At 50.2% G+C, this 57,671-nt stretch carries 47 protein-coding genes and 1 tRNA gene (1 of these 48 running past the window's edge); 20 read left to right on the top strand and 28 right to left on the bottom strand.

Translation table 11 applies throughout. From position 1 onward, the window contains the following. On the bottom strand, window positions 1-820 hold the 5' portion of the coding sequence (gene lptG, locus B2Q61_RS03145; RefSeq protein ID WP_290621340.1) for an LPS export ABC transporter permease LptG. It extends 248 nt beyond the left edge of the window; only the first 820 of its 1,068 coding nucleotides appear in the window; the start codon lies at window positions 818-820; its stop codon lies beyond the left edge, outside the window. Window position 821: 1 nt separating this feature from the next. Beyond that, window positions 822-1,928, bottom strand: coding sequence for an LPS export ABC transporter permease LptF (gene lptF / locus B2Q61_RS03140; RefSeq protein WP_290621339.1), 1,107 nt, complete (start codon window positions 1,926-1,928; stop codon window positions 822-824). A gap of 227 nt (window positions 1,929-2,155) precedes the next feature. Here lptF and pepA point away from each other — a divergent pair, with 227 nt between their 5' ends. The 3 genes from pepA to B2Q61_RS03125 are packed head-to-tail and all read left to right on the top strand — an operon-like array spanning window position 2,156 to window position 6,984. Next, a complete protein-coding gene (pepA, locus tag B2Q61_RS03135) occupies window positions 2,156-3,664 on the top strand; it encodes a leucyl aminopeptidase (protein ID WP_290621338.1) in 1,509 nt (502 codons plus the stop codon). Next, window positions 3,664-4,113, top strand: a complete 450-nt coding sequence (locus tag B2Q61_RS03130; protein WP_290621337.1) for a DNA polymerase III subunit chi — start codon at window positions 3,664-3,666, stop codon at window positions 4,111-4,113. Before pepA ends, B2Q61_RS03130 begins: the two co-directional genes overlap by 1 nt. Window positions 4,114-4,128: 15 nt before the next feature. After that, window positions 4,129-6,984: a valine--tRNA ligase gene (locus B2Q61_RS03125; protein WP_290622144.1), complete on the top strand. Its 2,856-nt coding sequence runs from the start codon at window positions 4,129-4,131 to the stop codon at window positions 6,982-6,984. Between the two features lie 142 nt (window positions 6,985-7,126). Here B2Q61_RS03125 and B2Q61_RS03120 read toward each other — a convergent pair whose 3' ends face one another. Next, window positions 7,127-7,930 (bottom strand): THxN family PEP-CTERM protein, encoded by an 804-nt coding sequence (locus tag B2Q61_RS03120; protein ID WP_290621335.1) that lies wholly within the window; start codon window positions 7,928-7,930, stop codon window positions 7,127-7,129. A 334-nt stretch (window positions 7,931-8,264) separates the two neighbouring features. Continuing rightward, window positions 8,265-9,068, bottom strand: coding sequence for a THxN family PEP-CTERM protein (locus B2Q61_RS03115; protein ID WP_290621334.1), 804 nt, complete (start codon window positions 9,066-9,068; stop codon window positions 8,265-8,267). Window positions 9,069-9,454: 386 nt separating this feature from the next. Here B2Q61_RS03115 and B2Q61_RS03110 point away from each other — a divergent pair, with 386 nt between their 5' ends. Beyond that, window positions 9,455-10,960 carry a Na+/H+ antiporter NhaC family protein gene (locus B2Q61_RS03110; protein ID WP_290621333.1) on the top strand — a complete coding sequence of 502 codons (1,506 nt, stop codon included), beginning with the start codon at window positions 9,455-9,457 and terminating at the stop codon, window positions 10,958-10,960. A gap of 353 nt (window positions 10,961-11,313) precedes the next feature. Here the strand turns inward: B2Q61_RS03110 and B2Q61_RS03105 are convergent, their stop codons facing one another. From B2Q61_RS03105 to B2Q61_RS03090, 4 genes are all read right to left on the bottom strand, one after another. Beyond that, the gene (locus tag B2Q61_RS03105; protein ID WP_290621332.1) at window positions 11,314-15,108 is read right to left on the bottom strand and encodes an efflux RND transporter permease subunit; all 3,795 of its coding nucleotides are present in this window, start codon (window positions 15,106-15,108) and stop codon (window positions 11,314-11,316) included. Continuing rightward, a complete protein-coding gene (locus B2Q61_RS03100; RefSeq protein ID WP_290621331.1) occupies window positions 15,098-17,008 on the bottom strand; it encodes an efflux RND transporter periplasmic adaptor subunit in 1,911 nt (636 codons plus the stop codon). The genes B2Q61_RS03105 and B2Q61_RS03100 overlap by 11 nt, the downstream gene beginning before the upstream one ends. Window positions 17,009-17,063: 55 nt before the next feature. Continuing rightward, window positions 17,064-17,489: a hypothetical protein gene (locus B2Q61_RS03095; protein ID WP_290621330.1), complete on the bottom strand. Its 426-nt coding sequence runs from the start codon at window positions 17,487-17,489 to the stop codon at window positions 17,064-17,066. Window positions 17,490-17,625: 136 nt separating this feature from the next. Beyond that, window positions 17,626-19,203, bottom strand: a complete 1,578-nt coding sequence (locus B2Q61_RS03090; RefSeq protein ID WP_290621329.1) for an amidase — start codon at window positions 19,201-19,203, stop codon at window positions 17,626-17,628. A gap of 177 nt (window positions 19,204-19,380) precedes the next feature. Here B2Q61_RS03090 and zntR point away from each other — a divergent pair, with 177 nt between their 5' ends. From zntR to B2Q61_RS03070, 4 genes are all read left to right on the top strand, one after another. Next, window positions 19,381-19,833, top strand: a complete 453-nt coding sequence (gene zntR, locus B2Q61_RS03085; protein WP_290621328.1) for a Zn(2+)-responsive transcriptional regulator — start codon at window positions 19,381-19,383, stop codon at window positions 19,831-19,833. After that, complete coding sequence (locus B2Q61_RS03080; RefSeq protein WP_290621327.1) at window positions 19,833-20,951, top strand: SO_0444 family Cu/Zn efflux transporter; 1,119 nt, start codon at window positions 19,833-19,835, stop codon at window positions 20,949-20,951. The genes zntR and B2Q61_RS03080 overlap by 1 nt, the downstream gene beginning before the upstream one ends. 111 nt (window positions 20,952-21,062) lie before the next feature. After that, on the top strand, window positions 21,063-21,554 hold the full coding sequence (locus tag B2Q61_RS03075; protein WP_290621326.1) for a TIGR03546 family protein: 492 nt from the start codon (window positions 21,063-21,065) through the stop codon (window positions 21,552-21,554). A gap of 10 nt (window positions 21,555-21,564) precedes the next feature. Continuing rightward, window positions 21,565-23,316: a TIGR03545 family protein gene (locus tag B2Q61_RS03070; protein WP_290621325.1), complete on the top strand. Its 1,752-nt coding sequence runs from the start codon at window positions 21,565-21,567 to the stop codon at window positions 23,314-23,316. Between the two features lie 13 nt (window positions 23,317-23,329). On the opposite strand, the gene B2Q61_RS03065 is transcribed toward B2Q61_RS03070, so the two are convergent. The 10 genes from B2Q61_RS03065 to B2Q61_RS03020 form a co-directional block, all read right to left on the bottom strand. Next, entirely contained in the window at window positions 23,330-24,697 is a 1,368-nt protein-coding gene (locus tag B2Q61_RS03065; protein ID WP_290621324.1) for a family 14 glycosylhydrolase, read from the bottom strand. 167 nt (window positions 24,698-24,864) lie between these two features. After that, on the bottom strand, window positions 24,865-25,236 hold the full coding sequence (gene rraB, locus B2Q61_RS03060) for a ribonuclease E inhibitor RraB (RefSeq protein ID WP_290621323.1): 372 nt from the start codon (window positions 25,234-25,236) through the stop codon (window positions 24,865-24,867). Between the two features lie 4 nt (window positions 25,237-25,240). Then, window positions 25,241-25,984 carry a 1-acylglycerol-3-phosphate O-acyltransferase gene (locus B2Q61_RS03055; RefSeq protein ID WP_290621322.1) on the bottom strand — a complete coding sequence of 248 codons (744 nt, stop codon included), beginning with the start codon at window positions 25,982-25,984 and terminating at the stop codon, window positions 25,241-25,243. 42 nt (window positions 25,985-26,026) lie between these two features. After that, window positions 26,027-28,336 (bottom strand): DNA topoisomerase IV subunit A, encoded by a 2,310-nt coding sequence (gene parC, locus B2Q61_RS03050; protein ID WP_290621321.1) that lies wholly within the window; start codon window positions 28,334-28,336, stop codon window positions 26,027-26,029. Window positions 28,337-28,394: 58 nt separating this feature from the next. Further along, window positions 28,395-29,786, bottom strand: coding sequence for a hypothetical protein (locus tag B2Q61_RS03045; RefSeq protein WP_290621530.1), 1,392 nt, complete (start codon window positions 29,784-29,786; stop codon window positions 28,395-28,397). Between the two features lie 51 nt (window positions 29,787-29,837). Then, a complete protein-coding gene (gene parE / locus B2Q61_RS03040; protein ID WP_290621320.1) occupies window positions 29,838-31,730 on the bottom strand; it encodes a DNA topoisomerase IV subunit B in 1,893 nt (630 codons plus the stop codon). A 19-nt stretch (window positions 31,731-31,749) separates the two neighbouring features. After that, window positions 31,750-32,352 carry a YqiA/YcfP family alpha/beta fold hydrolase gene (locus B2Q61_RS03035; RefSeq protein ID WP_290621319.1) on the bottom strand — a complete coding sequence of 201 codons (603 nt, stop codon included), beginning with the start codon at window positions 32,350-32,352 and terminating at the stop codon, window positions 31,750-31,752. Window positions 32,353-32,377: 25 nt separating this feature from the next. Beyond that, a complete protein-coding gene (locus B2Q61_RS03030; RefSeq protein WP_290621318.1) occupies window positions 32,378-33,145 on the bottom strand; it encodes a metallophosphoesterase in 768 nt (255 codons plus the stop codon). Next, the gene (locus B2Q61_RS03025) at window positions 33,145-33,603 is read right to left on the bottom strand and encodes a DUF1249 domain-containing protein (protein WP_290621317.1); all 459 of its coding nucleotides are present in this window, start codon (window positions 33,601-33,603) and stop codon (window positions 33,145-33,147) included. The genes B2Q61_RS03030 and B2Q61_RS03025 overlap by 1 nt, the downstream gene beginning before the upstream one ends. Beyond that, a complete protein-coding gene (locus B2Q61_RS03020; RefSeq protein ID WP_290621316.1) occupies window positions 33,590-34,237 on the bottom strand; it encodes an NUDIX domain-containing protein in 648 nt (215 codons plus the stop codon). Before B2Q61_RS03020 ends, B2Q61_RS03025 begins: the two co-directional genes overlap by 14 nt. 116 nt (window positions 34,238-34,353) lie before the next feature. Here B2Q61_RS03020 and tolC point away from each other — a divergent pair, with 116 nt between their 5' ends. From tolC to B2Q61_RS03005, 3 genes are all read left to right on the top strand, one after another. Further along, window positions 34,354-35,712, top strand: a complete 1,359-nt coding sequence (gene tolC / locus B2Q61_RS03015) for an outer membrane channel protein TolC (protein WP_290621315.1) — start codon at window positions 34,354-34,356, stop codon at window positions 35,710-35,712. A gap of 109 nt (window positions 35,713-35,821) precedes the next feature. Next, a complete protein-coding gene (gene lpxL / locus B2Q61_RS03010; protein WP_290621314.1) occupies window positions 35,822-36,781 on the top strand; it encodes an LpxL/LpxP family Kdo(2)-lipid IV(A) lauroyl/palmitoleoyl acyltransferase in 960 nt (319 codons plus the stop codon). A gap of 2 nt (window positions 36,782-36,783) precedes the next feature. Further along, a complete protein-coding gene (locus B2Q61_RS03005) occupies window positions 36,784-37,356 on the top strand; it encodes a TcpQ domain-containing protein (protein ID WP_290621313.1) in 573 nt (190 codons plus the stop codon). 36 nt (window positions 37,357-37,392) lie between these two features. On the opposite strand, the gene glnE is transcribed toward B2Q61_RS03005, so the two are convergent. Together glnE and B2Q61_RS02995 are read right to left on the bottom strand one after the other, a co-directional pair. Then, window positions 37,393-40,188: a bifunctional [glutamate--ammonia ligase]-adenylyl-L-tyrosine phosphorylase/[glutamate--ammonia-ligase] adenylyltransferase gene (glnE, locus tag B2Q61_RS03000; protein ID WP_290621312.1), complete on the bottom strand. Its 2,796-nt coding sequence runs from the start codon at window positions 40,186-40,188 to the stop codon at window positions 37,393-37,395. Then, a complete protein-coding gene (locus B2Q61_RS02995; protein ID WP_290621311.1) occupies window positions 40,185-41,132 on the bottom strand; it encodes an inorganic triphosphatase in 948 nt (315 codons plus the stop codon). The genes glnE and B2Q61_RS02995 overlap by 4 nt, the downstream gene beginning before the upstream one ends. A 142-nt stretch (window positions 41,133-41,274) precedes the next feature. Between B2Q61_RS02995 and B2Q61_RS02990 the strand changes: the two genes are divergently transcribed. After that, complete coding sequence (locus B2Q61_RS02990; RefSeq protein ID WP_290621310.1) at window positions 41,275-41,892, top strand: TIGR04211 family SH3 domain-containing protein; 618 nt, start codon at window positions 41,275-41,277, stop codon at window positions 41,890-41,892. Between the two features lie 9 nt (window positions 41,893-41,901). Here B2Q61_RS02990 and B2Q61_RS02985 read toward each other — a convergent pair whose 3' ends face one another. Further along, window positions 41,902-42,399, bottom strand: a complete 498-nt coding sequence (locus B2Q61_RS02985; protein ID WP_290621309.1) for a winged helix-turn-helix transcriptional regulator — start codon at window positions 42,397-42,399, stop codon at window positions 41,902-41,904. A 269-nt stretch (window positions 42,400-42,668) separates the two neighbouring features. Here B2Q61_RS02985 and B2Q61_RS02980 point away from each other — a divergent pair, with 269 nt between their 5' ends. Beyond that, window positions 42,669-43,811 (top strand): HD-GYP domain-containing protein, encoded by a 1,143-nt coding sequence (locus B2Q61_RS02980; protein WP_290621308.1) that lies wholly within the window; start codon window positions 42,669-42,671, stop codon window positions 43,809-43,811. Window positions 43,812-43,846: 35 nt separating this feature from the next. Here B2Q61_RS02980 and B2Q61_RS02975 read toward each other — a convergent pair whose 3' ends face one another. Together B2Q61_RS02975 and B2Q61_RS02970 are read right to left on the bottom strand one after the other, a co-directional pair. Beyond that, window positions 43,847-44,632, bottom strand: coding sequence for a general secretion pathway protein GspB (locus B2Q61_RS02975; protein ID WP_290621307.1), 786 nt, complete (start codon window positions 44,630-44,632; stop codon window positions 43,847-43,849). A 2-nt stretch (window positions 44,633-44,634) separates the two neighbouring features. Beyond that, window positions 44,635-45,567 carry an ExeA family protein gene (locus B2Q61_RS02970; RefSeq protein ID WP_290621306.1) on the bottom strand — a complete coding sequence of 311 codons (933 nt, stop codon included), beginning with the start codon at window positions 45,565-45,567 and terminating at the stop codon, window positions 44,635-44,637. Between the two features lie 79 nt (window positions 45,568-45,646). Here B2Q61_RS02970 and B2Q61_RS02965 point away from each other — a divergent pair, with 79 nt between their 5' ends. Then, window positions 45,647-46,879 carry a multifunctional CCA addition/repair protein gene (locus B2Q61_RS02965; RefSeq protein WP_290621305.1) on the top strand — a complete coding sequence of 411 codons (1,233 nt, stop codon included), beginning with the start codon at window positions 45,647-45,649 and terminating at the stop codon, window positions 46,877-46,879. 11 nt (window positions 46,880-46,890) lie between these two features. On the opposite strand, the gene B2Q61_RS02960 is transcribed toward B2Q61_RS02965, so the two are convergent. From B2Q61_RS02960 to folB, 3 genes are read right to left on the bottom strand one after another with little or no spacing between them, the layout of a single operon-like run. Further along, the gene (locus B2Q61_RS02960; protein WP_290621304.1) at window positions 46,891-47,697 is read right to left on the bottom strand and encodes an undecaprenyl-diphosphate phosphatase; all 807 of its coding nucleotides are present in this window, start codon (window positions 47,695-47,697) and stop codon (window positions 46,891-46,893) included. Continuing rightward, on the bottom strand, window positions 47,694-48,191 hold the full coding sequence (gene folK / locus B2Q61_RS02955) for a 2-amino-4-hydroxy-6-hydroxymethyldihydropteridine diphosphokinase (protein WP_290621303.1): 498 nt from the start codon (window positions 48,189-48,191) through the stop codon (window positions 47,694-47,696). Before folK ends, B2Q61_RS02960 begins: the two co-directional genes overlap by 4 nt. Continuing rightward, entirely contained in the window at window positions 48,191-48,583 is a 393-nt protein-coding gene (folB, locus tag B2Q61_RS02950) for a dihydroneopterin aldolase (protein WP_290621302.1), read from the bottom strand. Before folB ends, folK begins: the two co-directional genes overlap by 1 nt. A 137-nt stretch (window positions 48,584-48,720) precedes the next feature. Between folB and plsY the strand changes: the two genes are divergently transcribed. Next, a complete protein-coding gene (gene plsY, locus B2Q61_RS02945) occupies window positions 48,721-49,326 on the top strand; it encodes a glycerol-3-phosphate 1-O-acyltransferase PlsY (protein ID WP_290621301.1) in 606 nt (201 codons plus the stop codon). Here plsY and tsaD read toward each other — a convergent pair whose 3' ends face one another. After that, a complete protein-coding gene (gene tsaD, locus B2Q61_RS02940; protein WP_290621300.1) occupies window positions 49,327-50,340 on the bottom strand; it encodes a tRNA (adenosine(37)-N6)-threonylcarbamoyltransferase complex transferase subunit TsaD in 1,014 nt (337 codons plus the stop codon). Between the two features lie 238 nt (window positions 50,341-50,578). On the opposite strand from tsaD, the gene rpsU reads away from it, so the two are divergent. From rpsU to B2Q61_RS02915, 5 genes are all read left to right on the top strand, one after another. Then, entirely contained in the window at window positions 50,579-50,794 is a 216-nt protein-coding gene (rpsU, locus tag B2Q61_RS02935; RefSeq protein ID WP_019675131.1) for a 30S ribosomal protein S21, read from the top strand. Between the two features lie 142 nt (window positions 50,795-50,936). Continuing rightward, complete coding sequence (dnaG, locus tag B2Q61_RS02930) at window positions 50,937-52,694, top strand: DNA primase (RefSeq protein WP_290621299.1); 1,758 nt, start codon at window positions 50,937-50,939, stop codon at window positions 52,692-52,694. A gap of 86 nt (window positions 52,695-52,780) precedes the next feature. Beyond that, window positions 52,781-54,622: an RNA polymerase sigma factor RpoD gene (gene rpoD, locus B2Q61_RS02925; RefSeq protein ID WP_290621298.1), complete on the top strand. Its 1,842-nt coding sequence runs from the start codon at window positions 52,781-52,783 to the stop codon at window positions 54,620-54,622. 328 nt (window positions 54,623-54,950) lie between these two features. Beyond that, window positions 54,951-55,027, top strand: a tRNA-Ile gene (locus B2Q61_RS02920). 191 nt (window positions 55,028-55,218) lie between these two features. Further along, a complete protein-coding gene (locus B2Q61_RS02915; RefSeq protein WP_290621297.1) occupies window positions 55,219-56,082 on the top strand; it encodes a hypothetical protein in 864 nt (287 codons plus the stop codon). A gap of 738 nt (window positions 56,083-56,820) precedes the next feature. Here B2Q61_RS02915 and istB read toward each other — a convergent pair. Next, window positions 56,821-57,603 (bottom strand): IS21-like element helper ATPase IstB, encoded by a 783-nt coding sequence (gene istB / locus B2Q61_RS02910; RefSeq protein ID WP_290622768.1) that lies wholly within the window; start codon window positions 57,601-57,603, stop codon window positions 56,821-56,823. Window positions 57,604-57,671: the final 68 nt, after the last annotated feature.

The following is a 57,671-nucleotide window of genomic DNA, read 5'->3' as shown; positions in this document are numbered from 1 at the left end:
CCTTTCGCCAAAAGGCCAGCTCATAACGGCTGGCTTCCTGATCATTTTGTTCAAGGTAATCAACATACTGTGCCAGACCAGTCAGCGACAGCATTTCGGGTTTGATCGTGACCACCCCTAACTTATCGGGGCTTAAACTGGAGCGCCATTGTTGCTGTTGCAAATTATTTCGCACAACACGGTCGGCAGTAAAAGTAAGTTCCGTGACGTTCTGCAAGCGCCAACGGTCTGTGCGGTACACTGCGCTGTCTGCGGTGACGACGGTGTCCAGCTGTAAGTCGTTATTAAATTTATAGATAGTTAAACCGGTCAAATTACCGACATCGTCAACCTCTTTAATATTAACAAAGCTGACACCATCCTTTGCCCAGACACCTTGTCTGGCGGCAAATAAATTACCATCTGAAATGGCTTTTATTCTAAGCTCACGCGCCGCCCGGTCACTTACCGGCGCGCCCCATTCTGCCACGGCCATCACCACCAGCACCATGACAATAGCTGACTTCATGACTGAGCTGATAATATTTAAGCGGGACATACCGGCTGCCTGCATGACAACTAACTCACTGCTGCTGGCCAGCATGCCCATACCAATTAAGCCGCCAATTAATGCTGCCATTGGAAAAAACAGTACTAAATCACCAGGCATGCTGTACAGGGTAAACAGTGCCGCATGCACCATGTCATAGTAGCCACGACCTATTGAACGCATTTGATCTATAAACCGGAACAATGCGGATAACACAATTAACACACTCAGGGTTAAGGCCGACGTCGCCAGAATGGTGCGGCCTATGTATAAATCGAGAATTTTCAACATATCAACTGCGCCCCGCTAACCAGCCACGAAACCGCTGAGCGCCAGATCGGTTGCGCATAATCAAAAACAGTCCCAGCAATAACGCGCCGCCATGCAACCACCATAGTCCAAGCTCTGGCGGAACTTTACCGTCTTCAAGAGCTGAGCGGCCAATAATTAACAACGCATAATAGCCCAGATACAATAGTAACGCCGGGAGTAAGCGGCCGAATTTTCCCTGTCGTGGGTTTACCCGGCTCAGCGGCACAGCAATTAGAGTAAGGATAGGGATAGACAGCGGAATAGCGATCCGCCAGTGCCATTCGGCTGCGGCTTCAGCGCTTTGCTCCTGCAATAATAATGGTGTACTTAAACTACTAAGCTTGCGCCTGCGCTGCTCGACCTGCTGCTCCCGCAACTGGATCTGGTAACGGCCAAACTCAGTCACTTCGTAAGCCGGTGAACGGCCATCACCAGCGTAACGCCTGCCGCGCTGCAATTCCAGCATTTGAGCGCCAGTAGCCACATCTTCAGTAACGGCACCGGTTTCGGCATAAACAATGGCGTGTTGTGCCTGCTCACCATGTAATTCGGTTTGTGCCACAAATACCCGGGATAACGTATTGCCTGAACGGCTGATATCCTGAACAAAAATTACCGCCTTTTCATTAGCGGTGTGCTGAAAACGGCCAGGCACCAATGAGAATAAACCCACGTTGCTATCAGCTTTTTCCAGCAACTGATATTCACGCTCGGTCGCCCACGGGCTTAGATAAAGGGTGACGCTACCAGCTAAAATAGCCATAAACACGGATAATAATAAGGTTAAGCGGGTAACATACCACTCGCTGACGCCGGTAGAATGTAATACGGTCATTTCACTGTCAGCATATATCCGGCCATACGCCACCAGAATGCCCAGAAAAGCACTTAATGGCAGAATGATCACCGCCAGCTGCGGTAATTTCAATGCGACAATCCCGACCACCAATTGTCCTGGCAAATCGCCTTCGGAAGCATCAGCAAGAATTTTTACAAAGCGTTGGCTGATGATAATACTGGTCAGAATAACAAAGACAGCCAATTGGGCACGAAACACCTCCCCAATCAGATAGCGAAAAATAATCAAAAATGCCCCCTAAAACCTGTCTTTTTGCTGGAAACCTGGCAATTTTTAAGTAAACTTGTTATTTAATACAATTATTATCAGGCAAAGTACCGGGAAAGCCGAGCTTTTTTCTCAATTCACGGTAGAATTCAGCCATGTCATCAGCTGGCGCTTTAGTACAATCGAAATTGTTAACAACTATTTGTTAATGGCTATAGTAGCACAGTCTCTTAGAATCAGGAGTAAGTATGGAGTTCAGCGTTAAAAGCGGAAGTCCGGAAAAACAACGCAGCGCATGTATTGTTGTCGGCGTGTACGAGCCACGTCGTCTTTCCGCAGTAGCAGAGCAACTGGATAAAATCAGCGAAGGTTATATCAGCAACTTATTACGCCGCGGCGATTTAGAAGGTAAACCCGGTCAGGTGTTGTTGTTACATCACGTACCTAATGTGCTTAGCGAGCGGGTACTGCTGGTTGGTTGTGGCAAAGAGCGGGAATTGGATGAGCGGCAGTACCGCCAGATCATCGCCAAAACCATCAGCACCCTGAACGAAACCGGTTCGATGGAAGCGGTCTGCTTTTTATCTGAACTGCATGTAAAAAGCCGTGATACCTACTGGAAAGTACGCCATGCGGTGGAAACTACCCAGGACTGCCTGTATGTATTTGATCGCTTAAAAAGCAAAAAAGATGAAACCCGCCGCCCCTTACGCAAAATTGTCTTTAACGTGCCAACCCGGCGCGATTTAACCATTGGCGAGCGTGCGGTAGAACAAGGTCTGGCTATTGCTGCAGGTATTAAGCAATGTAAAGACGTGGGCAATATGCCGCCCAACATCTGCACCCCGGCTTACCTGGCCGAGCAGGCGCAGGCGTTGGTGGAATTATCTGATAAAATCAGCGTCGAAGTGCTGGGTGCAGAAGAGTTGGCCAGCCATGGCATGAATTCTTATCTGGCTGTTGGCAGGGGCTCGGTAAATGGCCCGAAAATGTCAGTAATTAAATATAACGGTGCCGGCAACGATAGTGCGCCTATGGTATTAATTGGTAAGGGCCTGACCTTTGATTCGGGCGGTATCAGTTTAAAACCGGGCGATGGCATGGACGAAATGAAATACGACATGTGCGGCGCCGCTTCGGTGCTGGGTACTATGCATGCTGTTATTGCCCTGGGACTGCCAGTCAATATGGTTGCTATTCTGGCGGCCGCTGAAAATATGCCCGATGCCAACGCTTACCGCCCTGGCGATATTTTAACCACCATGTCTGGCCAAACGGTAGAAGTACTAAACACCGATGCCGAAGGCCGCTTAGTACTGTGTGATGCGCTGACCTATGCCGAGCGCTTTGACCCGGAACTGGTTATTGATGTTGCCACCCTAACCGGCGCTTGCGTTATTGCATTAGGTAAACATGCTTCAGGCTTATTAAGTAATCATAACCCGCTGGCACATGAAATTCTCAATGCGTCAGAGCAAAGTGGTGACCGCGCCTGGCGCCTGCCGTTATGGGATGATTATCAGGAGCAGCTGGAAAGCCCCTTTGCTGACTTCAGCAACTTAGGTGGCCGCGCCGCTGGTACTATTACTGCTGCCTGCTTTTTATCGCGCTTTACCCGCAAATATAACTGGGCGCACCTCGATATTGCTGGCACTGCCTGGCGCAGCGGTGGCAAAGACAAAGGCTCTACCGGCCGGCCAGTAGCGCTGTTAACCCAGTTTTTAATTAACCGGGCTGGCCAAAACCAGGATCACTGATGGCGGTTACCTTTTATGTGCTGGCTGAAAACCAGCAGTCAATTGAAAATGAGCTGAGCGATTCGCCAGCTCATTTTGCTTTGGCATGTCAGCTTTGCGCCAACTTTTACCGCGCCAACCAGCGGGTTTTTGTTTATACTGCCAGCCAGCAAGATGCCGAGCTCATCGATCAGCTGCTATGGCAGTTTGATGCCGATAGTTTTGTGCCGCATAACTTATCTGGTGAAGGTCCTGCCCGTGGTGCGCCGGTTGAAATAAGCTGGCAGCCACCCAGACAAAGCCGACAGATACTGATTAATCTGGCAAATGAAATACCCGCCTTTGCCAGCCGGTTTACCGACATTATCGAGTTTGTTCCCTCGCAGGCCGCTGCCAAAGCGCAAGCCCGGGAACGTTATAAGCAATATCGTCAGTCGGGTATTACCCCTGCTACCGTCAACGCCGACTGAACAACAGGTACTCTCATGGAAAAAACATTCAACCCCAGTCAGATAGAACAAGCCATGTACAGCGCATGGGAAAGTAAAGGTTATTTTAAACCCGCCGGCGATACTGGTGCAGGTAGTTACTGCATTATGATCCCACCGCCAAATGTGACCGGCAGCCTGCATATGGGCCATGCTTTTCAGCAAACCATTATGGATGCGATGACCCGCTATCAGCGGATGCGCGGCAAAAATACTTTATGGCAGGTTGGTAGCGACCATGCAGGTATCGCTACCCAGATGGTCGTTGAGCGGCAGCTGGCTGCGGCCGGCTTACCGGGCCGGCACGAGCTGGGGCGGGAAGCTTTTATCGAGAAAGTCTGGGACTGGAAAGCTGAATCAGGTGGCACTATTACCGCGCAGATGCGCCGCCTTGGCAACTCCGTCGACTGGGACCGTGAACGCTTTACTATGGATGCAGGCTTATCTGAGGCGGTGCAGGAAGTGTTTGTCCGGCTGTATCAGGACGACTTAATTTACCGCGGTAAACGCCTGGTAAACTGGGATCCTAAGCTGCACACCGCTATTTCTGACTTGGAAGTCGAGAATAAAGAGCAGCAGGGCCATATGTGGCATCTGCGCTATCCGCTGGCCGATGGCGCGCAAACCATCGATGGCAAAAATTATCTGGTGGTCGCCACCACCCGGCCGGAAACGATGTTGGGTGATACTGCCGTTGCTGTAAACCCGGCCGATGAGCGCTATCAGGCACTGATTGGCAAAGAAGTAATGCTGCCTTTGGTTAACCGACGCATTCCCATTATCAGTGATGAGCATGCCGACAAAGACAAGGGCACCGGTTGCGTGAAAATTACCCCGGCGCATGATTTTAACGATTACGAAGTCGGTAAACGTAATCAGCTGCCGATGATCAACATTCTGACCCAGGATGCCACTATCCGCAGTGACGGCGAATGTTTTCACAGCAATGGTGAACTTAACCCGGCAATAACAGCTGCTATTCCTGAAGAATACCAGGGACTGGACCGCTATGACGCACGTAAAGCGATTGTCGCGGCCTTCGATGAGGCCGGTTTATTAGAAAAAGTCGACAATTTAACCAATACCCTGCCCTATGGCGATCGCAGTGGCGTGGTCATTGAACCGTTACTGACTGATCAATGGTATGTGCGGGTAGCACCGCTGGCCAAAACAGCTGTGGAAGCAGTGGAAAGCGGCCAGATCGAGTTTGTGCCAAAACAATACGAAAACATGTATTTCAGCTGGATGCGAGACATTCAGGACTGGTGTATCTCCCGTCAGCTGTGGTGGGGCCACCGCATTCCGGCCTGGTACGATAACGACGGCAAGGTCTATGTCGGTCGTACCGAGCAGGAAGTTCGCAGCAGCTATCAGCTGGCCCCTGATCTGGTATTGCGTCAGGATGACGACGTGCTTGATACCTGGTTCAGCTCAGCACTGTGGACTTTCTCCACCCTGGGCTGGCCGCAGCAGACGGACGATTTAAAAACCTTTCATCCGACCGATGTCCTGGTAACCGGTTTTGACATCATCTTCTTCTGGGTAGCCCGGATGATCATGATGACCATGCATTTTATCAAAGATGATGAGGGCAAGCCGCAGGTACCGTTTAAAACCGTGTATGTGACCGGCTTAATCCGCGATGAGAATGGCGACAAAATGTCCAAGTCCAAGGGCAACGTCGTTGACCCGCTGGATATGATTGACGGCATCAGCCTGCCCGATTTGCTGGCCAAACGAACCAGTAATTTAATGCAGCCAAAACTGGCTGAGAAAATAGCTAAGCAGACCGAGCAACAGTTTCCGGACGGTATTACCGCCAGTGGCACCGACGCGGTGCGGTTTACCCTGGCGTCACTGGCATCGACCGGCCGTGATATCAACTGGGATATGAAACGCTTAGAAGGTTATCGCAATTTCTGTAATAAGCTTTGGAATGCCAGCCGCTATGTGCTGATGAATACCGAAGAAAAAGACTGTGGTTTTGGCAGTGAGACTAAGGTGTTGTCGCTGGCCGATAAATGGATCCTGGCGCAATACCAGCAGACGGTAAAACAGGTGACCCAGCATATCGACAACTACCGTTTCGATTTAGCCGCAACCGCATTGTACGAATTTACCTGGAACCAATTCTGCGATTGGTACTTAGAGCTGACTAAGCCAGTATTATTTAAAGGCACCGAAGCAGAGCAACGCGGTACCCTGCATACTCTGCTTACCGTACTGGAAAGTTTATTGCGTTTAATGCACCCGATAATGCCCTTTATTACGGAAACTATCTGGCAATCTGTCAAACCGCTTTGTCTCATTGACGGTGACAGCATCATGTTACAGGCTTATCCCCAGTTTAATGAGAGCCTGGCTGATGACACAGCAATGGCCGATTTAGAGTGGTTAAAGGCCGTCATTACCGCCATTCGCAATATACGCGGCGAAATGAATATTGCGCCAAGCAAACCCCTTAACGTATTGCTGCGCAATCTGAATAACGAAGAGCAACGCCGTCTACAGCAAAACCAGAACTTTTTAATGGTTATGGCTAAACTTGAAAGCGTTACGGTGTTAGCAACAGATGAAAAAGCCCCGGCCAGCGCAACTCAGTTAGTTGGCAATATGGACTTACTGATCCCGATGGCGGGATTAATTGATAAAGAAGCCGAACTGAACCGGATAAGCAAACAACTGGAAAAAACTAACCAGGAACTTGGCCGGGTTAGTGGAAAATTAAATAACCCGGGCTTTGTGGCTAAAGCACCTGAAGCCGTGCTGGCAAAAGAGCGAGCCAAACAGGCCGAACTTCAGCAGGCGATTAGCAAGCTGGATGCCCAACAAGCTGAAATCAACGCGCTGTAAGCTGGTTAGGCTGTATAGCAAAAGGCGACATGTTGGTCGCCTTTTTTATTGTTAAGATATTCCATCAATCCCAACTTTTACACTAAAAAAACCGGAGCAAGCTCCGGTTTTTTATCATCTCAGCAGCAAAGCACCGCTTCGCTTATTTTTTCACTGAACGGCGGCGACCAAAGGCCCGTAAACCTAATAAACCTAAACCAAATAACCCTAACATCGCTGGCTCTGGCACATTTAGCGGACGGGTAGTGATAAAGAAACCAAACTGAGCAGGAGTAAACATTTTTTCTCGGGTAGTAAAACCTAAACAACCGTTGGCTTTACTTGCTCTAGCGCACGTTGCATCAGGTAAGGGTGTTAAATTGCCTGATAATTCCACAATGCTCAGAAAATATGTCAGGCCGCCATAAACAAATTCAGTATTCAATGCTCCAAACTGAATAACAAAAATGTCATCACACACTGTCACTGATGGGAAATTACACGGTGTGGTGTTTGGCGTTTCAATAAAATCAACAAGAAAACTGGTAGTAAACTGAGGAACCGCAGGACCAACCGGATCCACTGGCGTCAAATCCAATGTGGTTAAGATACTGGTACTGGTCAAGGTACTATAAGTGCTGGAAAGCGTGTTATTGTAATGAGTAATAATATTAGTAGGTGCTGGCAGCATACCGTTGGTAAACACATTACCCGTTGCCGGCGAATTACTAATTTCTATGCCACTACGTGAATTAATAGCACTTAGAGTTGGATTAGTATGATCACCGCCTGCTCTGCCCCAGCTTATCAATGAATCATTTACTATTTGATTAGCATTTGTACCGCTAAATGTTGCACCCAACCATTCCGTTGTAACATTGTAAGACCACTCTACTACTGCAGCCTGGGTAAACGGCGCAACCAGTAATGCAGCGCCCGCCAGCAGCCCCTTACTTAATTTGTTCATATTAATCTCCATGATGGAACAAATGAGCAAACAACCATTATTATTTGCTTCCAACCCTCTACAGCACTTTACGTGCCACTTAATTAAGATAATGCTTCTAAAGGAATTATTGAATTTCTCGTGCTAATTATGTAAACAATCGTGACACTTCAAATGTGTGAATTTAGCGTCATTAGCCAGGCAAACGGTAACAAAAGATTGAGGTACTGACTTCGCTAAAGGCCTTAGTCTTGCCAGCACGCAAAGCAGGCCAACAATTTAATATTTTATTTCGGCATAAAAAAACCGGAGCAAGCTCCGGTTTTTTTTAGTTTGAAGTACGTTACCGCATCATTTATTTTTTAGCTGAACGGCGACGACCGAAAGCTCTTAACCCTAACAGACCCAGACCGAACAAACCTAACATGGCTGGCTCAGGCACATTTACCGGGCGGCTGGTGATAAGAAAACCAAATTGCGCCGGAGTAAAAGTACTCTCTTCTGTGGTAAAACCTAAACAACCGTTAGCAACTCCCGCTTCTGCACAGGTAGCATTAGGAAGTGGATTCAAATTACCTGTCAGTTCAACAATGCTGATGAAATACGTTACACCATCATATTCAAACTCGCTGTTTAACGAACCAAACTGAATGACAAAGATATCGTCACACACAGTGTCACTTGGAAAATCACAAGGGCTGGTGTTTGGCGTTTCAATAAAGTCGACAAAGAAATCAGTCATAAACGCTGGTGCCGCAGGCCCAACGGGATCAACTGGTGTTAACGTCAGCGTAGTTCTTACCTCTGCGCTGAGCAGGGTAGCGAAGTTACTGGACAGTACATTATTAAAATGAGTAATGGTATTTGTCGGCGCAGGCATCATGTTATTGGTAAACACGTTACCCATCGCTGGTGAGTTAGTAATTTCCAGACCACTGCGTGAATCTAAAGAACCTTGAGTTGGATCAGTATGGTCACCACCGTCTGCTCCCCAACTAATCAGCGAGGGGTTTTCAATCTGAGTACCATTACCAGCGCTAAATTCAGCATCAAGCCATTCTGTTGTTACGTTATAAGACCACTCAATGACTGCCGCCTGAGTAAATGGCGCAACGAGCAGTGCGGCACCTGCCAACATACCCTTCGTTAATTTGTTCATATGTATCTCCTTGCTGGAACAAAAGGACGAATAACCGCTAATATTCGCATTCCTTATAAATAAAGCATTAATCAGGCCACATTTTAACCAACTGTTTTAGCTTACATTTAACATTTAATAATCTTATTGGTGTAAATTTTCATGACAATTCTCCGACCATTAACAATGGCATGCGGCGGTTTTAGCCGCAGCCAGACAATTCTCTGGTGGAAAAATATTTTTTTGATATTATTGCGCCGTGGTTTTGGGCTAATTGAAACCATGATGTCTAAACGAATGATAACGAGTTCAATATTATAAAAGTGCGTTCCGTTGCGATGTCTTATCTGCTGCAGCGGTTTATCAACCGGTCTCTGATAACAGAGCTTTATATTTGAGAATACACAATGTCAGCAGATAGCACTGTAGGAAATCTTGCCGAACCTGTTGCTGCCGCCATCGAAGCGGCCGCTGTTTCCCCTTCCGCACTAAGTTTAATACCGCCATTAGTTGTGCTGACCTTTGCTGTCTGGTTAAAACGACCTATTCTGGCACTGATCCTTGGGGCTGTTGTTGGCTTACTGCTGATCAATCCGTTAGATGCCTTAGCTAACTTTTCAGATATCTCCGTTAATGTGATGCAGGACGAAACCATTGGCTGGTTAATTCTGGTTTGTGCCGGCTTTGGTGCGCTGATTGGTTTGCTGATCCATACCGGCGGTGCCGTTGCCTTTGGCCGTTTTGGCGCCAGAAAGGCCAGTGGCCCCCGCTCGTCGATGTTTATGACTTTTTTGCTGGGCTGCGTCATTTTTGTTGATGACTATCTGAACGCATTATCGGTTGGCGAAGCAATGAAGCGGGTGACCGACAAATTCAATGTATCCAGACAAAAACTGGCTTATATCGTCGACTCCACTGCAGCGCCTGTTTGTGTGCTGGTGCCTATTTCTACCTGGGCTGTATTCTTTGGTGGTTTGCTTGAAGACAATAATGTTGCTGAACAGGGCAAAGGGGTCGCCGTTTATATTGAGGCCATTCCTTATATGCTGTACCCAATTGTGGCTATTATTGTGGTTATGCTGGTTACGTTAAAACTGATGCCGGATATCGGGCCGATGAAAAAAGCCGAGCTGGCAACACAACAGGGCACACCTGTTGAATGTGAATTAGCCGACAGCCCCCAGGCAGGGGTACGGATGCAAAATCATGCTGTTGATGAAATGCCGTATCATACCAGTGATGAGTATGCCGTCAGCAGTATTGAAGAAGAATTTGAAACCAGCAACAAGCACGGTAAAGTGCACAACTTTGTGATGCCGATGCTGGCACTTATTGCCTTTACCATGCTGCTTGGCGAGTCACTAAGTGAGCCGGATATTCTAAAAGGCGTGATAGCCGCCCTGGTATTTTCATTTGTGTATTATGGCGTGCAACGACTGATGTCGTTATCAGAAATGATGGACGTTATGATGAATGGCTTTAAAACAATGCTGCCGGCGATCAGTATTGTTATTGCCGCTTTTATCTTTAAAGATGTCTGCGATAAACTTGGCTTACCACTGTATATTATCGAAAACCTGGCGCCCTATATGAGCGCGCAAATGCTGCCCGCCCTGGTATTTTTAGCCATGGCGCTGCTGGCCTTTGCCACCGGCTCCAGCTGGGGTATTTTTGCCGTGTCGATCCCGATTGTTATGCCACTGGCCTTTGCAGTGGATGCTAATATTCCACTGGTAATAGGCGCGCTGCTCTCGGCCAGCTCATTTGGCAGCCAGGCCTGCTTTTACAGTGACTCGACAGTATTGGCGGCACAAGGCTCAGGTTGTAACCTGATGAGCCATGCCTTAACCCAGTTCCCCTATGCCTTAATCGCCGCCATAATAGCCTTTTTTGGCTTTATTGCGCTGGCTTGATACTTGAAGCTATTTGGCAGGGGGCTTCAAACCGGTTTACGAAACCTAACTAGCGAGAACCGGATTACCCTAAGCTGACCGTTGAAGCCCCGGACGGGCGGAAACGAGCCCCCATGGAAGGGTTTACGGCGTGTCGGCGTGGGTGATGCGGTTTTCGCTTTCGACACTGGGAACGACTACAACACCCAATTTGGCTTGCCACAGCAACTATACTGGGCTGTCCTGCCCAGTACCCTTGGCCAGCTGAAGCTGTTCAAATTCGTTCCTGACGAATTTGTCGCCTGCGGCTCAGACACTCTGTGGCAACCAAATCGGGGTTCCAGTCTTACCCTTAAAGTTTCAGTCGATCGCATTTACTTACTCCGCAATTTCCTTTCCTCCACCGCACAATACAACACCGGCACCATAAATACGCTTAGCAGTACAAATACCATCCCGCCAAAGGTCGGGATGGCCATAGGGATCATTAAATCAGCACCGCGGCCGGTGGCACTTAACACCGGCATTAATGCCAGAATAGTGGTGGCCGAGGTCATCAGACAGGGCCGGATCCGCTTTGCTGCGGCTGAAAGCACCAGCGCCCGCACCTCTGCTGTACTGCCCGGTTTGCTGTTGGTAAAGGCCTGCTTTAAGTAACTGGCCATCACAATACCGTCATCGACTGCGATACCAAATAACGCCAGAAACCCTACCCAGACGGCAATACTCAGATTATACGGCTGCAGCTGAAACAGCTCGCGCAAATTGGTACCAAACAGGCTGATATTTAAAAAGCCGCTCTGCCCAAACCAGTCGAGCATAATAAAGCCGCCGGCCCAGGCGACAGCAATACTGCTGAAGATCATCATTGTGGTACTAACCCGCCGAAATTGCAGGTACAGCAACATAAAAATAATGATAAGTGCCAGCGGCACCACCCACAGCAGGGTTGTTGCTGCCCGCTGCTGCTGCTCAAAACTGCCGGCAAAGCTGTAACTGACCCCGGCAGGCAACTGCCAGGCACCACTGCTACGCTGTTGATCCAGATAAGCCGCAACAGCATCCACCACCTCAACTTCAGCCATGCCCGGCTTACCGCCAAAAGTGACATAGGCGGTTAAAAAGGTATTTTCCGAGCGGATCATCTGCGGCCCGCGCTGATAGCGGATTTCCGCTAGCTGGGTTAACGGCAGCGGATAACCAGCCGGGGTGTCGACTAATACGTCAGCCAGCTGCTCCAGAGTATCGCGCTGCTCGCGCAGATAACGCACCCGGATGGGATAACGTTCACGGCCATCAATGATCCGGCCGGCATCCATGCCGCCAATCGCGGTGGCAATGGCCTGTTGCACCTGCTGCATACTCAGGCCATGTCTGGCGATTTCAGCCCGGTCCGGATGAATTTCCAGATAAGGCTGGCCGACAACCCGCTCGGCATTAACTGTTGTTGCCAATACAGCAGGCGCCTGTCGCAGTATCTGCTCAAGTTGTAATGCAGTTTGCCCCAAGGTAGCCAGGTCAGGTGCCGCCAGTTTGATGCCCATTGCTGCGCGCATTCCGGTTTGCAGCATCAGCTGACGGGTTTCGATCGGTTGTAATTTTGGCGCTGACGTAACCCCGGGCAACTGTGCGGCCTGAATAATCTCCTGCCAGATATCGTCCGGGCTGTTAATATGATTCCGCCATTGCCGGTATGGCCGGCCTTCGGCATCAGCGATAAGCTCGCCGCTACTGTCTCTGACAAATTGCTCGTCGGCACTGTCATAGCGAAAATACTGCCGGTTACCGGCGGTGTCAGTTTTATACTCACTATGGTACTGAATAAGGGTTTCAATCATCCCAAGCGGTGCCGGGTCAAGTGCGGTGTCGGCCCTGCCAACTTTACCGACTACCGAGCGCACTTCAGGAATAGCAGCAATAGCCCTGTCCTGCTGTTGCAGCACAGCCAGGGCTTCGGCTATGGAGGCATGCGGCATCAGGCTGGGCATTAATAAAAACGCCCCTTCATCCAGAGCCGGCATAAACTCCCGCCCCATGCCGGGGTAACGCTGGGCTGTCGCGCTGTCGGCCTCTACCCAGGGCAATACCCGCTCAGCACCCAACCAGATACTAAGCCCGTGCAATACCAGCAACAGCGGCAGCAGCATAAACAGCAGCTTCACCTTTAGAATCAGTCGCAGTAACGGCAGATAGCAGACTAAAAACAGCCAGAAACACACGAGTACTGTGCCAAGCAGGGTAGCAACCAGCAGAATATTGCTCAGCAAGCCTGCAGCCGGACCCAGCGGCTGCCAGAAATAAGCCAGCAAGCCGGTGACTGTTAGTAACAACACTAATAACAGTAATGCCCGCAGCCGGTTATTGAGATTGTCCGGCAAGGTTAAGCGGGGCCAGCGGCCAGTTAGCCCCTGCAAGGTGTTCTTAAGCCGCTGCAGCCGCGGTGAGAACAGCAAAAACAGCATTACCGGTAATAATGTTAACGCCAGCGAGGCTGCCGCCAGTAATACCAGGGTTTTACTGTACGCCAGCGGACCAAACAGCTTACCTTCGGCCCCTGTCATACTGAATACCGGTAAAAAGCTGACGATAGTGGTGCTGATTGCCGTTACGATTGCCGGCCCTACCTCCTGCATCGCCCGCTGCACTGCAGCATAAGCGCTAAGAGCAGGTTGCAGCTGCCGCTGCCGGATCAGGTTCTCACTGACAATGATTGCCATATCAACAATGGTACCGATAGCGATGGCAATACCCGCCAGTGCCACGATATTGGCTTCTACCGCAAACAGTTTCATGCCGATAAAGCTCAGCAGCACCGCTAATGGCAACATAATACTGACGGCAAATACTGCCCGCAGGTGCCATAACAGCACCAGCACCACGATGATGGTAATCAGAATTTGCAGGCTCAGTGCCTGCTCAAGCGTACCCAGGGTTTCGTTAATCAGCTCAGAGCGATCATAAAACGGCACCACGGTCAGCTGACTTAAGGTCAGCCACTGTGGCCAGCTATCAGCCGGTTGTTGTTGTAAAAAGGTAGTCCATTGGCCGTTTTCGCTGCCCCAGGCGGGTAAGCCATTGGCCTTTGCAAAGTCTGCTACTTGTGATGCGCTGTTGTGTTGCCAGTCAATAACCGCTTTGACAGGCAAACCGCGGCTAACCTGGTTGAGCTTAGCATAAATATTATCAATAGCCTGGCGCGGATTATAACCCTGGCGCACCGTTACCACACCACCCACTGCTTCTGCTCCAGCCACATCCAGCGCACCGCGACGCTGCGCCGGACCGGTACTGACTTTTGCCACATCAGCTACCGTTATCGGGGTATTATCTGGTGCTAAACGCACCACCGCCTGTTCAATATCGCTAAGGTTTTTGACTAAACCAACACCACGCAGCAGGTACTCGACACCATTAAGCTCGCGGCTGCCGGCGCTGACATCCAGATTTGCCGCCATCACAGCATTAGTGACATCGGCCAGGCTAACCTGATAAATCCGCAGTAAGTCCGGATCAACCTCTATCTGATACTCGCGCTGATAGCCACCAATCGATGCGACTTCACTGATCCCTTCCGCAGCCAGTAAACCGCTGCGTAAATACCAGTCCTGAATGCTGCGCAGCTCGTCCAGATCCCAGCCTGAGGTGGTGTTACCTGATGGATCACGGCCTTCCAAGGTATACCAGAACACCTGGCCTAATGCCGTCGCATCGGGCCCCAGGCTGGGTTGCACCCCGGCCGGCAATGTATCAGCCGGCAGACTGGCCAGTTTCTCCAGCAGGCGGCTGCGTGACCAGTAAAACTCCACACTGTCATCAAAAATAACGGCAATGCTGGAAAAACCAAACATCGACAGGGTGCGGACATCCTTAACCCCGGCTACGCCCATCAGGGCGACACTGAGCGGGTAACTGAGCTGATCTTCGACATCCTGGGGTGAGCGCCCCGGCCACTCGGTAAACACAATTTGCTGATTTTCACCCAGGTTTGGAATGGCATCCACCGCCACCGGTTTAAGCGGTATGCCGGTCTGCCAGCCAAAAGGCGCGTAGCCAACGCCAACCACGACCAGTAAAGCACTGATCAGTAGCACCAGCAGTTTCTGGCGCAGACAGGCACTAATCAGCTGTGAGAATAACGTTGTTTGTTGTCTTGCAGATTCAGTGGACATGACGGCCTCCATCGCTGTACTGCTGCTCAATGTCGCCACAGCCTTGCATCTGAGGGCCAAAATACGGGTTTAAAATGGCGGATTGCTGCTGCAACCAGCTGGCTCCCTCACCGCCGCGTGCCATCGGGCAATATGCCCGGTACCAGCCGGCAGCCAGTATGCCCTGCTCTGCCAGGGTTAACAGGGCCTGCGTTTGCAAATAGTATTGCTCGCGGGCCTGCTCAAGATCACTGAAATGCTCGCTGTGGCCGGCGCTCGTCAGTAACTGCGCTACTTGCTGCTGCAAAGCTGCTGGCCAGTTAATTGTGGCAATCGCTTGCTCAAAGACAGCAGTAGCCTGCTGCCAGCTGCTCAGATCGTCTTCTGTTAACGCCAGATATAACTGCTGATAGGGTTCCAGAATGGCGTTTTGTTGAGCGGCCGTCAGACTAAAACTGGCTTGCTGCGCCAGCACGACCGGCGCCACTACTGCTGTCTGGCTGGTCATTTGCTGATGACCATGCCCAGCATGAGGATTGCCGCTTTGACCGTCGGCAGAGAGCATACTGGGCAGACCGCGGATTTGCAGCTCGCTGTCTAGGCGAAATGCGCCTTTACTAACGACCAGCTCGCCTTCGCTCAGCCCTTCCAACACCTGATACTGATCAGCAAAGCGCCGGCCCAGCACCACTTCGCGGCCAACATAGCTAGCCGGCTGGCCGGCCTGCTGCACATATACCAAGGATCGCTTGCCGGTATGCAGTACCGCTGATGCCGGTATAAGCAACACATTATCCTGACTGTCCAGCAGTCTGCCCCTGGCCAGCATACCGGGTAACAACCGGCCATCCGGGTTATCCAGCACGGCCCGGACGGTTACGGTGCGCTGGTTGCTGGCAACCTGGGGTTCCAGCAGCAATACTGTGCTGCTGAATGTTTCTCCCGGCAGGGCCAGCAGTTCTACGCTGATAGTCTGGCCCGGCGAAATGGCGCCAAGCTGATGCTCAAAGGCTTCCAGTTCCAGCCAGAGCTTATCCAGCGCCAGCACGCTGAATAATGGCTGGCCGGCACTGACATAGGCACCTTCATTGACCATTTTATCCAGTACCCGGCCCGATACCGGGGCACTAATCGTTACCGTATCTTGTAATGTTTCGCTTTGGAAAATAGTGTCAATCTGAGTAGCTGGCACCCCCAGCAAACGCAAGCGCCTGCGTGCCGCTGCCAGCGTAGTATCGGCGCTAAGGCTGGTGCCCTTAGCTGTGCCAAGCTGCTTGGCCTGCACCAGTTCCTGCTGAATAACAATAAGGTCCGGATTGAAAATCTCCACCATTGGCTGGCCGGCCGTGACATCGACCCCGCTGCTATCCAGATAAAACTTGTCGATCCGGCCGGAAGTCCAGGCACTGATGGTTTTAAGCCGGCTCTGATCGGCAGCCAGCTTGCCTACCAGCGCCACACTATGCTCCGCTTGCTGTCGCCGCACCGGTGTTAACTCAGGCTGCAACAATGCCTGAGCCCGCGGGCTTAGCTGCACTGCACCTGCTGCATTAAAAAAAGGGTCAGAGTGATTTTTTGCTTCATCAGTTGTTACCGGAACTTCATCTGTGATTACCGGAATAAGCGCCATACCGCAAATCGGGCAGCGATCATCCGGATCAGTGGAGCGGACATGCGGGTGCATTGAGCAGGTATAGACAGTGGCGGGTTTATCACCCGTTATCAGCTGCCGCAGCGTGCTTTGACTTGCCTGCGGGCTTTGACCTGACTGCGGGCTTTGCAGGGCTTTTTCATGTTGGGCGTGGTCATGTTGGGCATGATCATGCTGATGCTGCTGAGCAGGCTCGGCCAGCACCGCACTGCTAACGAAAAGTAACACTGGCACACTGGCCAGCAAGCTGCTTTTAACCGGGATAAACATAGTAAAACCTCTGCTTTAGACATACCGAAAATAACCGTAGGTAACACGGCCGGTATCAAATCAGCAGCAGATTTTTACGTAAATACAGCGGAACAGAGGGTCGGGGCGGGGGCGCCAGGGCAAAGTTGTCCACAGCATGGACAGTGCCGGGCCACAGCTCAGTAACCTGCAGCCAGCTTACTGATAATACCACTGCCGGCAGCGACAATGGATCGAGCTGGGTTGCCTGGCTATCGCAGCCGGAACAATTATCGTGGGTGCTGCTAAGGGGCGGTGAGCTGTTTTCTGGGGCATCATTTAAGCTGGTAACACCATGACAAGGCGGCGTTGTTGTCGCAACGGCTGCATGTTGCGGGGAGTCAGCGACAGCATAAGCCTGATTAACCAGACCATTACATAGCAGCAAACACCAGGACAGCGCTAAGCTGACCATCAACGGGATAGTCCAGTGCTTTTGCTGTTGTACTAAAGTACTTAACATAAGTTACATAAGTTGCTTAACATAATGTTTGGATTAGCTGCCGTATTAGTCAGTGAGTTTAGCTTAAAAATGCCAGAGGCAATTTGCCGCTAAGAGTACGCCTTAGCGGCTAATAAGTCAAAATTGCCAAGCTGGTTCAGTTTGGCAATTGCTGAACGAAGCCCGGCTGCTGATAGGCTGCCAGTTGCTGTTCCAGCATGCTGGCCAGCGCTAATAACTCAGGCTCTGACCAGGGTAAACCAACCAGACTGATACCTAAAGGCAGGATGCCGCTGAAGCCAGCCGGAATTGTCACCGACGGATAGCCTGCTACGGCCGCCGCCGTTGACGTGCCAAAGTTAAAGGCATCGCCCTTAACATGATCAATCGGCCAGGCCGGACCATATGAAGGCAAAATAATGGCATCAAAACCTTGTGCTCGCAAATACTGATCTAACGCTTCCTCAGCCAGTTTACGACTTTCAGTCAATGCTTGCTGATAGCTGGCTTTATCGGCATCCAGATCAATGGCGTCGGCTTGTTCTAAATACTCCTGACCAAAAAAAGCCAATGCCTTCTCGCCTTGCTGGCGGTTGAATGCCACTATTTCAGCAATAGTGTCCCGCTCTGCTGGTGCCTGATATGCCTGTAGCCATGCTTCTAAATCACGTTTAAATTCATAAACCAGTACTTCTAACTCCGCTCGGTACAATTCCGGTGGCAGTTGCCACTTAGTAGCACTAATCACTTCTATTCCTGCATTTTTAAGCTCTGCGGTCAGCTTATCCAGCATTGGCTTCAGTGCCTTATCCTGATCGTCGTACGCGCGAACCAGCAACACTTTTTTTGCCGAGGTATTCTTTAAAGCGGTCTCGTGCAACGGACTGTTGAAGCGGCTTTTTGCTTCGGAACTTAGCATCTGATCCAGCAACAGTGCTGCGCCAAAAACGGTTCTGGCCATCGGCCCGGCAATGTCCTGTGCCGCGGCAATAGGTATAATACCCTCGCCGGACACTGCACTGCGGGTTGGTTTTATACCGACAATGCCATTAATTGCCGAAGGGCACATAATAGAGCCGTCAGTTTCGGTGCCCACGGCCAGTAAGGTGAAATCCGCAGCCACCGCCACGGCAGAGCCGGAGCTGGAGCCACAAGGGCTGTGGCTAAGTAAGTGCGGGTTGCGGACCTGGCCACCAAGCGCAGACCAGCCGCTGGCTGAATTTTCACCACGAAAATTGGCCCATTCCGACAAATTAGCTTTTGCCAGAATAATCGCGCCGGCTGCGCGTAGCTGACTGACCAGTGCTGCATCTGCCGGGGTCAGGTGCCCTTTTAATGCCAGGGCCCCTGCTGTAGTGGGCATACTGTCCAGTGTTGAAATATTGGCTTTTAACACCACGGGCAAACCATGCAATGCTGAGCGCACCTTTCCCTCAGATCGCTCCTGATCCAGCATTCGCGCCTGGGCAAGCGCATCTGAATTAATATCGCTGATAGCCGCTAACTCATGACCGGTTTTATTATGGGTGTCAATTTGTTGCAAATAGTGGCTTACCAGTTGCTCACTGCTAAGCTCACCCTGAGCCAGCGCCTGGCTGGCGGCCTGAGCTGATAGCCAGGCAGGGCTAACCTGACGTTGCGGCAACGCATCATCGCTGATAACCGTGTTTTCACCGGAACAGGCAGTTAAAGTTAGGAGCACACTCAAGCTAAGATGTAACACAAAATGACGCATCAGTTTTCCTTCTATATCAGCAAGCACTCATCGTAACCCCATTAAGCCAATTCACTGCTACCGTTTATCTCAAAGCACAGGCAATTGTTCGCAAAACATTGAGTACAGCCCCTTGACTCTGGAGTAAGCTCAAGGGTTTATACTGTTTATTCAAAACATGTGTTATCGGAGTACCGAATGAAAATTGGTGAGTTAGTGAAACGCCATGGCATCAGTGTGGATACCATTCGCTTTTATGAAAAACAGCAGCTGTTAAGGCCAAGCGCCCGCTCTGATGCAGGCTACCGCCTGTACAGCGAAGCGGATAGCCAGCGTCTGGCTTTTATTCTGCGCGCGAAAAGTGTCGGTTTCAGTTTGCAGCAAATTAACGAACTGCTGCAAATTGAAGATAACAAAAACCAGTGGCAATGCAGTGATGTGAAAGACAAGGTACAACAAAAGCTTACGGAAATTGCCAGGCAGCTGGCGGAACTCAGCCAGTTTCAGCAGGCACTGCAACAGCTCGACGAGGCCTGTTGTGGTGGCAGCATCAGTGCCACTGAATGCTCCATTCTGACAGCGCTGGAGCAAGGCAGCACGGTTAAACCCGAACAGCATGCTGGTGAGCAACATAATAAGGAGCCTAACTAATGCTAAGTTTTATCGATAATTTCTGGCAGCTGTTTGTACTGTCAGCCCCGTGGCTGCTGGTCGGGTTAGTGGTGGCAGCAATAATGAAAGTCTGGATCCCAATGAGCTGGCTGCAGCAGCAACTGGGCGGGAATGGCATAAAACCAGTGATAAAGGGTGCCTTGCTGGGTGCGCCACTGCCGCTGTGCAGTTGCGGCGTGATCCCGGCCGCGATGCAGTTACGTCGCGGCGGTGCCGGCAAAGGGGCAACCGTTGCTTTTTTAAGTGCCACCCCGGAAACCGGGGTCGACTCGATTTCTGTATCCTATGTGTTGCTTGGGCCGGTAATGGCGATAGTGCGGCCGGTTGCGGCGATAATAAGCGCCATTGTCTCGGGTTTATTAGTCGGTAAGGCCAGTGAACCAGCAACCCCGGTCACAGAGCCAGCGCCAGCCCCTGCTCTGCCAACAGCAAAAAGCTGCTGTGCCGGCAAAGCCGCAGCGGTAACCAGCGAACCGGTTAAAGCGTCATGCTGTGCCACTAATCAAACCAAAGCGGCAAAATTAACGCTGTGGCAGCAGGCAAAACAAGGCCTTGAGTACAGCAGCGGCAAACTGCTCAGCGACTTTTACCTGTGGCTGCTGCTGGGCTTATTCTTTGCGGCGCTGGTGCAAACCCTGGTACCGATGGATTATTTAACGCAGTACGGCAGCAGCATCTGGACCATGTTGTTAATGGTGCTGATTTCAGTGCCCATGTATGTCTGTGCCACCGCATCAACCCCTATTGCCGCAGCGATGATGCTGGTAGGTATCTCGCCCGGTGCGGCACTGGTGTTTATGCAGGCTGGTCCGGCAACTAATATTGCTACTATCAGTGTGGTGTATAAAGAGCTCGGTAGCAGAGCGCTGGCCGCCTATTTGTTCGGGGTTATCGTCATGTCAGTGCTGTTTGGCTGGTTGCTGGATCAGGGCCTGGCCTATTTTGATATCTCTGTGCAGGGCGCAATGCAACACCAGCACTCGGTATTACCCGGCTGGCTGGAACTGGCGGCAGCCCTGTTGTTGGCAGGCTTAATTCTACGAATTATCTGGCGCCAGCTTAACCAACGCCGGCTGCGTCATCAGCTGCAATCATAGCGTGGCTAAAATCTTCAGATAGATCCTTGTTTTACACACCGGCGGCTGACAAACGTCGGTGTGGCTGTTACCTTATATAACAGCAACCATTGTGTCGATAAAGGATGTCCCATGCTAACCCTGCTTGCCCGAATTCTGAAAGTACTGAACTCTGAAGCTTCACCCTGGCAAATAGGCTGGGGCATTGGTTTGGGGTTGCTGGCCGGTTTACTGCCATTTGGCCTGCTGACCCTGCTGATTTTGCTGCTGGTGTGCCTGCTCACCGTCAATCTGGCGACCTTTCTGTTGGTATGGGGCCTGTGCAGTGGCCTGATGTTTATTTTCGGTGACGCGCTGGAAAGCCTTACCTGGCAATATGCGCAACATCCTGCGCTGTTGCAGTTGCTGGCCAAAAGCGAAACGCTGCAATTATTTCATCTGCATCACACCCTGGTGCTGGGTGCCTTTGTGCTGGGCCTGCTGTTATTGTTGCCGGTTGCCTGGCTTGGCACCGTGCTGGTCAGCCAATATCGTGGCCGGGTGATGAGCAAACTGCAGCAATGGAAAGTGGTGCAGATGTTAAAAGCCAGCAAGCTGGTTCAGCTGTATGAAAAATTAAATTAAGGAGCGAGCAATGATCCGTAAATCCGGTTGGTTAATTTTTCTCACCCTGCTCGCTGTCGTGTTGGCACTGGTTTATCTGTTTCTTGGCACCGCTATCCGGCTTGGCATGGTCTACACCCTGGAAAAAGCAGCGGGTGCCGAAGTCAATATCAGCAATGTCTCGGTCAGCCTGGCCCCGCTTACCCTTAATGTCAGTGAATTACAGATTACCGATAACGCCAACCCGAGCCATAACAGTATCAGCTTTAGCAATGCACGGGCTGCGCTTGAAGTGTGGCCGGCGTTACTTGGCTACTATGTTGTCAACGACTTATCCGTTGATGGCTTAGCCTACGGCACTTTGCGCAGCAGTCCGGGCAAAGTATTTCGCGGCCCTAATGCCGACCCTGCCGATAAAGTTGATTTTCAGCAATTGCTGCGGCTTGACTTACCCGATGCTGACGAGCTACTAGCCCGGGCTGATTTAAAAACCGTCGAGCGCGGTGAAGAATTAACACAACTTGCCAAAAGCCAGCAGCAGGTGCTGCGCGATCTAAAATCACAGCTACCGGACAGAGAAAAGCTTGAGCAAATTCAGGCAGAGATTAAAGCGCTTACCGCCAGTAAAATCGAAAATGCCGCCGATTTAACGGCCAAGGCGGCGCAGCTGAAAAATTTGCAGGATACCCTGCGGATTGAACAGCAAAAATTAAAAAACGTACAGCAAACCCTGAGCCAGAGCCGGCAGCAATTGCAACAGGCGGTAACCGCCATACGTGAGGCCAGCAGCAGTGACTGGCAGAAACTGCAGGATCTGGCCAATATCGGCGATGGTGGCCTGGCGCCAATCAGCCAGATTTTACTGGGTGATTTCTGGGGTGAGCGGATTGGCCAGTTAGAGGCGGTATACCGGCTGGCAGCGCCTTATATTCCGGAAAAATCGGCTGAAGCAGGGCAAACAGTTGAGCCTGAAATCACTCTGGCTAACCGGATTTTGCCCCTGCCGAGCCAGCCTTATCCGGATTTCTGGATTAAAAATGCCCGGGTTAACTGGCTGATCGGGGGCGGCGAAGCATTAATAGAATTGCAGGATATTACTGCGCAACATCAGATTATAAATGCCGCAACCCGCTTTAATGCCGAGGTAACTGGCCTGCCACAGCTGTCTTTGTTAAAGCTGGATGGTGACTTTGCCGTACTGGAGCAAATGGTCACCAATGTAAACTGGCAGCTGCAGGGCATTCAGGTCGACAGTATGGATATTGGCCGTGATGATATTCTGCTTAAGCTGGCCAGTGCCACGTTAAATACCAGTGGCAAGCTTAATCTGGTCGACAATAATGTAGAGCAGCAAGCCAGGGTAGTACTGCAGCAAGCTGAGTTTGGCGCCAGTGATAATAAATATGTACAGCAGCTGGCCGCACTATTGAATCAGCAAGCAGAAATTCCGCTTAACTTAAACGCCAGTGGCTTAATCAGTGCACCACAAGTGAGTATTCGCTCACCGCTCGATAAGTTGCTGGCCGATGCGATACTGGGTGAAGCCAAAGCGAAAATTGCAGAACTGCAAACCGAGTTACGCAATAAACTCGACAGCAAACTGCAGCAGCAACTGGGTGGCCAGAGCGAATGGCTGTCGATGCTGGATCAGCAGGACAGTGCTGCCGAATCAATCGAGAGTAACATTGAGCAAATGCTGAACGCTAAACTGGCCGATGTGAAAGAGCAGGCCGCTGATAAATTAAAAGACAAACTGCGCAAACAGCTTGGCGGTGGCGGCTAACGCATTTAACGTACTAATGGCGCATCCGGCGGATTAACTGCTGATAACGGCGCTGGCCGATGCCGCCATCCGTAACCTGAGCCAGTCGCAATACGGTCATACCCTGGTAATGGCCACGCCGAAACACCGCTTCAATATTATCCCAACCCTGGCGGGTGGTTACTCCACCGGCCAGCGCGTTTTCTCCTTTTACCACTACCTGCTGGCGGGCGGCTTCAGCACCCAGCCACTGCACCAGCGTCTTTGCCAGCGACTGACTGCTGTTATCTGGTAAATCGTCCATTTCCAGCGCAGTAAAGTGCAATACAATGCCGCGTGGCTCTGAGGCATAACGTGCCGCCAGCCCCACAATATCGCTGTAGCCGAAACCGTTTGCCTTGCTAAAAGGGCTTGCTGTACTGATAAGCCCCGCAGCCAGTTCAGCACTTCGCGCGCTGGCGTCAGCCGCCGCCATTTTCCAGTGGATACCGGGAATTTTAAAACCGATCTCAATGGCTGCCAGTTGCTGGCTGAAAGCTGTCAGCGCGGTATCCAGCATTCGCTGGCCATGTGCCAGCAATGCCTGTTGGTACCAACCGGTAAAATCGCGGCCATAGCCAGTGTTCAGGGCCGCACCACTGTTGATAAAATTATCACCATCAACTGGCGGCATCAGCTGCGTAAACTGGTTATAACTGGTTTGCCATGCCAGATTAAGTGCCGCTATGCTCTGATATTTTTGCTGCATTGCGCGACGAAAGTCGGCCACGGCCAATGCGGAGTATGCCTGAAATCCACCACGACTGGGGTAAGCGGTTCTGCCACCATCGTGGCTGTTATAAGACGGGTAGCGCAACTCGCCGGCCGGCCCCATTGAAATATTAATCTCACTGATAGCAGGCGCCAGAGCGGCATACCGGGCAGCGAACGCCTGCATAAACTCCAGATACTGCGGCAATATCCATTGGTCGGCCCACAGCGCTATGGTTTCAACGGAACGGTTGCCAAATTCGCTCTGATACTGCAGATCTGCAGCGGCAACACCCTGCTGGCGAAAATGCTGCCAAAGCCACGGTGGCAGCGGAATATCGCAATCATCACCGACATTGCCACCACATTGATGAAACGCCATTATTGGTATGATTTTTAATTCCGCTGCCCGGATATCGCTGAAAATAGCGTCATAGTAGCGCCAGTCAAATTGCTGATCGCCTGCTTTCTCCACCAGCCCCCACCAGATATCAACTGACACGCCATCAACGCCGATTTGCCTGGCTATCGCCAGCTGTCGTTGAAATTCAGCCCGATCATTTACCTGCAGCGGGGCCATCACGTTAGCAGTAAAGGCACTGACCAGCCCGGAGTAAAGCAGCAAAGCAAACCAAAAAAGTCGTAAGTGCATCGGTGGCCTCCATAGCGGCATTGCCGGTTATCCTTACCGCATTAAAGCGCGCGGTTGCCCTGCAAGTCTTGTTCAGTTACGACAAAATCAGACCCGTTAATATCCGCTAGCCCGAAGCACAAATAAAAAAACCGCTGCAAGCGGTTTTTTTATTGCTAAACAATGCCTTACTCTTCGTCGTCGTCCAGCTCGAAGTCTTCTTCGTCGCCTTCAAAGTAGGTGCCCCAGCCGTCGTATTCCACGCCGTGCTTGTGCGCCAGTTGTTCCAGCTTCATCGCATCGGCGACAATCGGGGCAACTTCCAATGATTGTTCACGAATAGCATCGAACACCCAGGCACTGGCGCCATCTTCGAACTCGACCTCTTCAGCGTCGGTCACTTCATAGCCCATCTTAAACAACTCTACCGCCAGTTTTTCCAGCTTGTTAAAGTCTTTATCGTAGAAATGATGTTCAACAGTATAAAGGGCATCCGGATCGCTGCCATCTTCTAATAACGCACTAACGGTATCTTCAGTAAATTCCTGCCAGTTTTCCATTTTTTTACTCTTCTAAGGGGGTTTTGCTGGCAGTGTAGTCGTTGCCAAGTTCAGTATCAAGCAGCCGGATTTGCTCAGCCATCAACTGGCGGGTATTTTTGGCAAACTGACGAATACTGTCCTCTTTTGACAGGGTAACCGGCGCCAGCATCTGGATAATCACCTTGCCGTTATTCCAGCGGTTTAACTTAATTTGCTGATGGGTAGTACTCATACACACCGGCACCATTTGCACATTCGCCTCCAGCGCAATATGAAACGCGCCCATTTTAAAGGGTAATAATCCCCGGCCATAACTGCGGGTCCCTTCCGGAAACATCCAAACCGACAGGTTTTGCTGGGTAATCCGCTCGGCAGCCGCCAGCATGGTACTCAGGGCTTTTTCTTTATTATTGCGGTCAATCATCAGATTACCGCTAAGCCAGTATAGCTGCCCAAAAAACGGGATATACTTCAGGCTTTTTTTGCCCAGGGTCACCGTACCTGGCAGCACTGAGCCACTGAGGGTAAACAGGTCGAGATTATTCTGATGATTGGCAATAAATACATAAGGCGTGTTCGCTTTGATCGCCGGGTCGCGCCGGATCTCGACACTAATACCTAAAATCCACGAAACGCGGCCATACCAGTGTGAAAATAACGCGACATTATTACGGTGAAAAGGCCGTACCAGACATACTAGTAGCCCCGCGATGGTACTGACGATAAAAAACAATGCCAGCAAAATGATCCGAACTACAGCAATCAATTTTATGCCCCTTCTGCAGAAAAGGGGCATAGTATAGCGGGTTTAACTGTCACTGCTGGTTGGATCACTGCCGGCGTCATTGGTTGTCGGGGTTAGCGCACTGCTCAGCTGCAACTGCACCTCATCGATACGCTGCAACCCACGGGGTAATTTATTACCCCGTCGGCCGCGCTCGCCTACATAATGCGCTAAATCAGCCATTTTCAGGGTAAGTTTGCGCTTACCTGCGACCAGCGTTACCCCACCATCGGCGGGTACTACTGCCAACTGACAGACATACTCTTCGCGGCTGGCAGCACGAGCAGTGGGTATCGACATCAGTTTATTACCCTTGCCTTTACTAAGCTTAGGTAACTCACTGACCGGAAATACCAGCATCCGACCTTCGTTTGAAATACACAGCAACAGATCAGTGTCGGGATGCCTGACCACCAGTGGCGGCAGAACCTTAGCGCCAACCGGTAAACTGAGCACCGCTTTACCAGCTTTATTACGGCTGAGTAAATCACTATATTCCGCGACAAAACCATAGCCGGCATCACTGGCCAGCAAGAGTGCTTGTTTCTCATCGCCCAACAGCACATGGTCAACTGTTTCACCGGCCACGATGGTAAAGCGGCCGCTTAATGGCTCGCCCTGACCGCGGGCTGAAGGCAACTCGTGGGCTTCAGTGGCATAACTTCGACCACTGGAGTCGATAAACACTGCCTGCTGATTAGAGCGGCCGCTGGCCATCGCTTTAAAGGCATCACCGGCTTTATAACTCAGGGCATTACCGTCCACATCGTGGCCTTTGGCACAGCGCACCCAGCCTTTTTCCGATAACACCACGCTAACCGGCTCACTAGGGAGTAACTCTTTTTCACTCAGGGCCTTGGCTTCACTTCGGGTAACCAGCGGGCTGCGCCGCTCGTCGCCATACTTTTCAGCATCGGCCAGCAATTCATCACGGATAAGTTTAGTCAGTTTTTTCTCTGAGCCTAAAATACTTTGCAGCTTGTCGCGCTCTTTGGCCAATGCATCCTGCTCGGAGCGGATCTTCATTTCTTCCAGTTTTGCCAGATGACGAAGCTTTAACTCTAAAATGGCTTCAGCCTGGCGCTCGGTAATCCCGAAAAAAGCGATCAGCTCAGGTTTGGGCTCATCAAAGGTGCGGATAATCCGAATAACATCATCAATGTTTAAAAAGGCGATTAATAAACCTTCTAACACATGTAAGCGGTCAAGTACTTTGTCTAAACGATATTGCAGGCGCCGGCGAACCGTATCCCGCCGGAAACTGAGCCACTCGCTGAGGATTTCCAGCAAATTTTTAACCCGTGGCCGCTGATCCAGCCCCAGAATATTTAAGTTAACCCGGTAACTGCGTTCTAAATCGGTAGTAGCAAATAAATGCTGCATCAGCTGATCGATATCCACCCGGTTTGAACGCGGCATAATCACAATGCGGGTCGGGTTTTCATGATCAGACTCATCACGCAGATCACTGACCATCGGCAACTTTTTTGCCTGCATCTGGCCGGCAATTTGTTCCAGAATTTTTGCACCAGAAGTTTGGTGCGGCAGCGCGGTCAGCACTATTTCGCCATCTTCAAGCTGATACACCGCGCGCATTTTAATGCTGCCGCGGCCACTTTGATAAATCGCCGCAATGTCGCTGGCTGAGCTGATAATTTCCGCGTCTGTCGGGTAATCAGGACCCTGAACATACTGCATTAAATCGGTAATAGAGCTTTGCGGATTGTCCAGTAAGGCAGCGCAGGCATTAGCCACTTCGCGCACATTATGCGGTGGAATATCGGTTGCCATGCCAACGGCGATGCCGGTAATACCGTTAAGCAAAATATGCGGCAAGCGCGCCGGCAACACTTTTGGCTCTTCCAGGGTACCATCGAAATTGGGTGCCCAGTCGGTAGTCCCAGAGCCCAACTCCGATAGCAACACCTCGCTGAAACGGGATAATTTAGCTTCAGTGTAACGCATGGCGGCAAAGGATTTCGGATCATCCGGCGCCCCCCAGTTCCCCTGACCATCCACCAGCGGATAACGATAGGAAAACGGTTGCGCCATCAATACCATGGCTTCATAACAGGCACTGTCTCCGTGCGGATGAAACTTACCCAGCACATCACCGACCGTTCGGGCTGATTTTTTATATTTAGCCAGATGCGAAAGCCCCAGTTCTGACATGGCATACACTATCCGTCGCTGTACAGGCTTTAAGCCATCGCCAATATGGGGCAATGCCCGATCCATAATGACGTACATCGAATAATTTAAGTAGGCTTCTTCAGTAAAGCGGCGCAGCGGTAACTGCTCTACACCGTCGTGGGATAACACCGTTTCTGTCATGCCGGTTCCTGTTATTATTTAGCTAAGTCGTGGTCAAATTTAATTATGATATTCGCTATCACAAAGGTACGGAGTTGCTATTTCGCCTGGTTTTACTGGCACGGCGACTGAATTGCCACAAAACGATACCAAGCAAAATCAGTGTGGTGCAACCAAGGATCCCCAGCCACATCAGCTGAATCTGCCGCTTACGCTCTACCTGCTGCAACCGCAGGGCTTTTAATTCGTTTTCCGCTTCGAGCAGGTTACTACGCACCTGATGTCGCTCGCTATCAAACTCCAGTCGGATCCGCTCCAGCGCCAGTTCATTCTCTTTGTTACGCAACTCCTGAAAACCATCTACAAACTCTTGCAACACCAGGTAAGCTTTCTGATATTGATCTTGCTGAGCCAGTAACTCGGCCCGCAGCAATTTAATTGCCAATATCACGTGCTCAGCTTGCTCAGCTGGCTGCTCTGCCGCCTGTTCCGCCAGTATCACTTGCTGCATAGCCAGCGATGTCTGCTCTAAATCTCGATATATTAGTGCTTTTTCGTAATGATGCGACTGCACATGGTAGCTCGATTGCAAACGCGGCAAATATTGTTCCGCTTTCTCAATATACCCCAGTGCCGCTTCGGTACGGCTCATTTCGGCGCTGGTAATCGCCAGCCCCAGATAAGCGTGATACAGATTAACAACGTCATCGGCACTCAAACTGCGCTGCAGCATTTGGTTAAAATGATCCAACGCCTGCTGATATTTCTGCTGGTAACTGTAGGTACGGGCCAGGTTAAACAATACGGCGATTTCATTTTTAACCCAGCCTAATTGTTGATATAACACCAGTGCCCGGCGCAAAAAGTTCACCGCATCTTCTTCAAACGCCAATGACGAATACATCAGACCAAGCTGGGCATTTACCTCTGCCAGAATTTCCGTGTCTTGCAGCAACTCAGCTCGTTGATACACGGTTTTAAGCAATGATAAGGCCTGCTTGTCATCATTCTGTTCACTTAAAATAGCGGCCTGATTAATCTGCCCCCGTAAAATCAGCTTCTCGTCATCCAGCAAGGTGGCCAGGGCTGTGCCCTGCTGATAATGCGTCAGGGCTTCAGCTAATTGTACCTGCATTTCCAGGGCATAGCCCAGTTCATACCACACTTCCACTTTTAACGCTGACTGGGTATCTGCAAGTAATTCAAGCGCCTGACGGGCGGCCTGCTGTTGCTGTTGATGACGACCCAGCGCACTGTAAACTGCTGCTTGCTGATGCAACCAGTAAGCTTGAACCGGCAAGGGCTGACTGGCAAACTCGGACTGGTGTTCGTTAAGTATGGTCAAACTTTGTTCAGGCTGCTGATGTTTCAAGTCATCCAGCTGCAGCAGCCAGCCCGGGATGGGCTGAGCCTGTACGCTGAAAGCCAGGCACAGCGATAACAGCACGCACAAGTAGTGGCAGATCTTCATCAAAACAGTTTCACATCCTTAATCAGTTGTTTGGCCAAACCCGCCTGTTGGCTAGGCAATCAATGCCCGGTCACCTTTTAATTCCAGCCAGTCGCGCCGATCGGTCGCCCGTTTTTTTGCCAGTAACATATCCATCAGTTCCATGGTCTGAGCAACATCGTCAATGGTTAACTGGACTAAACGACGGGTGTTAGGGTCCATCGTCGTTTCGCGTAGCTGCAGCGGGTTCATCTCGCCCAAGCCTTTGAAACGCTGCACATTTACTTTGCCACGCTTCTTCTCGGCTTCTATCCGGTCCAGCACACCGTTTTTTTCATCCTCATCCAGCGCATAATATACGTCTTTACCAATATCAATCCGATACAGCGGCGGCATCGCGACATAAATGTGGCCTGCAGCTACCAGCGCGCTGAAGTGACGCATAAATAAGGCGCAGAGCAAGGTGGCAATGTGTAAACCATCAGAGTCGGCATCGGCCAGAATACATATTTTGCCGTAGCGTAGCCCCGATAAGTCCTGACTGTCAGGGTCGATGCCAATAGCCACTGAAATATCATGCACTTCTTGCGAGGCCAGAATTTGGCCGGAATCAACCTCCCAGGTGTTGAGTATTTTGCCGCGCAACGGCATTACCGCCTGAAACTCCCTATCGCGGGCCTGTTTGGCACTGCCACCAGCTGAATCACCCTCAACAAAAAATAATTCGGTCTGACTCAGATCCTGGGCGGAGCAATCGGTTAACTTACCCGGTAAGGCCGGGCCCGAGGTTACTTTTTTGCGGATAACTTTTTTAGCCGCTTTTAATCGCTTCTGAGCGTTATTGATACAAAAATCGGCCAGCGCCAGAGCAATATCGGTATGCTCGTTTAACCACAGGCTAAAGGCATCTTTTACAATGCCCGAGACAAAAGCGGCGCACTGGCGCGAAGACAAGCGCTCTTTGGTCTGACCGGCAAATTGCGGATCCTGCATTTTGACGCTGAGCACATAACTGCAGCGGTCCCAGACATCTTCCGGCGACAGTTTTATGCCGCGGGGCAATAAGGTTCGAAACTCACAAAACTCGCGCAGCGCTTCCAGTAAGCCCTGGCGTAAACCATTAACGTGGGTACCGCCCTGGGCCGTCGGAATTAAGTTAACATAACTTTCGGTCACCAGCTCGCCGCCCTCCGGCAGCCAAAGTAAGGCCCATTCCACCGCTTCCTGCGAGCCACTGAAATTACCGACAAAGGGTTGCTCAGGCAACGCAATGTAGTTTTGGACAGCTTCAGCCAAGTAATCGCGGATCCCTGCCTGATAACACCAGCTGTATTGTTGCTGGTTTACCTTGTCATCAAATTTAACCGTTAGACCCGGACACAGCACCGCTTTGGCTTTTAAAACATGTAACAGCCGGCTGACCGAAAATTTTGGAGAGTCAAAATAACTTGGGGTCGGCCAGAAGCGCAGCCGGGTACCGGTATTACGTTTCCCCACCGTACCGCTAATGGCCAGTTCACTGACTTTATTGCCATGTTCAAAGGCAATATCGTATACGTTACCATCACGGCGAATACTCACATCTACCCGGCTTGATAACGCATTAACCACAGAAATGCCTACCCCGTGCAAACCGCCGGAGAACTGGTAGTTTTTATTGGAGAATTTACCGCCGGCATGCAGGCGGCACATAATAAGCTCAACACCTGACACCCCTTCTTCCGGGTGAATATCAACCGGCATGCCCCGGCCATTATCGATGACCTCCAGTGACTGATCGTCATGCAAGATTACCTGCACCAGATCTGCATGTCCCGCCAGTGCTTCATCCACACTGTTATCAATAACTTCTTGTGCAAGGTGGTTCGGGCGGGTTGTATCGGTATACATTCCGGGACGACGCTGCACTGGCTCAAGCCCGGTTAATACTTCAATCGATTCGGCGTTATACAGTTGCTCTGTCATAGTTTTCGTCACTGTCTGGTTACTTTCTGCTCATGGGGCCGTGGGGGTGACTTGCGGTACTAAGCTGGCAAAAATCGGCAATCGCCGGCAAATATCCGGCAAAACCTTGAAAACTGTGATCGCCACCACTAATCACCTGCAACCGGGCGCCCTGATAATAGCTAACGGCTTTGCGGTAATCTAACACTTCATCGCCGCTTTGCAACAGTACTAAATAGTTTGCTGGCTGGCGCAACCGCACGGGCATCAGTTGTTCCAGCTCCGCCATGTGGCTGGCTTGTACTGTAAATTTTTGTTGCAGCACCGGATGGTGGTATTCCCCCAGATACTCTGAGAGTACCTGATGCGGTGCCACTGCCGGGTTAATTAAACAGGCCCGGCACTGATAACGCTCGGCCATCACGGTGGCCAGAAAGCCACCGAGCGAACTGCCAATAATAGCGTGGGGCGGCGCTGTGTTCATTACAGCTGTTAACTGGGCCATCGCGTCCGCTGGGGTATAGGCTAAATCCAGGGCAACAAAGGACTGCTGCGGATAATGGCTGGCGAAAAACTGCCGGGCCTGCACGGCTTTAACTGACTGCGATGAGCTGGCAAAACCGTGTAAATAATAAAGCGTCAAGCGCTGTCTCCTGTTTTCGGCGGGACTAACTTATTGTAATAAACTGCCAGCTTACCTGACCCTTGGCTGCAAACTGCCAATGACAATACATCGGACCTTTATCATGCGTCTGCCAGGCATCATCCTGACAAAATTGTACAGAACTTGCCGGGCAACCTACCAGCTGAATCTGTTGATGCTGTTTCGCATAAGCATGATGACAATGACCATGCGCCAGGCCTTTTAGCCGTGGCTCAGTCGCCAGCAACTGCCAGAAAGGTTCTGGATCCTGCCAGCCATGTTTATCGATAGCGCTACCCAAAGGCAAAGGGTGGTGATGACTGAACAGCCAGAGGTGTTCAGCATTGCTGGCGGCAAATTGTCTGGCCAGCTGTCTGCGGCGCTCAGCATCAAAATAACCCGCTGGCGTCTCGCCTTTGGTATCAAGCAGCAGCAACTGCCAGCTGCCCAGTTGCAGGCTGCTGGCAGCAACCAGCGGTGCTTGTCCGGTTATCCAGCTTAGCTGTTCATAATCATCATGATTACCCGGTAACACCAGCACCGGGCAGGTCAGTGGTGCCAGTAACCTCGCCAGTAACTGATACGACGCACGGCTGTGATCCTGACTTAAATCACCACTGAGGATTATGGCATCGGGCAGGCAGGGACTGCCCACGATGGCCGCAATAACCTGTTGTAAATACCGACCTGATTTCACCCCCTGATATTCGCCATCAATATCCGCCAATAAATGACAATCGCTTAACTGAACGATCTGATACTGCGCTTTGGCCTTTAACTGCAATACGGCCATTACTTAAGGTCCACGGTGGTCGCATTATAGCCCTGTGCCACACATAATTTCAGCCAGTCTGCCAGTAACAGGTTTATCTGCCGCTTTTCGTCCGGCTGCATCATCTGCGGGTTTGGATATGGGTAGCGCGCGGCGAACTTGCGGTGGCGGGCCATCCGCACCACTTCGGCCAACTGGGCATCATGGTAAAGCTGGACATCAAAACTGGGACTGAGCAAGCTGATCCCGGATACTGACTGGGATGTACTTAACAACTCAATTTGCAACCGGGTAGTAAAGGGCCCGCATTCCAGCACGCTAAGCTGATAGTGCTGCTGCGAACTGATGGCAATAGACCACTGCGACCCCGGCGCAAATTTGGGCGGTAACAGGCGGTTTAAGCGGGCATAATTTCGCTCGCATAAACTCAGAAAGTCTGGCAACTGCGGCTGATATTGCCGCGCATTAGTCAACAGCATCACTACTCCAGGCGCGGCGCACCTCGGTTAAATGTAAAGTCAGCCACTGCAGTGCTATTACCGTAGCAGCATTGTCAATCTTCCCCTCAGCCAGCAAGTGCATGGCATCAACGCGTGGTAACAGCTGCACTTTGATATCTTCATGCTCCTGCTCAAGCCCATAAATACCCGGCACAACCGGCCCGGTTAACTGGCCAAGAAACAACTGTACCCGCTCGGTGCTGCCGCCGGGGCTGGAAAAATAACTAAGCATAGGCCAAAGTTTGCCAAGCTCAAGCCCTGCCTCTTCCAATGCTTCTCGCCGGGCAGTCTGCTCGCCGGTCTGATTGTGGTCTATCATACCGGCAATCGTTTCCAGCAACCAGGGGCTGCGGTTTTCGATCATGGCACCGGGTCGAAACTGCTCTATTAATACCAGCTCATCGGTTTGCGGATTGTATGGTAGCACAGCGGCCGCATGGCCCCGTTCAAATATCTCCCGCACCATTGGGCTACTCCAGCCACCGGCATAAAGCTTATGGCGAAGTTGACAGCGCTCAATCTGAAAAAAACCCTGAAAAACCGTGCTTTTATCGATTATCTCTACATCTTGCGCGGCAAATGATGGATAATCGCCGTTATTGACTTCAGACATGTCTGCCCTCACATTTTGTTACACTCTTGACGGTAACTTTACGGTTTAATCCTGACTTAGTTTACCGTAACAGGTTATCATTTGTGCAGTTTCCTTTAAGCCAGGACTTGGTGATTATGAAAAAATCGTTTTTAAGTACTTTAATTTTGTCTTCGTTAACCGTATTCAGCGTTAGCGCCCTAGCAGAAGATTTAACCACTGTTTATCGGCTGGCCACCCAGAAAGATCCGCAACTACTACGAGCAGAAGCCGTTCGCAATGCAGCCAGAGAGCGGATTGATGTGTCTAAAGCCCGCTTGCTGCCGCAGGTAAATTTAACCGCGGGATACAGTAAAAGCATGCGAGAAAGTCAGGCTTTTATTGGTGATGACCTGGTTAACCTGGAAATAGAATCAACTGGCTGGAATGCGCAAGTTGGCCTGAGTCAGTCAATTTTTGACTGGACCAACTGGAAAAATCTGAATACCGCCGAAAAACTGGCGATGCAAAGCCAGACCATTCTGGATGCAGAGATTCAGGCTCTTATTGTCCGGGTGTCGCAAGCATATTTTAACGTACTCGAAGCAGTAGACGGTTTAAGTTTCGCTGAAGCAGAAAAACGGGCCATAGAACGCCAGTTAGAGCAAACCAAGCAACGTTTTGCGGTAGGCTTAACCGCCATTACTGATGTACACGAAGCACAAGCCCAGTTTGACAGTGCGGTCGCCCGCGAAATTGCCGCCCAGAACTTACTGGAAACGGCCCGCGAAACGCTGCGTGAAATTACCGGCCAGTACCATAGCGAACTGGCCAGTTTAGACACTGACAAGTTTGATACCCAGCTGCCATCGCCGGCTACCGCCGATGCCTGGGTCGCCTTGGCTGAAGAGCTGAATCTGAATATCAAAGCTAATAAACTGGCATTGGAAGTGGCGCAGAATGATATAGAGAATGCCAAGGCCGGTCACTACCCCACTCTGAACCTCGAAGCAAGCTATGGCACAGAGGATGGTGAGGCAGATAGAAAATTTGCTGGCATGGTGCAAAGTAGTAATCCACCGCGATTTGATAATAACAGTATTGGTTTAAATTTGCGGGTACCGTTATATAGTGGCGGAGCAACTGTGGCCGCAACAGAAGTAGCCCGCGCCAACTATGTCGCCGCCAGTCAGGATTTAGAGCAAAGCTACCGCACAGCAGTACGTCAGGTACGGGTGTCATTTAACGATATTAACGCCAATATCGCTACTATCCGTGCTCTGGAGCAAGCAGTTATTTCTGCCGACAGTGCTTTAAACGCCACAGATGCTGGCTTTGAAGTGGGCACCCGCACCATTGTTGACGTGTTGCAAAGTACCCGCAACCTGTTTGAAGCCCGCCGCAATTTATCTGCTGCCCGCTACAACTATGTCATCGCTATTCTGTCACTAAAACAAGCGGCGGGTAACTTGTCTGAACAAGATTTGCTGGCAATTAATCAGGCGTTAGTCGAGTAATATTACTTAGGGTTCACCGCACTTGCGGTGAACCTCTTACCAGTTTGGTCTGTTCTGACCGGTTTTTTTCGTTACAATAGCCACATTACTTACTTTTGAGACAGCCACTGTGGTTAATGCTCCCCAATTTAGCTGGCGTTTTTTACTTCCTCAATACTGGCTGTTGTGGCTGGGTGTTGCCCTGATGTGGCTGATAAGCTGGTTACCCTACCGGGTGTTAATGCTTATGGGCAGTGGCGTCGGCGCCCTGCTTTATAAATTTATGAGTTCCAGGCGTAAAGTCGCGGCCCGTAATATTGCGTTATGTTTTCCAGAGATGCCCGCAACTGAACAACACGCGTTGCTAAAAGCAAACTTTGCCGAATCAGGTAAAGCACTTTTTGAAACAATTATTGGCTGGTGGTGGCCCAACTGGCGGGTTCGGAAACTGGCCCACTTTTCAGGCTACGAGCATGTTGAAGCCGCACTGGCACAGGGAAAAGGTGTGTTGCTGCTGGCGGCCCATTTTTTACATCTGGAAGCAGCATGCCGGGTATTTGGTTTAACCCACCCCAGTGTGGGTTTTTACCGGCCGCACAATAATTCGTTAATGGATTACCTGCAATACCATGGCCGTAATCGTGCTAACAAATATATGGTAGGCAAACGCGACGTTAAAGGATTAATTCAGGCGCTTAATCAGCAAGAGGTGTGTTTTTACCTGCCGGATCAGGATTATGGCCGCAACCGCGCCGAATTTGTGCCGTTTTTTGCTGTAGCAGAAACAGCTACCACCACCGGTACATTACTATTTGCTAATGCGGCCAACTGTGTGGTGATCCCGGTCTATACTTATCGCTTACCAGGATATCAGGGCTATCAGGTCGAGGTACTACCGGCCTTCACTAACTTCCCGAGCGGCGACGACAAAGCAGACGTAACAACAGTTAATCAATGGGTTGAGCAAGCTGTGTTAAAAAATCCTGAACAATATATGTGGTTGCATCGCCGCTTTAAAACCCGGCCGCAATCCGACGATCCGTCACTATACAAACCAGAGGCAACAGCTGGCGCTGGCAGGGAGCAATAACAATGTGGTACTGGGTTCGCACCTTATTGATTCTGACGTTGCTGGTGGTTGGCGGTTATTTTTTAATTGTAAAGTCAGAACTGGTTTTTGAAAAAGAAACCATGAACCAGGCAGCCCGTGGCCTAAGCGAGTTTTACAGTAAAATTCGCGGCAATCAGGCTGGCAATAACCAGCAGAGCGACTTTCATATTACGCTGCCCGATACCAGCGGGCAGTTAAGCCGCAATCTGGCACAACGTGGCAGAGAAGTACTGCCGGCAGAAGCAAATTGGCAGGGGCTGGTTACTGATCGTCGTTTCCGTGTCGGTGAAACGTTAAAAACCACACTGACTAATTATGCGCAGCGCGAAGGTATCGCCTTGTATTGGACGCTACCACGTGATTACGTGATAAAGCAGTATTTTCAAACCGACACCACGCTGCTTGGCACGGTATATAGTATTGGTAAGGCGATAGCACCGGACTTTGCCGAACCGGTGCTCACTTATTTTTGCCCTAACGAGCGTGCGGCAGTAATCACTAACCGGCTTACTCCCTATCTGAAGCAGCATTGTCAGCCGATCAGTAATAGCTGAGAACGCAACTTAGCCAGACTAAGCCCAAAGCCGGTGCTACGGAAATAATATCTGCCATACCTGATGCACCGCATTCCTCGCTTCTGCCAGCCTGCTTTCAGTGGGCACCCGGGCTGGTGCGAGTGTCAACCGGTGGCCCCAGCCACGCAATAACTGATAAGCCTGTTGCAGTGCAATAACCTGGTCCGCGCGAAGTAAACCGGCTTCACCTGCGGCATCAAGGATCCTGATATTATCACTGTACCGGTATAGCGCCGGATAATCTTTACCATGTGCCAGCACCAGGTACTGACTTATAAATTCAAGGTCTACAATGCCACCAGCACTGTATTTTACATCATCATCGGCACTACCATGATGGCTGCGCAGTTTTTGGCGCATTGCAGTAACATCATTACGTAATTGCAACGGGTCACGCTGTTGCTGAATAATATCAGCCCGTATTTTCCGGAAACAGGCCGCCATGCGCTCAGAGCCGATGATCAAACGGGTTCTGACCAACGCCTGGTGTTCCCAGGTCCAGGCCTCCTCCTGTAAATATTGAAAATAAGTATCGATATGAATAGCCAGCAATCCGGAGTTACCTGAGGGTCTGAGCCTGGTATCAATTTCGTATAGCACCCCGCTGTTGGTGCGTGTCGTTGCCAGATGCAATACCCGCTGTGCTAATTTCAGATAAAACTGGCGCGAATCTATCGGCTTATCACCGCTGGTGCTGTCCAGGCTGTCACAATGGTGCAAAAACACCAGATCAAGATCTGAACCATAGCCCAGCTCAAACCCGCCCATTTTGCCGTAGGCAACCACGGCAAAACCGCGATCATTGTCGCTGGCCCCCACCGGTAATCCGTAACGCGCTGTCATTTGTTGCCAGGCCAGCGCCACGACCTGTTCTAACACGACTTCGGCTAACCAGGTTAAATGGTCACTTACCTGCATTAATGGCAGGGCACCACTAATATCGGCAGCAGCGATCCGCAATTGCTGAGCTTGCTTATACTGGCGTAATATTTCCATTAGCAGCTCTAAGTCATCTTCAGGCACTCTTAATAAATATTGGCGCAAGCGGTCCTGATAATCTGTCTTATCAGCCACCCGATACAACTGCTCCGGATCAATCAGCTCATCGAGCAACATTGGGTAACGTGCCAATTGCTCAGCCAACCAGCCGCTTTGGGTGCATAATTTTACCAGCTGCTGCAATGCTGGTGGATTCTCATACAACAGTTCAAGGTAAGCGGTGCGGGTCATAATTTGCCGGAAGACCCCCAGCACCCGGCCAAGCACCAGGCTGTCAGCCTGCTCTGTCTGAATTAAGTGTAATAAAATAGGAATTAATTTACTGAGAAACTCATGACCACGCGGGCCGACACTTCGTTTCTGACAATCCTGCCGAAAGGCCTGTAAATCGGTGATCAACGTGATAGCGGCAGCCGTATCCAACCAGTCCAGCTGTTCAGCCAAATCGGTGGCTGGTAACTGGCTACCCCATAACAAACGCCCCACCCCAAGTTCTTGCTGCTCCGGGCTTTCTTCGTGATCAATAACCAGCTTAAACTGATGATGCACCCTGGCCATGGCATCCGCAATCTGCTGATGTAGCGTATCCCAGTCCGCGATATTCAGGGATGCCAGTAACTGGGCTCTGCCATTGGTATCTGCTGGCAGAGTTTGAGTTTGCTTATCGTCTATCCCCTGCAGTGCCTGCTCAACCCGGCGCAAAAATAAGTAGTCAGTCTTTAATTCTGCTGCCTGATCCGGCGTTAACATCTCGTGCTCAACCAGCCCTTGCAGGGCTTTTAGCAAGCTTTGTTGCTGCAGCTGCGGTATACGCCCGCCACGAATTAATTGCAACGTCTGAACCACAAACTCTACTTCACGGATACCGCCAGCGCCCAGCTTTATGTTGTCTACCCGGTTACGGCGCCGGTTTTCCTGCTCAATCAGCTGTTTCATCCGTCGTAGCGATTCAATCGCCGAAAAATCGATATATCGCCGGTAAATAAACGGCTTTAGCAGTTGCTGTAATTCTGCAGCATGTTGCTGATCAGGGTTTAGCACCCGCGCCTTTAATAACGCATAACGTTCCCAATCGCGGCCCTGTTCCTGATAATAATCTTCTAATGCCGCAAAACTCAGCACCAGAGGACCACTGTCACCAAAGGGCCGTAACCGCATATCTACCCGGTAGACAAATCCATCGGCTGTCGCCTGATGTAGCGCCGCTATCAGTTTCTGGCCGACTTTGGTAAAAAACTGTTGGTGCTCAAGCGCGCGGCGGCCGCCGCGCGTTTCACCATGGCCTGGGTAGGTAAAAATAAGGTCGATATCAGAGGAGAAGTTAAGCTCTGCGCCACCCAGTTTGCCCATGCCCAATATCAGCATCGGCATTGGCTTGTCATGCTCATCATAGGGGGTGCCATTTTGCTGTTGTTGCAGCTGATACGCCCACTGGTAAGCACTATTAATTAAACAATCTGCCAGCGATGATACCCGGGCCAGCCCCTGTTCTGTATTTTGCAACTGATAAATATCAGCCGTTAGCAACAATGCCAGTGCCCGGTTCCGGTATCGTCTTAAACTACTGAATACGGCAGCCTCATCAGTCAGCTCAATGCCGCTCAGAGGATCGAGCCAGGGTTGACTGATGGCTTGCACCAGCATGCTTTTATCCAGCACCAGCTGCAGTAATTCTGGCTGCTGGCAAAGCGTTCGGCCTAAAAACAGGCTGGCTTTTAGCAAGGTTATGAGTTGTTGCTGACGGCCAGTGGCAAGCCTTGTACCCTGCAGTTGCTCAAACGCTTCCTGCCAGTAATTATTGGTCTGCGTCATGACGGCTGTACACCCTGTGTTACGACAGCGGGTTGTAACAGTAATGCTGCCAGGGCCAGCAGCAGTCGGTTGTAGGCGGCGTGTTCAAACACCAGCACACCTTGGTGCAACTGGCTGGCCAGCAGCTTCGCTTGTGCGCTGTAGTTGTCATATTGCAATGTTGTCAGCTCTTCACTCAGGGCTAACAAAAAATAAGCAGCTTGTTCAGGCATAGCCAAAAAGCCTTGCTGCTCTGGCGACGAGGTCGAGCTTCGGTAAAACAGCGCTTCGGTGCATTGCAATGCCTTCAGGTTGGCGATTAATCCCTGCTGATCTGGTACTGGTTGGCTCAGTTGTTGTTTTTCAGCCAGCAGATAGCCCCGGGCGGCTTTGCTCAGCCAGCCCGTGCGCAGCGGTAACTGGTCAATAAGGTACTCTGCCAGGGTAAAAAGCGGATTGACGCTTCCATTGAGCAGCTCCAGTTCGAGTTCGGCTATGGCTTCTGACTTGTCGCCAGCCATCACTTCTCCGTTATCGAAAACCACATCGATCACGGTTTCATCAGCGGTCAGCTGCCAACTTTGGCGGATAAAGTCGGTGCGAAAAACCTCAGTAAGCTGCTGTTGCAACATATTTAAATCGGTATTCTCTGGCCAGATTTCAGCCGGAAACGCTGCCAGTTGAGGTACGATTCCAGTAGCGGGCAGATTAAATTCGGGCCGGGCTTGCAATGCACCATGTTGCTGCCCGGCCAGTTTGATGGTCTGTTCAAAACTGCCGTTTTTCTGACGGGTGCGCAGCCCGATATCGTGACGGCGAAACCAATTGTCCGGCGTATCAAAGTATGCATTGAGTAGCGTCGCCGGACCATTTTCAGTCAGCGTGCCAAACGAGGTCAGTAGCGTGGGCAGCTTTTGGCTGTCGGCTACCGCCAGTAAAAACTTTAATTCCAGCTCCATACTCATCTCAGGCTTTCCTCTGTTATCAGGCCCTGGCCTGTTCAGCCAACTTTTACACTTGTCAATTTGCTGACAACTCCCTATCATCCGGGTATCGTGCTAAGCCCAGCTCAAGCGTAATCATTGCTTACAATTAGTTAGGATACCTATGTTTAGATTATTTCGCAGCTCTGTTTCCCGGATATTTTTCCTGCCAATATTATTGATGGTCGTCAGCCTGCCTGTAGCAGCCCAGCAAGAAAGTATTGAAAAAGAAGCGTTTATCAGCGATGCGTTGTTTGTTTATTTGCACTCTGGCCCGGGCAATCAATACCGGATTGTCGGCACTATCAATGCAGGCCAGCCGGTAACCTACCTCAGTGAAGACACTGACAGCGGCTATGCGCAAATACGCTATGAAGACAATAAAACCGGCTGGTTACCCAAAGAATATGTCAGCTACACGCCGGGTCTGGTGACGCAGTTGGAGACGCTGACCGAAAGCTTTAACAGCCAGCGCGACCAGATCCAGCAATTAGAGCAAGAGCGAAATGAGTTAAGTAGCCAGCTAAACAGCGCGATTGTTGAACGAGAGAAAGCCCTGGAGCAGTTAGCTCAGGGCAACCGTTCGTACGAGCAACTTAAGACGCAACTGGAAGCTACTCAAACCAGTATCTGGCAAAACCCGATGGTTATCGGTTCAGCTATTTTATTAATTGGCCTGATTTTTGGTTTAGTGCTTCCGGCACTATGGCCTAAACGGCGCGACAGTGAACGCTGGATGTAAAGCGGCTATTTACCCGAGGCTGTCGTTCGCTTTCAGCGGCAGCCCGGTGTCCCGTTTAACCTGTTCAATCACCACATAGGTATGGTTTTTTACTACGCCGGGTAAATCCACAATTTGCTCCAGAATAATCCGGTATGCATCCATATTCGGTAGCCGTAGTTTCAGTAAATAATCAAAACCCCCTGCTACCATATGGCATTCGACCACGTGCGGTACTTTCAGAACTTCATCCTTGAAACGGTCAAATACTGCGCTGGTGGTGTTATCCAGCGTGATTTCTATAAACACGGTGGTACCAAACCCCAGCATAGCGGCATTTAACCGAGCGCCGTACCCCTCTATGTAGCCGGCTTTTTCAAGTCTTTTCACCCGATCGATACAGGGGCTGGCACTTAAATTCACTTTTTTTGCCAAATCCACATTAGCAATCCGCCCTTCTTTTTGCAGGGTGTCCAGAATATTCAGATCTATCCGATCGAGACTTTTCGGTTTTAACGGTAACGTCATGATAATGGCTATCAGGCTAGAGTACTCATTAGCCGATTATATACTGATCATTATTAAAAATAACCTGTCTGGCTGGCGGATAGCGGTTCACAAACAAAAACTACTAAACTGCTAACTTTTGCTATGCTTAGGTGTAATAAATTACACACCGCTGAACTATCCCGCTTAACCGCAGGAACACCGCTGTTAGTCGACGCGTTAACGTCAGGTTAAGAGATTTAGCGTATAATCAACGTTTTATTTTGGCATAGGTTTAAGCTGGCAATTGGATGGCATATCAAAAAGTCTCTGTCACTGAGCTGCAGCCTGGCAGCTATGTTGTTGAAGTGGTTGAACAACGCGGTGATATTATCGTTAAGCATGCCGGCTGGGTCCGCAGTCCGCAGGCTATTGCCCAATTGCAGAGCAAAGGGGTGCTTACTGTACTGGTTGACCCCAGCCGCTTTTTAGTAACAGAACAACCTGCCGTAACGCCCGCCGAAAAAACATCAGCTGACACCGCAGAACCCGATGCGCCTGTGGTACGCCATTTATTTGCTGACGAGTGGCCGCGGGCCGAAAAAGTCCTGTTACAAAGCCAGCGCGTGCAACAACTGGTACTGGATGCAACCCGCAATCAGCAACCTATCGACTTATCAATGGTACATGAGGTTAGTGCTGGTTTATCTGACTCGGTAAGTCGTAATCAGGATGTTTTGTTATGTTTAACCCGGATTGCCGAGCAAAGTGATAGTTTGTTGCAGCACAGTATTAATTGCGCCATTTATATTGCCGCCTACGCTAAATTTATCAATCTGCCCATCGATCGCAGTAAAACCCTAATTACTGCGGCGTTGCTGCATGATGTCGGTAAAGCGCTGAAACCAGAGTTGATCCATCAACCCGACGCGGCTGCTATCGGCACCAGCCTGGCGGCACTACAACGCAATAAAGACTTAGCAGGCCAGGTGTCGCTTTGGATCAGTCAGCACTGTGCGTTTCTCGATGGTAGTGGCTCCCCGTCGATCAAAGGTAACCAGATTGCCAAAGGTAGTCAGATGCTGGCGATTGTGAATCAGTACGAAAAACTGACTAACCCGGCCAATAGTAATCAAAGCCCGTTAGCCGCGTCGCGTTATTTGCTGAGCCTGACGCCATTGCAGCTGGATACCGAATTACTGCAGTTGTTTATTAAATGTATTGGCGTGTATCCACCAGGCACCGTGGTAAAACTGACCACCGGCAAGTTAGCCCTGGTACTGGAAAACAATCCGAAAAAGCCTACCCAACCCAAAGTAAAATTGTTTTATCACAGTGTTCATCAACACCACATTATTCCGAAAATTATGGATTTATCCCGTCAGCAGGAAGAACATATTGAAGGCTGCGTTGATTTAAAAAAATATGGCCTGGATGTGCGTAACTATTTATAACTAAGCCACTTATCATTACATTGTCGGTAAGTAATTTAGTTGAAGTCAGTAAGCGCTGGCATACTAAATAACTCGCTGCCCATTTCCAGCAACACAAACTGAGGAGTAATTTCTTTTAAGCGGATATCCGCCGTTACCCATTGTCCTTCCTGTAAACTCTTACCATTAACCTTAACCCAGCGCTGAGGGCTCTGCGTTGCATAGACATGGGCTTCAAAACGCAGTGACGGGATTTGTCGCTGTAACTGCGGTGCCAGTTCACTGATATCCTTAGCGGGTGCGCCTGGTCCGCGAAGCGCCGGCCGGGGCGGTCGTAAGTTAGCTTCACTTGCAGCCATGGCCGAAGCAAAGCGCTGGCGCAGTTCATCTGATACTTCTACCTCAGGCAGCGCTGCCGATGCGGCTGGTTCAATACCTGACGGCTCAGCCTGCCTGGTCGTGGGGCCGGAGTCTGCTGTGGGCGCGGTAACGCTGACAACGCGCTGCTCTGGTGGCAACTGTTCCAGCTCGGGCTGTTGCTGTGTAGCCACCACGTCTGATGCATTGTTCAACGCAAGCTCTTGTTCTGCGCTTACCAGCGCAGCCACTATACTGGCACTGCTAGCAAGTTCAGGTTCTACCGGCTGAGGTTGCACAGAGATTACTATTGACTCAGCTGGCTTCACGTTTTGCCACCAGCTGGCCAGGGCGAAACCCAGCAGCAGCGCCAGACAAAAACCAAGTAGCAACGCCAGATTACGCCAGCCATTAGCAGCTTGCGGCGCTGTCTTCGGCGCTTGTGGCTCTACCTGTTGTTTCAGTGCATCCATTAAAATAGACAAAATTAACCTCGCAGCACTGGCAATAACACCATCGCCAGTAAAAACCCGACAACTATACCAGTGCCGGTTAAGAACGGCCAGAACCAACCCGGTAAAGCCTGCCTGGCAGCACCAGCACTTTGCTGCCTCAGCGGCAATACTTCAGTGGCCGCCCGCTGCACCTGTGCCAGCTGTACCGTTGCTTGCTGCTGGCTATATGCCGCCAGCATCGCCCGATCGGCCAGCAAATTGAGCAGTCGTGGAATACCGCCGCTTTGCTGATAAAGCGCGGTTACTGCTTTTGGGCTGAACACCGGCCGGCTGCAGCCTGCGACCTGCAGCCGGTATTTTAAGTAATGCTGTACTTCGTTTAAATCCAGCGGTAGTAAATGATAGCGGGCCGTTATTCGCTGCGCTAACTGGCGTAAGTCATTTCGTTGCAGTAATTGCTGTAATTCCGGCTGGCCAATTAATATAACCTGCAGCAATTTTTTGGTATTGGTCTCAAGGTTGGTTAACAGCCTTAACTGCTCCAGTACTGCCGGCTGCAAATGCTGGGCTTCATCAATAATCAGAATCGTTTTTTTATCCGCCTGATGATTTTTCTGCAGCCGCTGGGTAATTTTATCACCCAGCAGTTTTAAACTGGCATCGGCCTTTTTATAGCGAATTTTCAGCTCATCGCAAATTGCCGCCAACAGTTCTAATTCAGATAAGGTTGGATTCAAAATAAAGGCAACGTCAGTATTGCTATCCAGTTCCTGCAACAAAGTACGAGAGACGGTAGTTTTACCGGTACCAACTTCACCGGTTAACAGCACAAAACCGCCAGCATCGCCCAGACCATAACGCAAATGCGCCAGTGCCTCGGTATGCCGGGCGCCCAGATACATAAAGTCCGGATTAGGGGCAATGGAAAAGGGGGGGCTGGTTAAACCGAAAAAATCGGTATACATCAAAGCATCCTGCGTTTTTAGCGCTGCAAATTCGACTGACGGCGCTATAATGGCAAAAAATAAGCAATCAGGAAAGCATGTGCAGAGATATCTTGTAGGCGGTGCAGTGCGGGATGAGCTGCTGGGCTATCCCTTTGATGAACATGACTGGGTGGTCGTAGGCGCCACCCCTGAGCAAATGCTGGCAGCAGGCTATCAGCAGGTTGGCAAAGACTTCCCGGTATTTTTACACCCTGTAACCAAAGAAGAACATGCCTTAGCGCGGACCGAGCGTAAAGATGGTAAGGGCTATACCGGCTTTAGGGTCTATGCCGCCCCTGATGTTACCCTGGAGCAGGATTTACAGCGGCGTGATTTAACCATTAACGCAATTGCCAAAGACACCAGCGGCAACTATATCGATCCCTACAATGGCCGGCATGATATCGACCAGAGAATTCTGCGGCATGTCTCAGATGCGTTTGCTGAAGATCCACTGCGGGTGTTACGGGTGGCTCGTTTTTATGCTCGCTACTTCCATCTGGGCTTTAGCGTAGCAGACGACACGATGGTGTTGCTGCGCCAGCTAAGCAACAGCGGTGAATTGCAAACATTAAGCCCTGAGCGGGTTTGGCAGGAAACCGCCAAAGCCTTAAACAGCCACAGCCCGGCCGCTTATTTTAAGCTGCTGTACCAATGCGGTGCGCTACAAGCGTTAATGCCGGAGCTGGCAGCACTATGGGGCGTACCGCAGCCAGCAAAGTGGCATCCGGAAGTTGATACCGGGATCCATACCCTGCTGGTACTTGGGCAGGCCGCCGCAATGTCTGATCGGCTGGATATCCGGTTTGCGTCCTTGGTACACGACTTAGGCAAAGGTGTAACCAAAGCCGAGCTGTTACCTTCTCACCATGGCCACGAATATACCGGTCTTAAATTAATTGAGCAGCTTTGTCAGCGGTTACGGGTACCAAATGAATGTCGTGAGCTGGCGCTGCTGGTATGTGAATTTCATCAGCTGGTGCATAAAGCACGCGAATTAAAACCGGCAACGATACTTAAGCTCTTTAATGGTATTGATTTATGGCGCAAACCACAGCGGCTGGAGGACATTTTGTGCTGCTGTCAGGCTGATTTGCGTGGCCGCACAGGGTTTGAACAGGCCGACTACCCGCAAGCCCGTTATTTACAGCAGCTGGCGCACGCCGCAAATGCGGTTAATGTGCGCGATATTGTCGCCACGGGTATTCAGGGAGCAGCCATTGGCGCTGCGTTGCAACAAGCCCGCTTAGACGCAATAAGCACGGCAAAGCGGGCCTGGCAGGATAGTTAGGTTTAACAGACTCAACCGGCAAACCAACCCAGGAAAATAATCAGGCCTATCCCGAGTAACAGCCGGTAAATTACAAAGGGCAGCATACCCATCCGGCTGATAATTTTTAGGAAAAAATGTATACAAATTAGTGCGCTGATAAACGCCAGGCCCATCCCCAAAAATATCGCATTTAAGTCAAAGCTCGTCGGTTCGGCCAGTAATTTACTGGCCTGATAACCACCACTTAACATAATAATCGGAATAGATAATAAAAAAGAAAACCGGGCAGCGCTAACTTTATCTAAGCCGAGCAACATGGCAGCAGTCATGGTGATGCCAGAACGCGACGTGCCGGGGATTAACGAGATAGCCTGGGCAACACCAATAAACAGCGCCTGACGCCAGTTTAGCTGTTCCATACTTTGCTGTTGTTTCGCCGTGGCATCAGCCCACCATAATGCCAAACCAAATATAATAGTGGTGGCTGCCAATACCCAGGGCGAACGCAAATAGGTTTCAATATAGTCTGCTGCCAGTAAGCCAGCCAATCCCGCCGGAATAGTGGCCAGAATAACCCACCAGGCCAGTTTGCCATCGGTACTATGCTGCCCGCCAAGGCTTTGCACCCAGCCCACCGTTAAGCGGCCTATGTCATGTCTGAAATACAGAATTACCGCCAGTAACGTCCCCACATGTACTGCCACATCAAAAGCGATACCCTGATCCTGCCAGCCCAGAATGGCCGACGGTAAAATAAGGTGCGCTGAAGATGAAATAGGTAAAAACTCAGTAAAGCCCTGCAGAATAGCTAAAATAATAACTTCCACTGTACTCAATTACTTTCACTCCAATTAAACGGCACTGGCCAGATTTTCTGTTTGTTTTTTGGATAATCCTGCCACAGCCTGGCATAGCTTAACCCGTTTTGCGGATGAATTTCATTCGGCGCCAACTCCGCCATCGGCCACAATACAAACGCATTTTCAGTAATTTCGCCGCGTGGCAGCACTATGGGTTGCCGACAAATAACCTGATCATAGGTCAGTAAATCTAAATCCAGAGTACGACCACAAAACTTTTCTGCGCCACGGATCCGACCATGGCTGTCTTCAATTTTCTTAAGTACCAGCACACAATCAGCGATACTTAGTTCGGTATCGGTGACGGCGACCAAATTGTAAAACGCATCACCATTAAAGCCGACCGCTTCGCTTTCATATACCCTGGATAATTGCAACTGACCAAAATACTGTTGCAATGACAATACACCGGCTCTTACATAGTGCTCGCGCTCAGTATTGCTACCAATACTGATAAAAATACGGGCCATCAGGCTTGCTCCCGCGGTGTGACTACCGGCTCACTGGCCCCCGAAGTTGTGCGGACAATATGCACACCAACTGTTTGCGCCTGAGCAACCGCGCCCGGTTTACTGACGGTGACTTCCACTTTGCTGGTGGCAAACTCAGTCAGTAACATACTGGCGACGCGTTCGGCTACGGTTTCAATCAACTCAATCGGCTGAGCCGTTATCAATGCCGTCACTTTTTCGGCAATAACAGCATAATCCAGGGTCAGCGTAATATCGTCTCTGGCAGCCGCAGTGCGCTGGTCAGAGGTTAAGGCTAAATCTAGCAACAACCGTTGTTGAATGGATTTCTCCCAGTCGTAAACCCCGATTACGGTATCGACTTGTAGCTGTTTTATAAAAACTATGTCCATTCAGTTAAATCCGGATTGCGTTATTTTTCGTTTAAGGTAGGCTGGTCGGATAGGTAAATAGCCACCAAGCCCTTATCCTGCTGCTGTAAAGCGAGCGGCAATCTTATCGTAAAAACTGGTGCTGAGGAACCGTCGAAATGACCCTGCTGATTGTTATTATGATGTTTGCCGCCTATTTGTTAGGCTCGGTGTCATCAGCAGTGCTGGTATGCCAGCTTTTTCGCCTGCCCGATCCCCGCTTTCACGGTTCAGGCAACCCCGGTGCTACTAACGTGTTGCGCCTCGGCGGTGCCTTCCCTGCGGTGCTGGTGTTGGTGTTTGATATCTTAAAAGGCACTATTCCGGTCTGGGGCTCGTACTTTTTACAAATTGAACCGGTCTGGCTTGGTGCCATCGCCATTTGCGCCTGTTTAGGCCATATTTACCCTATATTTTTTGGTTTTAAAGGGGGCAAGGCTGTCGCTACCGCGTTTGGTGCCATGATGCCAATAGGCCTGGATCTCGCTGGTCTGTTAATTGCCAGCTGGATTTTACTGGTCGCAATAAGTGGCTACTCATCGTTAGCCGCTATTATTACCGTCGCACTGGCACCGCTGTTTACCTGGTGGATAAAGCCCTTATATACCATCCCGGTATTAATGCTGAGTATTTTGATTATCGCCCGTCATCGCCAGAATATTGTCCGGCTGTATCAGGGCAAAGAGAGCAAAGTGTGGGATAAATCTAAGCGCATTCGCGAATAATTATACCGGTGCTAATTCCTGCATGGGCCAACGTGGCGTTACGCCAATGGTTAAGTCTTGCTGCTGGCCGACCTGTAAACGCTGGCAGCCTGCATAGGCAATCATTGCCCCATTATCCGTGCAAAACTCTTTACGCGGATAATAGACTGCACCACCCCGGCGTTTTAATAACACCGCCAGCTGCTCCCGCAGCGACAAGTTGGCACTGACGCCACCGGCAATGACCAACCGCTGATAACCCGTTTGCTCCAGCGCCCGCTCACATTTTATCACCAGGGTATCCACCACCGCCTGTTGAAACGATGCTGCAATATCGGCCTGCACCTGCTCGCTGCTGCCTTCTTTGGCAATGACATTGGCCGCCGAAGTTTTCAGACCACTAAAGCTAAAATCCAGCCCGGGCCGGTCCGTCATTGGCCGGGGAAACTTATATTTTTTACTGTCACCCGTTAAGGCCAGCTTTGCCAGCAACGGACCGCCTGGATAAGCCAGGCCCATTAACTTAGCCGTTTTATCAAAGGCTTCGCCAGCCGCATCGTCTATCGACTCACCCAACAGCTCATAACGACCAATACCCTCTACCCCAACCAGCTGAGTGTGGCCGCCGGATACCAGCAACGCTAAAAAAGGAAACGGCGGCGGATTATCTTCCAGCATCGGCGCTAATAAATGGCCTTCCATATGGTGCACAGCCAAAGCCGGCTTTTGCCAGGCGTAGGCCAGACTGCGACCAATAGTGGCGCCTACTAACAATGCGCCGGCTAAACCGGGACCTGCGGTGTAGGCGACGCCATCAATATCAGTGGCATTGAGGCCCGCCTGCTGGATTGCCTGCTTAATTAGCGGCAAGGTTTTTTTAACATGATCGCGCGACGCCAGTTCAGGCACAACTCCGCCGTAATCAGCATGCAACGGGATCTGACTGTACAGCACATGGCTTAGCAGACCTTGTTCACTATCATAAATAGCAATAGCAGTTTCATCGCAGGATGTTTCTATACCTAGTACGCGCATCGTCTTCCCAGAAATCGTGTTAAAAAATCAGCAAATAGTAGGATCTGGCAAGAAAGTTCAGGTACACTTGCCGGCCTTTAACGCGCGCATTGTATCGGCTTCACCGTGTCAGAGCCAGAAGATCTGATTTAAGATCACTTATTCGCTTTACATTGGTAGGGGTTTTTGCGTAAAATGCCGCACCATTTTTAATCGTAATTGGTTACCGATAACCAAGTTTGACCGAGGTGAGAATTTAATGCCTGTTGTTAAAGTAAAAGAAAACGAACCGTTTGACGTAGCATTACGTCGTTTTAAGCGCTCTTGTGAAAAAGCTGGCGTGTTAGCTGATGTTCGCGCAAAAGAATTTTACGAGAAGCCTACCTGGGTTCGTAAGCGTAAGAAAGCTGCAGCGGTAAAACGTCATGCTAAAAAGCTTTCTCGCGAGAATGCACGTCGGATCCGCCTGTACTAATTACAGTCAACCGGCGTTAACCTGCCCAGCCGCGTTTAAGCGGTTCCTGCAGCAGGTTCGCACTCAGGCGTCAGGCCAATATCTGCACACCGTGTTCTTTGAGCACGGTTTGTCTTTTTCTGAAAGCATATAAAGGACATCAGTGGCAGGACAAATCCCCCGTCAGTTTATTGATGATCTGCTCGCCAGAACAGACATTGTAGAACTGATTGACCAGCGCGTACCCCTGAAAAAAGCAGGTAGTAAAAACTACTCTGCCTGTTGCCCGTTCCATAACGAAAAAAGCCCGTCGTTTACCGTCAGCCCTGATAAACAGTTTTATCATTGTTTTGGTTGTGGCGCCCATGGCAATGCGATTAGCTTTATGATGGAATTTGAGCAGCTGGAGTTTGTTGAAGCCATTGAAGAACTGGCCAAACAACTGCATATGGACGTACCGCGCGAGCAAGGCAAAGGGCCAAGCCGCCCGGCTGCTCAGGCCGACGACTACAGCTTAATGCAGCAAGCAGCCGACTATTACCAGCAACAACTGCAACAACATACTAATGGCCCGGCAGTGCAACAATACCTGCAAAAGCGGGGTCTGTCGGCGCAAACTATCAGTGATTTTCAGCTGGGCTATGCTGCGGATGGCTGGGATGGCGTGCTAAAACAGCTCGGTACCGGTAAACCCCGAGCTGTGCGTGAACAGTTAATTGAGTTGAAGCTGGTTAACCGCAATGACAACGGCCGCGAATATGACTTTTTCCGCGACCGCTTAATGTTTCCGATCCACGATAAGCGTGGCCGGGTTATTGCATTTGGTGGCCGTATTTTAAACGATGGCCAGCCGAAATACCTGAACTCGCCGGAAACCCGGCTGTTTCATAAAGGTCGTGAGCTGTATGGTTTGTATCAGGTGCGTCAGCAACCGGGCCACTTAAAACAGCTGCTGGTGGTAGAGGGCTATATGGATGTCGTGGCACTGGCCGAACATGATATTCGCTTTGCCGTTGCTTGCCTGGGTACCGCGACCACCTCAGATCAGATGCACACCCTGTTTCGTTACAGCCCGAAAGTGATTTGCTGTTACGACGGTGACCGCGCTGGTCGTGATGCAGCCTGGCGGGCACTGCAAAATGCCCTGCCACAGTTAAAAGATGGGGTAGAACTGAATTTTGTATTCCTGCCCGATGGCGAAGACCCCGATTCGTTAGTCCAGAAAGAAGGCAAAGCCGCTTTTATGGCAAGATTGGATAAAGCCCTGCCATTAAGCCAGTATTTGTTCGAACATCTGTTGCAGGAATTTGACGCCAATACCGACGGCGGTAAATCCGCACTAATGGCCAAAGGCAGTGAACTGATTAAACAAATCCCCAGTAGTTTTTATCAGGAAACCCTGCAACAAAAGCTGGATAATTTACTGGGGCGCTCCAGCGAACGTTTAAAACCGGCCAGCAAACGGCCGCAAGCACGGCCTGCCCCGGCCACGATTAAAATGACGCCAATGCGCCGGGCCATTGCCTTATTGCTGCAAACTCCCGAACTGGTCAACGTTATGCCGTATACTCCGGAACTGGCCAGTGCCGATATTCCGGGCATTAGTTTGTTACTGGCCGTGCAGCAGCATTTAGTGGATAAGCCTGGGCTTACCACCGCGCAATTACTCGAATACTGGCGGGATCTGCCAGAGCATGCCATTCTGTTAAAACTGGCAGCCTGGCAACACCAGATTGAACCTGAGCAGCTTTCGGCTGAATTTCTGGATACGTTCCACTCTATTGAAGACCAATATCTGCAACAACGACTGGAAGCTCTGGAACGAAAAGATAAACTAAAACAGCTGACCCAGGCCGAACAACATGAATATGTGCTGTTGCTAAAAGCACTGAAAAGCAAAAAACCGCGACCAGCAGGCTAACTCCGACTGGCTAGAAAAGCTTCGGTTTGTTATAATCGCTAGTTCGCATTTTTATATTAATCAACATTGGTGGAAGATAAGTCTCTATGGAGCAAAGTCCTCAGTCGCAGTTAAAACTCCTGATCATTAAAGGTAAAGAGCAAGGGTATCTTACTTTTGCCGAAGTTAACGATCACCTTCCACAAGACATTATCGACTCTGATCAGATCGAAGATATTATTCGAATGATCAACGATATGGGTATTCAGGTGTTTGAAAACGCGCCCGATGCCGATGACTTGATAATGGCTGATGCCTCAACAGATGAAGACGCCGCAGAAGAAGCCGCTCAGGCTTTAGTCAGTGTCGATAAAGAACTCGGCCGCACTACCGACCCGGTACGGATGTACATGCGGGAAATGGGTACCGTTGAGCTGTTAACCCGCGAAGGCGAAATTGACATTGCCAAGCGGATTGAAGACGGCATTAATCAGGTGCAAACGTCGGTTGCCGAATACCCGGAAGCCATTACCTACCTGCTGGAACAATGGGATAAGTTTGAAGCGGAAGAAATTCGCTTAAGCGACATTGTCTCGGCCTTTATTGACCCGAATGAAATTGATGAAGCGCCGGTTATTGCCAGCCACATCGGTTCAGACGTACCGGAAGATAAACAGGACGATGACAACGACGACAACGACGACGATGACAGTGACGATGATTCTGAAGCGGACACCGGTCCGGATCCGGAAGAAGCGCGGATAAAATTTGGCGAATTACGCGCCCAATATGACGTTACCCGCAATTCTATCGAAAAGAATGGCCGCGAACATGCGACCACCAAAACCGAAATTGAAAAACTCAGCGAAGTATTCCGCTGTTTCCGGCTGGTTCCCAAGCAATTCGATCGCTTAGTTAAAAACATGCGCGAAATGATGGACCGGGTACGGATCCAGGAACGGCTGTTAATGAAGCATTGCGTTGAATACGCCAAAATGCCGAAGAAAACTTTCGTTAAAGCCTTTACGGGCCATGAAACATCAACCGCCTGGATCGATGCTGAAATTAAAGCAGGTAAAGGCTACTCGGTGCGCCTGCAGGATATGCAGGAAGATTTAGTTCGCAGCGTTGAAAAACTGAAAAAAGTTGAAGAAGAAACCGGCTTAAGCATCTTTAAAATTAAAGACATCAACCGCCGGATGTCGATTGGCGAAGCGAAAGCCCGTCGCGCCAAGAAAGAAATGGTTGAGGCTAACTTACGACTGGTAATCTCTATTGCCAAAAAGTATACCAACCGTGGCTTGCAGTTCCTTGATTTAATTCAGGAAGGCAATATCGGTTTGATGAAAGCGGTCGACAAGTTCGAATACCGTCGTGGTTATAAGTTTTCAACTTACGCCACCTGGTGGATCCGTCAGGCCATTACCCGTTCAATCGCCGACCAGGCCCGCACCATCCGTATTCCGGTGCACATGATTGAAACCATCAACAAGCTGAACCGTATTTCGCGTCAGATGTTGCAGGAAATGGGTCGTGAGCCCACTCCGGAAGAATTGTCTGAACGGATGCAAATGCCAGAAGACAAAATTCGTAAGGTGTTGAAAATCGCCAAAGAGCCTATTTCAATGGAAACCCCGATTGGCGATGATGAAGACTCGCACTTAGGCGACTTTATTGAAGATGCCGGCGGTGAGTCACCGCTCGATTCTGCCACCATGGAAAGCCTGAAAAACGCTACCAATGAAGTGCTAGCCGGTTTAACCGCCCGCGAAGCTAAAGTACTGCGGATGCGCTTCGGTATTGATATGAATACTGACCATACACTGGAAGAAGTAGGTAAACAATTTGACGTAACCCGCGAGCGGATCCGACAAATTGAAGCCAAGGCACTGCGTAAACTGCGCCACCCTTCCCGTTCAGAAGTATTAAAAAGCTTCCTGGACGAGTAAACTTCTGCTTCATCGACCACTCAGATAAAGGCGCCAGACGGCGCCTTTATTATTTAAACCGGCATAAAGCCTAAAAAAGCAGCAATTAACTGCACTTAGCCTAATAAGCCGGATGACAAAGCACGTAAAAGTTTTTATACTGCACGCCGCTTTAACGCGAAAGAAGTTTAAAGTGGCCCCATAGCTTAGGTAAAGAGTGGTCACTGTAAGTGACAAGAAGTGATTTAACATCACTTCGAGAACGATGAACGCGAGGCCGTGGATGGCCAAGCTGAGTGCCGATCATCATGGATGTGTTAACACCGCACTCGAAAGGTTAGTTTAACGTGGCCCCATAGCTCAGTTGGTTAGAGCGCTCGACTCATAATCGATCGGTCGCTGGTTCGAGTCCAGCTGGGGCCACCATTTTTAAAGGCTTGTCGTTTTACCCTACTTCCTGAAAATAACTCGGTGCTACCTCTGTGCTACCGACATCGTACAACCTCCGCACTTTGTTTTTCAACCATATTTCTATTTGATTAAATTCGGTATACCAGAAATAATCCGCATATTGCTCGCAAGCAAAAAACGATTTGTAGATCAGGGATATATCAAATATGAAGAATGAAGGATTAAAAGAGCAGCTGGTAGACTACGGCGGAAAGCTTACACCTGCGTTGATAAAGGAAGCTTTTTGGCGGGTACTGTCGTTCATTCTCTCATCTACATTTCTGTCGTTACTGCCAGTCACACTTTTTATCGTTCACATGCATCACTATGAATATTTCTCCTACGACTTTTTTGATAAAGGCCTGTTTGGCCTGAAAGCATTTTTTGCACTCATGGTTTTTGCAATTGTCATTATCGCCTTGTTCTTTTTTGGCTTTTTACTTCCGTTGGGAGAGCGTTATATAGCCAAGAAAAAACCTGATTTTTGGAACGTCTTGGTTTTTGTCACCTGGTCAGCAACTGGAATAGCATCGTTGTTGTTATATTGGTATAAAAACGGAATAAATAACCAAGCAGACGTTTTCTATCTGCTAGCAGTCTCCTTTTTAGTCATGTGCCACATTGTTGCTCTTTGCTATGCCAAACCACCATTTCAATTTTTATCTTTAGTGTCAGTTGCAATACTTTTTTCGATAATGACTTTCATGCTTAGGGAATCAGTTGCAAGGGGAGTTAACTCAGCTTTGATTAACTTCGGGATTGGTGGCTTTCAGTGCGTAACGGTGTCAGATTCAGCCAACTCTTATAAAATTGATGGCAGGCTAATACTCGCTTCACCAGACTACATTTATGTGCGCAAATATAGTGACCAAAACTCGGTGACGTATATTCGTGTTGATAGCAATACTATCTACTCAGTTGGCGAGCAGTACTGCATTTCGAAACCAGCTCAACCTGAACAAGGCGATGAAGAAGAGGAGAGCATAGAAAGCTCTGAAGTGTCTAAGGCGACAGCGCATGCCAGTTCTTAAGAAAATCAGCTCCCAAGTTAGCTGACTTCTTATTTGAATTAAGAAACCAGTTCTCAAAAGCTGATTTACAGCTCAATTTCATGAGCTGCGCGTACGCGGAACGCACGACTATCCTCGAAGGCTTCAGACGATAAACCCTAACGTCCGATGGATAACGCGCCTCCTGGGTCGCACCCAGATGCACCATAGCTCTATTTCAGCACCCAGGTGTGGGCCGCCACTATCGGTGACGAATCGCGGCATGCGCTGTCAAAGCCATAATAATCGATGAGCAATACCGTTCGCTTGAAAAAGCTATGGTGAAATTTCCATAGCTTTTTTTATGAGCAGATTCTGGTCGAGTCGCCCCTGCTAAAAAAGTAGGGACACATGCGCCCCAAGATAGCCGAGACCTTATTTCAAAGATGAAATCGAAATACAAATCTGTTTGTGACAAAGTCGTCATTAGAGAAAACAATTAGCGGTGCTCGAGCAACTCTGAAATCACTGTTTGAAATAGCCGAAATACGCTTATGTTAGAGTTCATGAAGCTACCCTAAGAAATCAGGAACAATCTGATCATGAAGGAAGGCATTGTTCTTAAATATCGTCTCCAAAGGAGCGACTGTATGAAACAACGCGTCACTGAAATCATCTGAACGGTCAATAAGAGACCGCAAAAGATGTCAACGGCAATCCAATTTTGACCCACTTACCGCTTAAAACGGTAATCTAAATTTGACCCACCCCTGGCTTTTTTCAACTTAACGTACTCTCTGCTGCCGGTATCACACCCGCTGTTCTTTTACCTTTTAATCTATAGCTGTTGCCGCTGATCTGTACGATATGGGCATGGTGTAATAATCTATCCAGCAGTGCCGCAGTTAAGGTTTGATCATCAGCAAACGCCGTTGACCATTGAGAGAATGGCAAGTTGCTGGTCACAATTACGCTGCCTTGTTCATAGCGTTTCGCTATCACGTTAAAGAACAGATTGGCTTCATCCCGGCCGAATGGCAGGTAGCCGATTTCATCTATGATCAACAGTTTTGGTGATAGCACGCTACGTTTTAAGTATGCCTCCAGGCGGCCCTGTTTCTTGGCTGTTGCCAGCTGTAGCATTAAATCTGCCGCAGTAATAAAGCGTACTTTTATGCCACGCATAATCGCGCTGTACCCTAAGGCTATTGCCAGATGGCTTTTACCTACGCCACTGGGGCCGAGCAGTACAATATTCTCCTGGCGTTCAATAAAGGCCAGGCTGGTGAGCTCCAATAGCTGTTTGCGCGGTGCGCCGGTGGCGAAGCGGAAGTCGTAGTCATCGAAGTGCTTTACCGCTGGTAACCCGGCAGTCTTGAGCAACATTTCCCGCGTGCGCTGCAATCTGGCATCCAGTTCTGCTTGCAGCAGGCTTTCGAGGAAGTCGGCGAAGCTTTTACCTTGTGCGGCACTGTGGTCAGCCATGGCTGGCCACTCTGTTGCCATTGCCGGCAGTTTTAATACCTCGCAGGCGTGCTGTATGCGCTGAAGTTGCAGGTTCATGGCCGCACCTCCAGCAGTTGGTCATACACCGATAGGGGATGTTGCAAGCTTTCCCTTGGCATCGCATA

The organism is Arsukibacterium sp. UBA5043, from assembly GCA_002415085.1.
In the GTDB taxonomy this organism is placed as follows: domain Bacteria; phylum Pseudomonadota; class Gammaproteobacteria; order Enterobacterales; family Alteromonadaceae; genus Alishewanella.
Note: the sequence above shows the minus strand (reverse complement) of the source record. Positions and strands in the feature narration are given on the sequence as shown.

Bases quoted from the DNA above. Each gene is read 5' to 3' on its own strand.
- B2Q61_RS03080 (WP_290621327.1), top strand. From the start codon at position 19,833: ATGCTAAGTTTTATCGATAATTTCTGGCAGCTGTTTGTACTGTCAGCC.
- tsaD (WP_290621300.1), bottom strand. From the start codon at position 50,340: ATGCGCGTACTAGGTATAGAAACATCCTGCGATGAAACTGCTATTGCT.
- B2Q61_RS03105 (WP_290621332.1), bottom strand. From the start codon at position 15,108: ATGTCCACTGAATCTGCAAGACAACAAACAACGTTATTCTCACAGCTG.
- B2Q61_RS02990 (WP_290621310.1), top strand. From the start codon at position 41,275: ATGTTTAGATTATTTCGCAGCTCTGTTTCCCGGATATTTTTCCTGCCA.
- glnE (WP_290621312.1), bottom strand. From the start codon at position 40,188: ATGACGCAGACCAATAATTACTGGCAGGAAGCGTTTGAGCAACTGCAG.
- B2Q61_RS03110 (WP_290621333.1), top strand. From the start codon at position 9,455: ATGTCAGCAGATAGCACTGTAGGAAATCTTGCCGAACCTGTTGCTGCC.
- B2Q61_RS03030 (WP_290621318.1), bottom strand. From the start codon at position 33,145: ATGGCCGTATTGCAGTTAAAGGCCAAAGCGCAGTATCAGATCGTTCAG.
- B2Q61_RS03095 (WP_290621330.1), bottom strand. From the start codon at position 17,489: ATGTTAAGTACTTTAGTACAACAGCAAAAGCACTGGACTATCCCGTTG.
- B2Q61_RS03115 (WP_290621334.1), bottom strand. From the start codon at position 9,068: ATGAACAAATTAACGAAGGGTATGTTGGCAGGTGCCGCACTGCTCGTT.
- B2Q61_RS03125 (WP_290622144.1), top strand. From the start codon at position 4,129: ATGGAAAAAACATTCAACCCCAGTCAGATAGAACAAGCCATGTACAGC.
- B2Q61_RS03045 (WP_290621530.1), bottom strand. From the start codon at position 29,786: ATGAAGATCTGCCACTACTTGTGCGTGCTGTTATCGCTGTGCCTGGCT.
- B2Q61_RS02985 (WP_290621309.1), bottom strand. From the start codon at position 42,399: ATGACGTTACCGTTAAAACCGAAAAGTCTCGATCGGATAGATCTGAAT.
- B2Q61_RS03005 (WP_290621313.1), top strand. From the start codon at position 36,784: ATGTGGTACTGGGTTCGCACCTTATTGATTCTGACGTTGCTGGTGGTT.
- rraB (WP_290621323.1), bottom strand. From the start codon at position 25,236: ATGGAAAACTGGCAGGAATTTACTGAAGATACCGTTAGTGCGTTATTA.
- plsY (WP_290621301.1), top strand. From the start codon at position 48,721: ATGACCCTGCTGATTGTTATTATGATGTTTGCCGCCTATTTGTTAGGC.
- B2Q61_RS03070 (WP_290621325.1), top strand. From the start codon at position 21,565: ATGATCCGTAAATCCGGTTGGTTAATTTTTCTCACCCTGCTCGCTGTC.
- B2Q61_RS02995 (WP_290621311.1), bottom strand. From the start codon at position 41,132: ATGAGTATGGAGCTGGAATTAAAGTTTTTACTGGCGGTAGCCGACAGC.
- pepA (WP_290621338.1), top strand. From the start codon at position 2,156: ATGGAGTTCAGCGTTAAAAGCGGAAGTCCGGAAAAACAACGCAGCGCA.
- B2Q61_RS03025 (WP_290621317.1), bottom strand. From the start codon at position 33,603: ATGCTGTTGACTAATGCGCGGCAATATCAGCCGCAGTTGCCAGACTTT.
- B2Q61_RS02970 (WP_290621306.1), bottom strand. From the start codon at position 45,567: ATGTATACCGATTTTTTCGGTTTAACCAGCCCCCCCTTTTCCATTGCC.
- rpsU (WP_019675131.1), top strand. From the start codon at position 50,579: ATGCCTGTTGTTAAAGTAAAAGAAAACGAACCGTTTGACGTAGCATTA.
- istB (WP_290622768.1), bottom strand. From the start codon at position 57,603: ATGAACCTGCAACTTCAGCGCATACAGCACGCCTGCGAGGTATTAAAA.
- B2Q61_RS03075 (WP_290621326.1), top strand. From the start codon at position 21,063: ATGCTAACCCTGCTTGCCCGAATTCTGAAAGTACTGAACTCTGAAGCT.
- folB (WP_290621302.1), bottom strand. From the start codon at position 48,583: ATGGACATAGTTTTTATAAAACAGCTACAAGTCGATACCGTAATCGGG.
- zntR (WP_290621328.1), top strand. From the start codon at position 19,381: ATGAAAATTGGTGAGTTAGTGAAACGCCATGGCATCAGTGTGGATACC.
- B2Q61_RS03130 (WP_290621337.1), top strand. From the start codon at position 3,664: ATGGCGGTTACCTTTTATGTGCTGGCTGAAAACCAGCAGTCAATTGAA.
- parC (WP_290621321.1), bottom strand. From the start codon at position 28,336: ATGACAGAAACGGTGTTATCCCACGACGGTGTAGAGCAGTTACCGCTG.
- parE (WP_290621320.1), bottom strand. From the start codon at position 31,730: ATGACAGAGCAACTGTATAACGCCGAATCGATTGAAGTATTAACCGGG.
- tolC (WP_290621315.1), top strand. From the start codon at position 34,354: ATGAAAAAATCGTTTTTAAGTACTTTAATTTTGTCTTCGTTAACCGTA.
- B2Q61_RS03090 (WP_290621329.1), bottom strand. From the start codon at position 19,203: ATGCGTCATTTTGTGTTACATCTTAGCTTGAGTGTGCTCCTAACTTTA.
- B2Q61_RS02980 (WP_290621308.1), top strand. From the start codon at position 42,669: ATGGCATATCAAAAAGTCTCTGTCACTGAGCTGCAGCCTGGCAGCTAT.
- B2Q61_RS03065 (WP_290621324.1), bottom strand. From the start codon at position 24,697: ATGCACTTACGACTTTTTTGGTTTGCTTTGCTGCTTTACTCCGGGCTG.
- folK (WP_290621303.1), bottom strand. From the start codon at position 48,191: ATGGCCCGTATTTTTATCAGTATTGGTAGCAATACTGAGCGCGAGCAC.
- B2Q61_RS03020 (WP_290621316.1), bottom strand. From the start codon at position 34,237: ATGTCTGAAGTCAATAACGGCGATTATCCATCATTTGCCGCGCAAGAT.
- rpoD (WP_290621298.1), top strand. From the start codon at position 52,781: ATGGAGCAAAGTCCTCAGTCGCAGTTAAAACTCCTGATCATTAAAGGT.
- B2Q61_RS03120 (WP_290621335.1), bottom strand. From the start codon at position 7,930: ATGAACAAATTAAGTAAGGGGCTGCTGGCGGGCGCTGCATTACTGGTT.
- B2Q61_RS03100 (WP_290621331.1), bottom strand. From the start codon at position 17,008: ATGTTTATCCCGGTTAAAAGCAGCTTGCTGGCCAGTGTGCCAGTGTTA.
- B2Q61_RS02915 (WP_290621297.1), top strand. From the start codon at position 55,219: ATGAAGAATGAAGGATTAAAAGAGCAGCTGGTAGACTACGGCGGAAAG.